Source organism: Nocardioides segetis (assembly GCF_051390595.1).
Lineage (GTDB): Bacteria > Actinomycetota > Actinomycetes > Propionibacteriales > Nocardioidaceae > Nocardioides.
On sequence record NZ_JBNINR010000014.1, the window covers coordinates 53,746 to 109,594 of the forward strand.

Sequence of the window (55,849 nt, forward strand, 5' to 3'; positions counted from 1 at the left end):
CGGTTGGCACCCCGCGGCCTTCGCCGCCGCCGTCGCCGGCATCCTCGCCCTGGCGGGCCTGCTCGGTGTGGTGGCCGTGGCCTGGCACCTGGCGGGAGAGCCCGCGACCGCGACCGACGACGTCAGCGGCCCGGCCGCTCCCTGAGGGCCACCGGCGGGCCGGCGTACCGGGTCAGGGCCGCGCGCACCGCCTCGGAGATGGGCCAGGCCGCGCCGGCGGCGGTGTCCCAGAACACGGCCGAGGTCTCCGCGACCACCGCCGGTGGGTGGTCGGGCGCGACGCGGAGCTCGAGCGAGACGGCGAACGACGACCGTCCGACATGGCTGACCCAGATCCGCACCAGGAAGGGCTGGAAGGCGGCGAAGCGCATCTCGGCGTGGTAGTCGACGCGCTGGGAGCCGACCAGCTCGGCGACCCCTGGTGGGAGATCGCGCAGCAGGCCGGCCCCCTGGCCCGCCTCGCCGTCGAGCGAGAGGCGGGCATGCCGGAAGAACCGCAGCCGCGCCTCGTCGAGCACCCGGAGTGCCTCCACGTTGTCGACGTGACCGCCGAGGTTGATGTCGCGCATCCGCGCCTGGATCTCGCAGTCGAAGACGTCACCCACGGGGCGCATCCTCTCAGCCGCCCGCCGACGGCTGTAACTACCTGTTCGTGTCACCACCGCACCCGTAGACCGGTGCGGTGGTGACATGAACAGGTAGTTACAGCTGACGACCGCGGGATCGGCAAATGCGCGTCAAGCCGCGTCAAGATCGCGTCAACACCGCGGATCCCCACCGTGCGCGGCACTTTGCTGGAGTCATGAGCATCGAAGCCGGCCTCCTGATCGCAGGGGTGATCGCCGTCGCGGTCTACCTGCTCGTGGCCCTGATCCTGCCGGAGCGTTTCTAGTGTCCGACACCGCTGGCGGTCTGTTGTCGATCGCCGTCCTCATCGCGTTGCTCGCGATCGTGTACGTGCCCCTGGGCGACTACATGGCGCGGGTGTTCACCGGTGGGCGGCACCTGCGCGTCGAGCGCGGGATCTACCGCCTCACGGGAGTCAGCCCCGACGCCGAGCAGAGCCCCAAGGCCTACGCGCTGAGCGTCGTGGGGTTCTCCCTCGCCAGCATCGTGCTGCTGATGGGCATCCTGCTGGCCCAGGCCCACCTCCCGATGAGCCGTGAGCTCGAGGGCATGCCGTTCTGGATGTCCTTCAACACCGCGATCTCGTTCGTCGCCAACACCAACTGGCAGTCCTACGCCGGCGAGTCGACCCTCGGGTTCACGGCACAGATGGCCGGCCTGGCGGTGCAGAACTTCCTGTCCGCGGCGGTCGGCATCGCCGTCGCGGTCGCGCTGATCCGCGGGTTCGTGCGGGTGAGCAGCGGGTCGCTCGGCAACTTCTGGGTCGACCTGACCCGCGGCACCCTGCGGATCCTGCTGCCGATCGCGTTCGTGGGCGCCGTCCTCCTGCTCCTCGGGGGCGTCGTGCAGAACTTCCACGACAGCACGATGACGACGCTGTCGGGCCAGAGCCAGGTGCTGCCCGGCGGACCGGTCGCCAGCCAGGAGGTGATCAAGAACCTCGGCAACAACGGGGGAGGCTTCTTCAACGCGAACGCGGCGCACCCCTTCGAGAACCCGAACGCGTTCACGAACCTCTTCCAGATCTTCCTGATCCTGGTGCTGCCGATCTCGTTGACCCGCACCCTGGGCACGATGCTCGGCAACCACCGGCAGGGGCTCGCGGTCCTCGGCGCGATGGGCGTGCTCATGATCGCCGCCCTCGTGCTGACGACCTGGGCGGAGGTCAGCGCGCAGTCGCCGACGGCGCAGGTGGCCGGCGCCGCCATGGAGGGCAAGGAGACCCGGTTCGGCGAGTGGGGCTCGGCTCTGTTCGCGGTGGCCACGACCGGCACCTCGACCGGTGCCGTCAACTCCGCGCACGACTCGATGACCCCGGTCGGCGGCGGGACGGTGCTGCTGAACATGATGCTCGGGGAGATCGCGCCCGGCGGTGTCGGTGCGGGCATCTACGGCATCTTGATCATGGCGATCCTCGCCGTGTTCGTCTGCGGCCTCATGGTCGGGCGGACCCCCGAGCTGCTGGGCAAGAAGATCAGCGCCCGGCAGATGACCTACGTCGCGCTCTACACACTCACGACCCCGGCGCTGGTGCTCGTCGGCACCGGCGTGGCCATCTCCCGCGACTCCACCGCCGACGCCATGGGCAACGCGGGTGGCCACGGCTTCAGCGAGGTGCTCTACGCCTACACCTCGGCCGCCAACAACAACGGCAGCGCGTTCGGCGGCATCACCGTCACCTCGGACTTCTTCCAGATCACGCTCGGCCTGGCGATGCTGCTCGGCCGGCTGATCCCGATCGTGCTGGTCCTGCTGCTGGCCGGCTCGCTCGCCCAGCAGGGCAAGGTCCCGGTCACCGCCGGGACCCTTCCCACCCACCAGCCGCTCTTCGTCGGGATGCTGGTCGGCGTCATCGTGATCATGACCGGCCTCACCTACTTCCCGGCGCTCGCCCTCGGACCGATCGCGGAGGCCCTCGCATGACCACCTCACGACCCTCGTCGACCCCCTCCGTCCGTCCCGGCGCGGACCGACCCGGCGCGGACCGATCCGCCGCGGACCGGACCGGCGGGGGCGCCGACCCGGCGTACCGGACCGCCGCCGGCATGACCCTGCGGGTCCTGCTCGCGCAGGGCGCCGCGCAGTTCCCCGAGGCGCTGCGCAAGCTCGATCCCCGCCACCTGTGGCGGGCGCCCGTCATGTTCCTCGTGTGGCTCGGCTCGGTCGGCACCACCGTCGCCGCGATCGCGGACCCGGGCGCGTTCACCGTCTCCCTCGCCGCCTGGCTGTGGCTGACCGTGATCTTCGGCAATCTCGCCGAGGCGGTGGCGGAGGGGCGCGGCCGGGCCCAGGCCGCGTCGCTGCGGGCGACGCGCTCCGACACCGTCGCGCGGCTGCTCGACGCCTCGGGTGTCCAGACCCGGGTGCCCGGCACCCGGCTCACGGTGGGCGATCGCGTCGCGGTGGAGGCGGGCGAGGTGATCCCGGGCGACGGCGACATCGTGGAGGGGATCGCCTCGGTCGACGAGTCCGCGATCACGGGCGAGTCCGCGCCGGTCATCCGCGAGGCGGGCGGTGACCGCAGCGCCGTCACCGGTGGCACCCGCGTCCTGTCCGACCGGATCGTCGTCGAGATCACCGCGGCCGCGGGCGAGACCTTCCTGGACAAGATGATCGCCCTGGTCGAGGGCACGTCGCGGCGCAAGACGCCGAACGAGATCGCGCTGTCGATCCTGCTGACGAGCCTGACCCTCGTCTTCCTCGCCGCGGTCGCCACATTGGCCCCGATGGCCGAGTACGCCGGGGCCCCGCAGGACGTCGTTGTCCTCATCGCCCTGCTCGTCTGCCTGATCCCGACCACCATCGGCGCCCTCCTCTCGGCGATCGGCATCGCCGGGATGGACCGCCTGGTCCGGGTCAACGTCCTGGCGATGTCCGGTCGCGCGGTGGAGGCCGCCGGTGACGTCAGCACGCTGCTGCTCGACAAGACCGGAACCATCACCTACGGCAACCGGCAGGCCGCCCGCTTCGTCGCCGCCCCGGGCGTGAGCGAGGAGCGGCTGCGGGACGCGGCCCGGGTCTCGAGCCTGGCCGACCAGACCCCGGAGGGCAGGTCGATCGTCGAGCTCGCGCTGCGGCTGGGGGCCGACGACCGCGACCTTCCCGCCGGCGCCGAGTTCGTCGCGTTCACCGCCCAGACCCGCATGTCCGGCGTCGATCTCGCCGACGGCACGCAGATCCGCAAGGGTGCCGGCTCGGCGGTCGCAGGCTGGCTGGGGGCCGAACCCGTCCCGGCGGTGGTCGAGGCCGTCGACGCGATCGCGAGGGACGGCGGCACTCCGCTCGTAATCGCCGAGCGGAGCTCGAGCGGCCGGGCCGACGTCCTCGGCGTCGTGCACCTCAAGGACGTGGTGAAGGACGGGATGGCCGAGCGCTTCGCGCAGCTGCGGGCGATGGGCATCCGGACCGTGATGGTCACCGGCGACAACGCACTCACCGCTCGCGCGATCGCGGACGAGGCGGGGGTCGATGACTTCCTCGCCGAGGCCACCCCCGAGGACAAGCTGGCCTACATCCGCCAGGAGCAGGCGGGCGGCCGGCTGGTCGCGATGACGGGCGACGGCACGAACGACGCTCCGGCACTGGCGGCCGCCGACGTCGGGGTCGCGATGAACAGCGGCACGGCCGCCGCGAAGGAGGCCGGCAACATGGTCGACCTCGACTCGGACCCCACGAAGCTCATCGACATCGTCGAGATCGGCAAGCAGCTGCTCATCACCCGTGGCGCCCTGACGACCTTCTCGATCGCGAACGACGTGGCGAAGTACTTCGCGATCATCCCCGCCATGTTCGTCGCGGCCTACCCGTCCCTCGACCGCCTCAACGTCATGGGCCTGGCGTCGCCGCAGTCGGCGATCCTCTCCGCGGTGATCTTCAACGCGCTCGTGATCGTCGCGCTGATCCCGCTCGCGCTGCGCGGCGTCCGGTTCCGCGCGGCATCCGCGACGTCGATCCTGCGCCGCAACATCCTCGTCTTCGGTCTCGGGGGGCTCCTCGTGCCGTTCGCCGGGATCAAGCTCATCGACCTGCTCGTCTCCACTGTCCCCGGCCTGGGCTCCTAGAAGGGTCCGATCACCATGGTTGCCTCGACATTCGCCGACCTCGCCCGCCAGTCCCTGGCCGCCCTCCGGCTCCTCGTCGTGTTCACCGTCGTCCTCGGGATCGGCTATCCCGTGGCCGTGTGGGCGGTCGGCCGCACGCTCGGGGACCGAGCCGACGGCCAGCCGGTCCGCGTCGACGGACAGGTCGTGGGATCCGCCCTCCTGGGACAGAGCTTCGAGGGCGCGCAGTGGTTCCACCCGCGGCCCTCGGCCAACGACTACGACCCGCTGGCGTCGGCGCCCAGCAACCTGGGACCGCTGAGCCCCGACCTCGCCGCCGCGATCGCGGAGCGTCGTACGGCGGTCGCCGCGTCCGAGGGCGTGGCCGAGTCCGCCGTCCCCGCCGATGCGCTCACCGCGTCGGGCTCGGGACTCGACCCGCACATCTCGCCCGCCTACGCCGATCTCCAGGCGGCCCGGGTGGCCGCCGCGAACGGGTTGAGCCTGGCCACCGTGCGCCGCCTGATCGAGGAGCACACCCAGGGCCGGTTCCTCGGCTTCGCGGGCGAGCCGGGCGTCAACGTGGTGACCCTCAACGTCGCGATCCTCCGGGCGAAGGCATGAGGTCGCGCACGCAACCGCGGGGCGACGGGTAGAGACTGGGGTCATGGAGACGGCCGACGCCCGCGGACGGCTGCGCGTCTACCTCGGTGCCGCCCCCGGCGTCGGGAAGACCTACGCGATGCTCGACGAGGGACACCGGCGGCGGGGACGCGGCACCGACGTCGTCGTCGGGTACGTCGAGACGCACGGGCGCTCGAAGACGATCGGTGCGCTCGGCGACCTGGAGGTGGTGCCGCGCAGACGGGTCGCCTATCGCGGCACGGTCCAGGAGGAGATGGACCTCGACGCCGTCCTGGCGCGCCGGCCGAGCGTCGTACTCGTCGACGAGCTGGCCCACACCAACGTCCCGGGCGGGCGGCACGAGAAGCGCTGGCAGGACGTCGAGGCGCTGCGGGACGCCGGGATCGAGGTGATCACCACCGTCAACATCCAGCACCTGGAGTCGCTCAACGACGTGACCGAGTCGATCACCGGCGTACGTCAGCGGGAGACGGTCCCCGACGCCGTGGTCCGGTCCGCCGACCAGATCGAGCTCGTCGACATGAGTCCGCAGTCGCTGCGCCGGCGGATGGCCCACGGGAACATCTACGCGCCCGAGCGGGTGGACGCCGCCCTCGCGAACTACTTCCGCGAGGGCAACCTCACGGCGCTGCGTGAGCTGGCGCTGCTCTGGCTGGCCGACCGGGTCGACGAGGGTCTCGAGCGCTACCGCGACCAGCACGACATCAAGGGCACCTGGGCGACCCGCGAGCGGATCGTCGCCGCGGTGACCGGTGGTCCCGAGTCCGCGACCCTGATGCGCCGGGCGGCCCGGATCGCGTCCCGGCGCGCCGGCGGTGAGTGGCAGGCCCTCTACGTCACCCGGCACGACGGCCTCAGCGGCGTCGCGCCCGACCGGCTCGCCGCGCTGCGGGCCAAGGCCGAGGACCTGGGCGGCACCCTCCACACCACCGTCGGCGACGACGCCGCCGAGGCGATCCTCGAGTTCGCGCGGGCCGAGAACGCCAACCAGGTCATCATCGGCGCCAGCCGCCGCGGCCGGCTCTCGGCGCTCGCGCGGCCCGGGATCGGCGAACGGGTCATCGCCGCCTCGGGCGACATCGACGTCCACATCGTCACCCACGACTACGTACGGCGGCGGGTCGGCCCGCCCCCGCGCGAGAGCCTGCTGGGGGTGCGGCGCCGGGTCAGCGGCTACCTGTTCGCCCTGATCGCCCCGCTCGCCGTCAGCGGCCTGCTCAAGCTGACCGACCGCTTCCACGGACTGCCCTCCGAGGCGATGATGCTGATGGCGGTCGTGGTGGCCACGGCCCTCATCGGCGGGCTGGTGCCGGCCGTCATCGCGGCCCTGAGCAGCGGCCTGCTCCTCAACCTGCTCTTCACGCCGCCGCTCTACGAGCTGACGATCGCCGAGCCGGGCAACGCGCTGGCGATCGTCCTCTTCGTCGTCGTCGGCATCGCCGTGGCCACCGTCGTCGATCACGCGGCCCGCCGCTCCGCGGAAGCGCGGAAGGCGCGTGCCGAGGCCGACGCGCTGACCGTCCTCGCCCACAGCCTGCTGAGCTCCAGCGACGACCTCGCGGGTCTGCTCCGCTCGGCGTGCGAGGTGTTCAACGCGACCGGAGGCGCGATCCTGCGGCGCGACGCGCGCGGTGCCCTCGACGCCGTGGCGTCGGTGGCGTCGGTGGGTGAGGCACCCACCTGCGTCGAGGCGACGGACATCTCGACCGCGATCGACGACGACACGGTCCTGGTCCTGCGCGGCGGCAACCACAGCGCCTCGGAACGCGCGCTGCTCAACGCGTACGCCGCGTACGCGAAGGTGATGGCCGAGCGGCAGAGCGCCGGACGCGCGGAGGTCGAGCGACTCCGCCTGGCGGAGGCCGACCGGACCCGCACCGCGCTGCTGGCAGCGGTGTCGCACGACCTGCGCTCGCCCCTGGCGGCGGTCAAGGCGTCGGTGTCCAGCCTGCGCAGCGAGGTCGTCACGTTCTCGGAGGAGGATCAGGCCGAGCTCCTGGAGACGATCGAGGACGCGGCGGACCGGCTCACCGCGCTGGTGACCAACCTGCTCGACATGAGCCGGATCCACACCGGCGCCGTCGACGCCCGGCTCGCCGAGGTCAGCCTCGGGCGGGCCGTGACCCACGCCCTCGCGCCCCTCGTCGGCAACGAGCGGATCACGGTCGACGTCCCACGGGACCTCACGGTCCTCGCCGACGCGGGACTGCTCGACCGGGTCGTGGCCAATATCGCCGAGAACGCCCTGAAGTACACCCCGCTCGGCGCGGACATCCGCATCGACGGCACCGCGATCGACGACAGCAGCGCCGGCCCGCGGGCGATCCTGCGCATCAGCGACAACGGCCCGGGCGTGCCCGACCACCACCAGGACCAGCTCTTCGCGCCCTTCCAGCGCCTCGGCGACGTACCGCACAAGGACGGCGTCGGTCTGGGCCTGGCGGTCGCCCGTGGTCTCACCGAGGCGATGGGTGGCACGATCGCGACCGAGGACACCCCGGCCGGCGGGCTGACCTTCGTGCTGGAGTTCCCCCGGCCGCCCGCGGCCGCCGCATCCGTCGCATCCGTGCCCGGAGAGGGGAGCCGATGACCTTCGTGCTGGCCGTCGACGACGATCCGGCGATCCTGCGCACGCTCTCCATCAACCTGCGTGCGCGCGACTACGACGTCGGGACCGCCGCCGACGGACGCTCGGCGCTGCAGATCGTCGACGAGCGGATGCCCGACGTCATCCTGCTGGACCTGGGTCTGCCCGACATCGACGGGATCAGCGTGCTGACCCGGCTGCGCACCTTCACCCAGGTTCCCGTCATCGTGGTGTCGGCGCGCAGCGAGCCGGACGACAAGGTCGAGGCGCTCGACCTCGGAGCCGACGACTTCATCACCAAGCCGTTCTCGATCGAGGAGCTGCTGGCCCGCATCCGCGTGACGACCCGCCGGTCGAGCGTGGCCGAGCCGGCCCTGGTCGTCACCGTCGACGACCTCCGGCTCGACGTCACCGAGTCCCGCGCGGTCCGGTCCGGCGACGAGATCCACCTGACGCCGATCGAGTGGCGGATCGTCGAGACCCTCGCCCGGCGCCGGGGACGTCTGGTCCGGCAGTCCGAGCTGCTGCACGCGGTCTGGGGCCCCGGCTACGAGCGCCAGACCAACTATCTGCGCGTCCACCTCGCCAGCATCCGGCGCAAGCTCGAGCACAACCCGTCCGCGCCGCGGATCTTCGTCACCGAGCCCGGCATCGGCTACCGCCTGCTCCCCGAGGGCGGCTGACGGTCCCGCACGACAGGCCGGTGCGCACGGCGTACGGTCGGAGTCATGGCACGCAGCTATGAGCAGATCAGTGCGGAGCAGTTCGCGGCGGCCGAGGAGGTCGGCGACTGGCGGGTGCTGGGCTGGCACGCCTTCGCCGTCTTCCGCACCGGCACCTTCGCCACCGGGCTCGCCCTGGTCAACGCGATCGGCGAGCTCGCCGAGGCCGCCGACCACCACCCCGACCTGAAGCTCGGCTATCCCACGCTCGCCGTCCGGCTGGCGACCCACGACACCGAGTCCCTCACCACCGCCGACCTCGACCTCGCCCAGCGGATCTCGGCTGCCGCGCGCAACCTCGGCGTCGCCGCCGACCCGGAGGCTGTCGTCGCCTGGGAGTGACCTGTTCGTCGCGTGGCGTCGCCCGTGAGTTGGGTGTTGGCGCACCTTCATGCCCCTTGCGGCGCAGAAGGTCAGAGCACGCGTCAGGTGATCCTCTTCCACGCCGAGTAGTTGCCGGCAAGGTCGACGACCCTGACGAAGCGCGGCGTCTTCTTGAGGACGAAGGCCTTGCGGTCGAACTTCCTGAGGCCACGCGGATGAGCCTTCTTCGTCGCGAACTGCACCTGCGCGACACCCGACACCTTGTCGGTCGCGCGGACTCTGACCCTGTATCTGCGGGCGGCCAGCCGCTGTGTCACCGAGCTCCTGCTGCTCGTGGAGGTCGCCGCCTTGACCACCGGCGAGGTCAGGTCCAGCACGATGTCATCGGTGAACGTCTGCTCGCTGTAGGTACTCCCCGAGAAGTTGGGGTCGACGCGAACGAACCGGACGTACACCGTCTTCGGTAGCTTCTCATCACCGGAGCCGACGAGAGTCCACGGGACCGAGGCAGCGAGCTCAGGCGACTGGAAGTTCGCGAACCCGCCGTCATTGTCGATGATCATCCCGTCGCGGTAGTACGCCGGCCAGACCACCTTCAGCGTCACGTGGCGCGAGTTCGTGTACTGCGCGCCGGCATTGATGGAGATGCCGGGCGGTCCGGGCGGTGGAAGCACCAGCGTGAAGCTCTGCGTCGGGCTCGACATCCCGGCGCTCCCGTCGGACTCGATGTTGGCGATCCGGATCGTGTGCGGGCCCGAGCCCGGCACGTTGACCGGCGCACCCGACACACTCACGTCGAAGGTTCTGGCCGCGCTCGTTCCCTCGTCGATGAAGATGCGCACGGAGCTGACTCCGTCTGACCTCGCGAACTGGACGTTGAACGACTGGTCACGGATGACCTGTCCGGGCGTCGGGCTGATGATGGTCGGCGCCGAGGCGACGGGATCGGCCGAGGCGGACGGGAGGACGCCCGCCGAGAAGCCGAGCAGTAGGGCGACGAGAGCGAGACTGACGCGGAGCCGAACGGCGTACTTCACCGGTGAAGAGTAGGCCTGGCGGCGCCGACTATGCAGCCGGATCACGGTGATCGGTCCCGCGCGGCTTTGCCGGAGGGACTCAGGGCTCCTTGAAGACGCCGTGGTCCCCGACTCGTCGCCACCTGCATCTCAGCTCGTCATCGACGGTGACGAGCTCGAAGGTCGCCCGGCCGTCAGGGCTGGCGAACGACCAGGTCATCTCGAGCACGCCGTCGGCACCGCGAACCGACTTCACCCGCAGCGACCCCGGCCACGGGGTCGTCGGGTCGGCCGCATAGGCATCGCAGGCCGGCGCGAACCTCTCGCGAACGACCTTCTTGAACTCCCGCAGCCACTCGCGCTTGAGCCGACGCACGTCGCTGTCGAACGCCGGCGTGGTCTCGAACTTCACTCGTCGCCGGATCCCTCGGCGCCAGAGATGTCGTCGACGTGGATCAGGAAGTCGTCCACGTCCTCGTGGACGGTGACCTGGCCGGCCGCGACGAGGTCGTCGACCTCGCGCTCGCGTTCCTGCCAGCGCTGAGTCCAGAACCACGCCTGGTCAGCCGGCACGGGAAGGGCCGCGCGCAGCTCCAGGACGCCGTCCTCGCGCTCGGTGACCTCCAGCTGTGCCCCTGGCTCGTCGAGGTGCAGGCGCTGACGTACGTCGGCCGGGAGCGCGACGAGGCCCCGGCGCTGCAGGCTGACGTAGCCGTGGAAGCGGGGTGCGGTGTCCATGCACCGATGGTCCCACATGACCGATACACGGCCAAGCCGCAATGCTGCATTACAGCAGCGGAGTTCGCTGTGTCCGGCCAACCGGGCGCGGCGAGGTCGGGCAGGAGCCGTTGCCGGCCAGGAACGGCTCCGCTACGACGAGCATGGCCCGCGGACTCAGCCCCCGACGTAGTCCGCCAGGTGCTCACCCGTCAGCGTCGAGCGCTTGGCGACCAGGTCGGCGGGGGTGCCCTCGAAGACGACCGTGCCCCCGTCGTGGCCGGCGCCGGGGCCGAGGTCGATGATCCAGTCGGCGTGGGCCATCACGGCCTGGTGGTGCTCGATCACGATGACCGACTTGCCCCCGTCGACCAGCCGGTCCAGCAGGCCGAGCAGGTTGGCGACGTCGGCGAGGTGGAGGCCGGTGGTCGGCTCGTCGAGGACGTAGACGCCGCCCTTCTCGCCCATCCGCATGGCGAGCTTGAGTCGCTGGCGCTCGCCGCCGGAGAGGGTGTTGAGGGGCTGACCGAGCTTGAGATAGCCGAGCCCGACGTCCTCCATGCGCTGCAGGATCGCCGCGGCGGCGGGCGTCTTGGCGTCGCCCTCGGCGAAGAACGCGTGCGCCTGCGCGACCGGCAGGTCGAGCACCTCGGCGATGTTGAACTCGCCGAGCCGCAGCTCCAGCACCGACGCCTGGAACCGCTTGCCGCCGCACTCGTCGCAGACGGTGGCGACGGTGTCCATGAACCCGAGCTCGGTGTAGATCATCCCGTTGCCGTTGCAGCTCTCGCAGGCGCCCTCGGAGTTGGCGCTGAACAGCGCCGGCTTCACGCCGTTGGCCTTGGCGAAGGCCTTGCGGATCGGCTCGAGCAGACCGGTGTACGTCGCCGGGTTGCTGCGGCGCGATCCCTTGATGGCGCCCTGGTCGATGACCACCACCTCGTCGCGGCCGGCGATCGAGCCGTGGATGAGCGAGCTCTTGCCGGAGCCGGCGACGCCGGTGACCACGCAGAGCACGCCGAGCGGCACGTCGACGTCGACGCCGCGCAGGTTGTGGGTCGAGGCGCCGCGGACCTCGATCGCCCCGGTGCGCTCGCGCACCGTCTCCTTCAGCTCCGCGCGGTAGGCGAGGTGGCGGCCGGTGAGGGTGTCGGAGGATCGCAGGCCCTCGACGTCGCCTTCGAAGCAGATCGTGCCGCCACCGGTGCCGGCGCCCGGCCCGAGGTCGACGACGTGGTCCGCGATCGCGATCGTCTCCGGCTTGTGCTCGACGACGAGGACGGTGTTGCCCTTGTCGCGCAGCTCGAGCAGCAGTTTGTTCATCCGCTGGATGTCGTGGGGGTGCAGCCCGATGGTGGGCTCGTCGAAGACGTAGGTGACGTCGGTCAGCGCGGAGCCGAGGTGGCGGATCATCTTGGTGCGCTGGGCCTCGCCGCCCGACAAGGTGCCGGCGGGGCGGTCGAGCGAGAGGTAGCCGAGGCCGATCTCCACGAAGGAGTCGAACAGGTGGAGCAGGTTGGCCAGCAGCGGCGCGACGCCCGGGTCGTCGATGCCGCGCACCCAGTCGGCGGCGTCGGTGATCTGCATGGCGCACACGTCGGCGATGGACCTGCCGTTGATCTTCGAGCCGCGGGCGGCCTCGTTGAGCCGGGTGCCGTCGCAGGCCGGGCACGGCGCGAACACCGCCGCCCGCTCGACGAACGCACGGATGTGCGGCTGGAGGGAGTCGACGTCCTTGCTGAACATCGACTTGCGGATCTTGGGGATCAGGCCCTCGTAGGTGATGTTGATCTTGTCGACCTTCACCTTGCGCGGCTCGGCGTACAGCAGGTCCTCGCGCTCGGCCTTGGTGTACTTCGCGATCGGCTTCTCCGGCGGGAGCACCTCCTTGTACGGCGCCACCATCCAGCCGTCGGCGGTGTAGCCCGGGACCAGGATCGCGCCCTCGACGAGGGACTTGCTCTCGTCGACGATCGCGCTCAGGTCGAGGTCGGACACGGTGCCGCGACCCTCGCACTCGGCGCACATGCCGCCGAGGTAGACCGCGTTCTTGACGACCTTCTTCTCGACCTTGCCGCCGGCCTTCTCGGTCTGCATCACCCCGCCCGCCTTGCGGGTCGGGACGTTGAAGGCGAAGGCGGTCGGCGGGCCGACGTACGGGTCGCCGATCCGGCTGAACAGCACCCGCAGCATCGCGTTGGCGTCGGTCGCCGTGCCGACCGTCGAGCGGACGTTGGCGCCCATCCGCTCCTGGTCGACGAGGATCGCGGTGGTGATGCCCTCCAGTTGGTCGACCTCCGGCCGGGCCAGGGACGGCATGAAGCCCTGCACGAAGGTGCTGTAGGTCTCGTTGATCATCCGCTGCGACTCGGCGGCGATGGTGCCGAAGACGAGGGAGCTCTTGCCGGACCCGGACACGCCGGTGAAGACGCTCAGACGGCGCTTGGGCAGGTCGACGTCGACGCCCCGGAGGTTGTTGACGTGGGCGCCCTGCACCCGGATCATGTCGTGGCTGTCGGCGGGGTGGCTGTCGCTGGTGCGGGGGGCGGCAGGCTTCGGCATGCGCCCCATCATGGCGGATCGGACCGACAGCCCGCTCGGTCAGTGGCGCGCCGGGTGCTCCAGCTGAGGAGCGGTCTCCCGCAGTTGGCCGCGCCCCCACAGGTGGTGGATGACCAGCGCGGCGACGACCGAGCCGAGCACCCCGAGGCCGAGGTCCCCGAGGGTGTCCTCGTAGGCGAAGGCGCGCTCCGAGTGCCCGTTGATGAAGGCGACGTACTCGGCGAGCTCCCAGGCGATGGCGGCGGTCGCGCCGACCGCGAGCGCCCGCTCGACCACCCGGATCCGGCCGGCGCTGTGATGGAGGGTCAGCAGGATGACCGCCCCGGCGATCAGCCCGGTGTTGGCGAAGTGCATCAGGTCGTCGAACCAGGCGATCGTGTCGTAGAGATCCATCCGGTTGCCGAGGATGTCGGTGAAGCAGGTCAGCGTGACCATCAGGTCGGGCAGCCACGGGAAGGACGCGCGCTCCTTCCACGCCAGCAGCCACACGACCGGGACCGCGAACGACGCCAGCGGGTAGCCGATGGCACGGGCCTCGGCCGCCTTGTCCCGCAGGTTGCCGCTGTCGGGGTCGATCACCGCCAGCAGGAGGAGCAGCACCAGCAGGCCCTTGGCGCAGATGTCGGCCGATCGCACGACGATCGGGGTCGGGTAGCGGACCACCACGGCCGCATCGGTCATCCGGGCTCCTTCGTCAGCGAGCCGCGATTCTCGCATGACCTCGCCGGTTCGCCCGCGTCGATGGGGTGCCCGCCGTCGTAAGCCGCCGGGTGATGCGCGAGAATCGGCAGTCCTGGAGGGGGATCCGGGACATTCATGGGGGGTGCTGTGGCCGAGGCGACGCCGACGACGTACGAGGAGTTCGGGGTCAGCTGGATCCATCGGGTGCTCCACAAGGAGCGGATCCTGCGCACGGTCGACGAGGTGCTCGGCGACCAGATCGCGCTGGGGCCGATCGGCGCGGGGCCCGGCCGGGCGTTCGCGAGCGTGAGCTTCGTCGGGACCTACCGGCCCACGACGGGCGAGCTGGTGCCCGGCGAGCTGCTGACCTACGCGATCGACCTGCCGATCAGTGTCGTGTTCGACCTCGACCTCCCGCTCGACAGGCTGACGTTCAACGCGGAGGTCGTCGTACCGCTGGTGCTGGTCGTCCACACCGAGGCGCCGCTGCGGCTGCGGCTGGAGCTGCAGACCCCGGACGCGGACCAGATCGGCCTCGAGCTCACGACCGACACCCGGCGTGGCGCGATGCTGCGGAAGGTCGCCGGGCTGGACGCCGAGCTGCGACGGTTCCTGCTCAAGGTGCTGGACACCGAGTTGACCAAGGCCTATGTCCGCAAGGCCACCCATCTCGACATGGAGGAGCTGATCGACGAGGCCTGGCCGGCCTTCACCGCGCAGTTCCTGCCGCGGGGGCCCGAGGATCGACGGGGCTGACGCCGCTCGGCGCGCCGTCGGCGTCCGCTCGTGGGCGGCGACAGAGTCGCCGCCCGGATTCGTGCCCGCGCGCCAGGTGCGTCTCCTCAGCGTGGTGCCGCGAAGGAGGTCAGCTGCGGCTTCTCGTATCGCGCGCGCAGCCGCTCGTAGCGGAAGCGGTTGCGGGCCAGCGGGTCCAGCAGGAGCCAGCGGGGCAGCCAGCGCCGCGCGGTGCGGACGAGGAGGAGGTAGAGCTCGAGCTCGCGTTGTCGCCGCCGGGTCCAGCGCACGCCGAGCAGCTCGCGCATGCGGGGATGGGCCGCGCCCTCCGCGCACACCTTCGCGGGCCGCCCGAGCACCGGCGTGAGGACGCGCCACGCCGGGGCGACCGCCCGCTGGAGCCAGCGGGGACCGACCAGGGTCGGCACGGGGAGCCGGTCGAACGTCGCGTGGGCCCACTGGAGGAACTCGTTGTCGGCGAGCACGGTGGCCGCCACCTCGTCGTAGTACGCCGCCGCCTCGGCCGCGGTCGCGGGGATCCGGGCCTGTTCGCTGGGGAGCTCGAGATCGGTGACGTGCAGGATCGTGCGGTAGGCCACCTCGACCTGGTCCGGTGTGAGCTGTCGGCGGTACGTCGTGACGTAGCCGGTGTGGAACACGAGCAGGCTCGTCGTGCCCACCCACTTCCACAGCGCGGGGTTCATCGCGCTGTAGCGCTCGCCCGCGAAGTGACCCTTGCCCCGGCCTCGGACCTGGCCGTGCAGGTCCTTGAGCCGTTGTGCCGTCGCGCGCCGGTCGGCGTCGTCGCCGAACAGCAGCAGCGGTCCCCACAGGCCGCTGCGGATCCCGCGGTCGGTGAAGTTCTGCGCGAACCGGCCGGTGGCGTCGACGGCCGTCGCGACCTCGCGATAGGCGACCTGGTCGAGGGCGAGGCGCCCGAACAGGGCGAAGGCGGCCGGCGTGCCGAGCCAGGCGCGGACGTCCGCGGCCACCTCGTGGTGCGGCTGCGAGGGGTGCCACGGGGGCACGGCCAGGGGAGCGGCCAGGGGAGCGGCCGGGGGATCGGACATGGGGGAGCTCCTCGTCGCGAACTGTCAACACCGGTTGACAGATCCATTCACCCATCGGTCAACACCCGTGTCAAGATGTCCGCGTGACGGATGGGGTGGCGGGCGCGCGACGGTACGCCGGACGTGCGGCCGAGGAGCGGGTCGCCGAGCGCCGCGGCCGGCTGCTCGCCGCCGGCCTGGAGCTGATGGGCACCCGAGGCGTCGCCGGCGTCACGGTCCGCGGCGTGGCGGAGGCGTCCGGACTGGCCGCCCGCTACTTCTACGAGAGCTTCGCCGGCATCGAGGAGCTCCAGCTCGCCGTGTTCGAGGGCATCGCCGGCGAGGCGGCGGCGCGATCGGTCGCGGCACTGGCGGCGGCGCCCGACGATCCGCGCGAGCGGACCAGAGCGGTGCTGGCGGAGATGGTCGACCTCTTCCTGGAGGATCCCCGCAAGGGGCGGATCGCGCTCCTCGAGTCGATCACCTCACCCGTCCTCGGGCCGCGGGTGCTGGAGGAGTCGCGGCGCTTCGCGGGGATGCTCGCGGCCACCGCGTCGTCGGGTGACCCCGCCGGTCCGGCCGAGGGCCTGCCGGTCGAGCTGCGGCTGACCGCGCAGTTCCTCATCGGTGGGGTCGCGCACGCGCTGGGCGCGGTCCTGCAGGGCGACATCGGTGTCGAGCGCGACCGGCTCGTCGACGTGCTGGTGGAGCTGTTCGCCACGGTGAACGGCTCGGTCGTCAGGCCCTGACCGGCTCGGCGGCGAGCAGCTCGCGCACCCGCGGGGCGACCCGGGTGCCGTACAGCTCGATGCTGCGCAGCAGCTGCTCGTGCGGCATCGTGCCGTTGCTGTACTTCAGGTCGAAGCGCTGGATGCCGAGCGCTCGGACGGCGGCGGCGATCTTGCGCGCGACCGTCTCCGGCGACCCGACGAACAGCGCGCCGTGGTCGACCTCGGCGTCGTACTGCTCGCGCGTGGCGGGAGCCCAGCCGCGCTCGGCGCCGATCCGGTCCCGGTTGGCCTTGAAGTGCGGGAACAGCAGCTCGCGCGCCTCGTCGTCGGAGTCGGCCACGAAGCCGGGGGAGTGCACGCCGATCGGCAGCGCCGGGCGCTCGAACTCGTCGAGGGCGCGGCGGTAGAGGTCGGTGAACGGCGCGAACCGCGCGGGCTCGCCGCCGATGATCGCCAGCATGAGCGGGAAGCCGTAGCGGGCGGCGCGGACGACGGACTCGGGCGAGCCGCCGACGCCGATCCAGGTCGGGATCGAGCCGCGCTCGGTCGTCGGGAAGACGCGGACGTCGCGCAGCGGGGCACGCAGCTCGCCGCGCTCCCAGGTCACCGTCCCCTCGCCCTGGAGCGCGGCCCACAGGTCGAGCTTCTCGGCGAACAGCCGCTCGTAGTCGGCCAGGTCGTACCCGAAGAGCGGGAAGGACTCGGTGAAGGAGCCGCGGCCCAGGGTGATCTCCGCGCGCCCGTTCGACAGCGCGTCGAGGGTCGCGAACCGCTCGTAGACGCGGACCGGGTCGTCGGAGCTGAGCACCGTGACCGCCGTACCGAGGCCGATCCGCTCGGTGCGGGCGTCGATCGCGGCCAGCACCAGGTCGGGCGCGGAGACGGCGAAGTCGTCGCGGTGGTGCTCGCCGACGTTGAAGACGTCGAGGCCCACCTGCTCGGCGAGCACGCCCTGCTCGACGATGGTCCGGATGACGGCCGGGTGGCCGAGTCGTTCGCCGGTCGCCGGGTCGATGGTGACGTCGCCGAACGTGTCGAGGCCGAACTGCAGGTCCTGCGGCCCGGGAAGGGGCTCACGCACCGCCGGCGGCCTTCGCGGCGTCCACGTCGAAGTCACGGACCGCGGCGATGACCTGGGCCAGCGCGGGCGCCGGCAGGGCACCGGCCTGGGAGAACACCAGCGCCCCCTTCTTGAAGGCCATCAGGGTCGGGATCGAGGTGACCCGCGCGGCGGAGGCGAGCTGCTGCTCCTCCTCGGTGTTGACCGAGCCGAACACCAGGTCGCCGTGCTCCTGCGCGGCGGCCTCGTAGATCGGGGCGAAGTTGCGGCACGGGCCGCACCACGACGCCCAGAAGTCGACGAACACGATCTCGTTGTCGAGGACCGTCTGCTCGAAGTTGCCGGCGGTCAGGTCGATGGTGGACATGTCTTCTCAACGCTTAGGTCGTGACTCCCATTCCCTGGCGGCGCCCGGCCCGCCCAGCACGCACGCTGGCGGCGTTGCCGACGCTCGACGTGCGCCCAGCATGCCTTCGCGCCGGCGTCTTGCCATCGCACGCACTGGACGACCCGGGCATCCACCGAGGAATGGGAGTCACGACCTACCGAGCGGGATTGTTCCCCGGTTGCGGTCGACGCCGCCGGCGACGCCCGGGACCGACCCGCGGTCGTCGTACTGCCACACGGCCCAGTCGCGGCCCGGCGGGCGATCGCCGAGGCGGCGTACCCACTGCGGGTGGTCGGCGAGGTCGTCGGCGAACCCGAAGCGCTGCTCGAACTCGGGGTAGAGGTAGACCAGCGAGGTCGTGCCCAGCCGTTCGTCGACCGCGGCGAGGAACTCCCGGATCTCCGCGAGCAGCTCCGTCGCCGGCGGCGGGGTGGCGCAGCTGCCCGCGAGCTCGAGGTCCACGGCGGGCGGGAGGTCGGGGTCCTGTCGGGCCCCGAGGACGGACAGGAAGTGCTCGGCCTGGGCGGCACCGTCGCTGCAGAGCTGGAAGTAGTGGTAGCCGGCGACCGCCACGCCGGCGCGTTCGGCGGCGGTCCGGTGCGCCGCGAAGCGCGGGTCCGTGAACCCGGTGCCCTCGGTCGCCTTGAGATAGGCGAACCGGATCCCGGCGCCCGCCACCCGTGGCCAGTCGATCGGGCCCTGGTGGTGGGAGGCGTCGATGCCCTCGACGAGCGTGGGCTCGGGCGAGGGAGCGGGTGGTGTGGATGCGGGCGGCGTGGATGCCGGCGGCGTGGATGCGGGCGGTGCGGGGGCGGGGGCCGGCGTGGGCGACGCGGTGGGTGTCTTCGTGGACGACGAGGGCGGGGCCGGCGTACCGCCGCCGCAGCCGGCCAGCGACAGCAGCGCCACCGCGGCGGCGGCCAGCGCGGCGGGGCTCCTCATGCGGTCCAGCCAACCATCTCCCCCGGAGAGCCGCTCATCGACCGGGATCCGATCAGCAGGACTCATCGGATCCCGGTCGATGAGTCTCGCCGGGCAGCGGCGGATAGCCTCCTGCCATGGAGACCGCGCGGACCACCCACGTCCTGGTGGACGGGGAGAACATCGACGCGACGCTCGGTACGTCGATCCTCGGCCGGCGGCCCCGACCCGAGGAGCGTCCGCGGTGGGAGCGGCTGCTGCAGTTCGTCGAGCGACAGTGGGGGCAGCCGACCAACGGGCTGTTCTTCCTCGCGGCCAACAGCGAGCTGCCGATGTCGTTCGTGCAGGCGCTGCTGGCGATCGGCTACCGGCCGATCCCGCTGTCCGGCGGCGCGAACCAGAAGGTCGTCGACATCGCCATCCAGCGCACGCTGGAGGAGCTGCGCAGCCGTGAGGCCGATGTCGTCCTGGTCAGCAACGACGGCGACTTCGTCGAGCAGGTCGAGAACGTCCTCGACGGCCGCCGCGTCGGCCTGGTCGGGTTCACCGAGTTCCGCAACAGCGCCTTCGCGCCCCTGACCACCCGCGGCCTGGAGTTCTTCGACCTGGAGTACGACGTCAACGCGTTCAACGAGCGCCTGCCGCGGGTCCGGATCATCCCCATCGACGAGTTCGACCCCACGCTGTTCCTCTGAGCCGAGCGTGTCGGAGATCGAGCTCGCCGCCCGGTCCTCGCTGCGCTCGGACCGCGGGCGTCGCTCGATGCGCTGCGCGTCCGCCACGCTGCCGGCTACGCGGTCGGGTCCGGTGGCACCACCGCCGACCTGGCGGCAACACCGAGTCGTTGGTGCCGGCTGCGCTGCGGTCCTTCCCGGGTCGGGCATAGTGGCCGGATGAGGCTCCTGGTGCTCGGCGGTACCCAGTTCCTGTCCCGTGCGGTCGCGGCCGAGGCGGCCGGTCGCGGCCACGAGGTCGTGTGCGCCAACCGGGGGCGATCGGGCACCGTGCCGCCGGGAGCGACGACGGTGCGCTGGGACCGGTCCGAGGATGCGCCGGCGGCGCTGACCGACGGGGCGCCGTACGACGCCGTGGTCGACGTGGCACGGCTGCCGTCGCACGTGCGTCGCGCCCTCACGACCCTCGGCGAGCGCAGCCCCGACGCACACTGGGTGTTCGTCTCGACCATCTCGGTCTACGCCGACGACGCCGACCCGGCCGGGCCCGGGACGGGCCGGCTCAAGCCGGCGATCACGGACGACCGGGACCCGGCGGCCGACGTCGAGAGCTACGGCGGGATGAAGGTCGCGTGCGAACAGCTCGTGCTCGACGCCGTCCCGGGCGCCGCGGTGGTGCGCCCCGGTCTCATCGTCGGGCCCGGCGACCCGAGCGGCCGGTTCGCCTACTGGGCCCGGCGCTCGACGGCGACCGGCGAGGTCCTCGCGCCCGGCGACCCCGCGGACCTCGTGCAGGTGATCGACGTCCGCGACCTCGCGGCCTGGATCGTGACCCTCGCCGAGGAGCGCACCGGCGGGACGTACGACGCCGTCGGACCCGCGGTCCCGATCGGGGAGCTCCTCGCCGCCTGCCTGCCGGACGCCCGGCTCGTGTGGGTCGACCAGGGGTTCCTCACCGCCGAGGGCGTCGAGCCGTGGTCGGGACCGGACAGCATCCCGGTCTGGCTGCCTCGCCCCGCCTACGACGGGATGCTGGCCCACGACGCGGGACCGGCGCTGGCCGCGGGTCTCGAGTCGCGCCCGGTCGACGCGACCACCCGCGACACCCGCGCGTGGCTCGACGCGGACCCGGCGGCACGGATCACCGGCATCACCATCGAGCGGGAGGCGGACCTGCTGGCGCGCTGGCGGGCGCGCTGACGTCCCGCTGCGGTTCAACGACCGAATCTGTCGTGACCAGACGCGATCGGCGACGAATTCGGTCGGTGAACCGTGCCCACTACAGTCCCGCGGGTGTCCCGCCCGTTCCGCATCGCGACCGCCAACATCAACGGCATCCGTGCCGCCCACCGCCGCGGCTTCGGCGACTGGCTGGCGACCCGTGGCTGCGACGTCGTGACCCTGCAGGAGGTCCGCTGCCCGGTGGACGCACTGCCGGAGGGCGCGTTCGGCGACTACGCCGTGGCGTACGACGCCGGCGAGATCGCCGGCCGCAACGGCGTCGCCGTGCTCACCCGGGAGCCGCCGGCGGCGGTGCGCACGTGGGCGGCCCCCGGGCTCGCCCGACCGCTGCAGCGCGAGCTGCGCCGCCACGCGACGGAGGGGCGCTACGTCGAGGTGGACCTGGCCGACGTACCGCTGACCGTGGCGAGCCTCTACCTCCCCAAGGGCGGCCTGCCGGCCCACCTGCAGGACCCGCGGCGGATGCGCGAGGCGCCCGACGGCGGGGCGAAGTACGACCGGAAGATGGCGTTCATGGCCGGGTTCGCCCGGCACCTGGCGGCTGCCCGCAAGGCGGCGGCCGCGGCGGGGCGGGAGTTCCTGCTGACCGGCGACCTCAACATCGCGCACAGCCGGGCCGATGTCGCGAACTGGCGGCGCAGCAACCGGGTCGAGGGCTTCCTTCCCGAGGAGCGGGCCTGGCTCGACGCCCAGCTCACGCCGCGCACACTGGTCGACGTGGTCCGGCGGCTGCACCCCGACGTCGAGGGGCCGTACTCCTGGTGGAGCTGGCTGGGCCAGGCCTACGCCAAGGACACCGGGTGGCGCATCGACTACCACCTGGCGACGCCCGGGCTGGCGCGGGCGGCGCTGGCGGCGGTCGTCGACCGCGAGCACGCCGGCGTGCGGCTGAGCGACCACGCGCCGGTCGTGGTCGACTACCTGCTCGACGGCCTCAGCTGACCTGCTGCTCGCCGGCGACGGGGACCACGGCCACGGCGGCCAGCGGTAGGGCGGCGGCGAGGGCGTACGTCGCGCCGTACCCCCACGCGGTGATGGTCAGCCCGGCCACCGGTGGGACGGCGACCGCCACGACGTGCTGCGCGGTGTTCTGCACGCCGAGGGCACGTCCGGACCAGAAGGGCCCCGCCCGCTCGGCGACCGCCGTGTAGGCGAGGCCGTTGTCGGCGACGGTGACCGCCGAGGCGGCCACGAGCAGGACGACCGCGGCGACCGTCACCGCGGTGGTGTGGCCGGCGCCGGTCGCGGTCAGGCCGAGCAGCGCCATCGTCGCCGCCGCGAGGAGGGCCACGGCGCGCATCGGTCGCATCCGGCTGCCGACCAGGTCCGAGACCCAGCCGACGCCGATGCGTGCGGCGGCGCCGGCCACCTGGGTGCTCGCGACGACGAGGCCCGCGACGCCGGCCGACCACCCGAGGTCGTCGATCAGCCAGGTCAGGCCGAACGTCCACACGAGGAACTGGGGGACGACCAGGAAGACCGAGGCCGCGTGGATGCGGGTCAGGTAGCTGTCGGCGCGGTACGGGTTGGTGACGACGCGCGCCGCGGACGCGGGCGGCCGGGGCGGGTCGAGCACGACCACGGCGACCGCGGCGGCGACGACGAGGGATGCCGCGGTCGGCACCCACAGCGCCGGGCCGATGCCGTGGCGGTGGGCGATGACCGCGACCGTGGCCGCGGCGATGCCGACCCCCAGCGGCTGACCGGTCTGCCGGATCCCCATCGCGACGCCGCGTCGCTCCGGCGGGAACCAGCCCACGACCACCCGCCCCGACGCGGAGTTCGTGGCGGCGGCGCCGATCCCGGCGAGGGCCAGGGCCGCCGTCATCGGCCACGGCTGGGCGAGCACGGCGGCCGCCGCGCCGCCCGTCGCCGTCACGAGCAGCCCCCCGAGCAGCGCGAACCGCTCGCCGCGCCGGTCCACCACCAGCCCCCACAGCACGAGCGTGCACATCATCCCGGCCATCGCCGCCGCAGCGACGAGTCCGGCCTGGGCCAGGCTCATGCCGTAGCCGCCCTCGGCGACAGGACGGTGCAGCTCCGGGATCAGGAAGCCGGGTGCCGTCACCATCGCCGACGTCGCGGCCTGGGCACCGGTGCCGGCGGCCAGCATCGCCCAGCGGCGCGTGGCCGAGATCGTCCGCTCGGCCGGCGACGTGGTCGGTACGGCGGTCGGGTGCACCGTCCCAGTCAACCAGGCGTGTCCGATGGGTGAGATCCAGGTCTCGATATTCGAGACCTGGGCCGGGCGGCTCGCGCCGCGGGGCGGCCTCGGCGACGTGACACCGTCGGGCGACCCGGGCAGGTCACGTCGGCGGGCCCCCCTCCCGCTGGCCTGTGCCTGCGGGATGTCACGTCGGCCGAGGCCGCGACCAGCCTAGGCAGGACGGCGCCGACCGAGGTAGACGAACGCCGGCAATACCCCATATGGGGGAGACGCGCGGCCCGCGGCCGCCGTCGCGGCGCTCCGAGCGGGCCGCCGGCGTCCCGAATTCTGGGGAGAACGGCGCATCGGTCACCCGCGCGAGGCCCGGATCGAGGACGCTGGCGGAGCCGGTCCAGCCCGCGCCGGCAGCGCTCAGGAAGGCCACGCCGATGACAGCATGCAGCGCAGCGGACGATGCCGCCGACCCCCTGCACGGGGCTCGGACCGCTCCCGTGCCCGACACCGAGGATGCCCGGGTCGTCGCCGGCGAGCTGGCGGAACTGGTCGCCGACGCGCTCGGTCGACCGGTGCGGATCTCCGGGCCCACGCCGTCCTCGGCGGGCGGCGCGGTCTTCCGTGCGTACGACGGCAGCGGGGCGCCGGTCGCGATCGCGAGGTGGGCCGCGGACCCGGTGGCCGGGCGGGCGCTCCTCGACGAGGCGGCGGTCCTCGCCGCGGTGGCCGAGGCCGCGGACGAGGGTGCGCCGCTGGTCGCTCCCCGGGTGATCGCGCTGACCACCCGCCGGGGATGGCCGCTGCTCGTCCAGGAGGCGGGCATGCCGGCGTACCGCACCCGGCCGCCGGGCCGGGAGGCGCTGCTCGCCGCGGAGCGCGCGGTGGCCCGGATGGTGACGCCGGCCGACCTCGACCGCTCCTACGCTGCCCAACTGCGCGCCGTCCTCGGCGGACTGCCGCCGTCGTCGCTGACCGAGCGCCTGATCGCGACGCTCGGGCTGCTCGCCGAGCGCCACGACCTCGACGGGCTGCCGCGCGGCGCCTGGCACGGCAACTGGTCGCCCACCACGACCGCCTCCAGTGCGGTCGGCGGCGGGCGGGTGCTCGCCTGGGGTTGGGAGCGGTTCGCGGTCAACCGGCCCCTCGGGTTCGACACGCTCCACTTCCGGCTCGTCGAGCTGCGCCGTGGCGTCCGGTCGAGCGGCGCCGGCGCCGAGCTGGTCCGGGAGGCGCCGCGCCTGCTGGCGCACTGGCCCGTCCCGGCCGCGGACCGCGACTGCGTGGCCCGGCTGCTCCTCCTGGAGCTCGCGGCCCGTGAGATCGCGGAGGTGGGCGCCCGGCATGCGCCGGTGTCGTGGGCGGCCGACTGGCTGGCGCCCACGCTCTCCAGCGCCTGAGCGGCGCGCGCCTGCGCCCGATTCGGCTTCTCGGGCGGCGTCGCGCTGTCACGATGGTTGCGGCCGTCGGGACGGGGGTACGCCAGGGACGTGGACACCGCCCTGTCGCGCACGCTCGAGCTGATCGCCGAGGGGGTGCGCGAGTTCGCCGGCTTCGACCTCGCCGCGGTGAGCCTGGTCGCCGACGGCGTGCTCCACACCGTCGCGGTCGTGGGCGACGACGAGGCGATCGCGCATCTGGTCGACCTCCGGGCGCCCGTGGAGCTGGTCGAGCGGGAGCTGGAGCCGGCCGAGGTCTGGGGTGACCTGCGGTTCCTGCCGGCCGAGCGATCCGGTGGTCACCTCGAGGGGCACGACTGGGTGCCCGACCTGGTCGCGCTCGACGTCCCCGACGCGTGGCACCCCGACGACCTGCTCTGCGGACTGCTGTGCGACGACGAAGGGCGCCTGCGGGGCCTGCTGTCAGTCGACCTGCCCCGCAGCGGCCGCCGGCCCGACGCCGCGCAGCGCGAGACGCTGCAGATGTACGTCCGGCTCGCGGAGCGGGCCCTGGTGACCGCCCTGGAGCGCGGCGACCTGGAGGTCCGGGTCGAGCGCGAGCACGCAATCGCGGAGTACCGCCGCTCGATCATCGACGTTCTCTCCCACGAGCTGCGCGGCACCGCCGCGGCGATCGGCAACACCGTCGAGGTGCTGCGCCGGCGTACCGGTCTCGACCCCGCGACCCGGTCCGCGCTCGATGCCGTCGACGGTGGGGCGAGCCGGATCACCTCGGTCGTGGAGGACATGGCCGCCCTCGCCAAGTTGGGACGTCCGGGGGTCGCGCTGCGGACCGCGCCGACCGACCTGGGTGCGCTCGTCCGCGACGTGATCGCCTTCCACGACGGCGCCGCGCGCCTGCGGGAGGTGACCGTGTCGCTGGCGGTGACCGGCTCGCCCGTCGTCTCGGGAGACCCGGAGGACCTCGACCGGATGGTGGCCAACCTGCTGTCCAACGCGGTCAAGTACACCGACCCCGGCGGCGAGGTCCGCCTGCGCGTCGCCGGCCCGGCCGCCGGATGGGATTCCGGGCGGGATACCGGGCGGGAGGGCCGGCCGGTCGTGGTCCTCGAAGTGGCCGACACGGGGATCGGCATCGCCGTGGCCGATCGCGAGCACGTGTTCGAGGAGTTCTTCCGCTCCCAGGACGGAGCGGTACGCCGCCGGCCCGGCGTCGGGCTGGGGCTGGCCATCGTCGATCGGATCGTCGCCCTGCACGGTGGCTCCATCCGCGTCGACTCCACGCTCGGTGCGGGCGCCACCTTCACCGTCGAGCTGCCCGCGGGCGACGTACTGCCGGATTCCGCGGGTGGGGGCGCGGAGTCCGGTCGATAATCGGGGGCGTGGGCACCTGCTCCGTCCCTTCCGGAGGCCGTCGATGACCCGGCCGGCGCGTGGCACGCGCGTCGTGCTGGTGGAGGACCACGTCCTCTTCTCCGAGTCCCTCGAACTCGCCCTCGACCTCGAGGGCCACGACGCGTCGAGCGTCTCCCCGACCGCCTTCGCCTCCTCCCAGGCGCTGCTCAGCCGCGTGCTGCGCCTGCGGCCCCAGCTGGTGCTGCTCGACCTCGACCTCGGCGCGCTCGGCGACGGGCGCCTGCTCATCGCGCCTCTCGTCGAGGCCGGTGCCGAGGTCGTCGTGGTCACCGCGGCCACGGACCGGACCCGCTGGGGGGAGTGCCTCGCGCTGGGCGCTCGCCGGGTCCTGCCGAAGTCCGGCTCGCTCAACGAGATCCTCGCGACGATCCGCCGCATCGAGCGGGGACTCCCCGTCCTCGCGTCGGGCGAGCGGGACGCGCTGATCGCCCTGGCCCGGCAGCACAGCCGGGAGCGCGCCGATGCCCGCCAGCGGCTGGAGCGGCTCACCCCGCGCGAGGTCGAGGTGCTCGGCCGGCTGATGCTCGGCGAGACCGTCCGCGAGATCGCCGTCCACTTCGTGGTCTCCGAGGCCACCGTCCGGACCCAGGTGAAGTCCATCCTCGCCAAGCTCGCGGTGTCGTCGCAGATCGCGGCCGTGGGCCTGGCCAACCGTGCCGGGTGGCAGCCGCCGGGTGGCGCGGAGGGTGCATGAATCACCGGTCGACCGGCGATTCCTGCACTTGTCGGGCGTTGCAACGCCCGACAAGTGACAGTTTCGCCGGTCGACCGGCGATCCCGACCGCGCTCAGTACCCGCTGGGAACGATCGCCGAGATGACCGTGCCGTCGGCCCGCTGGATGCCGGCCGGGTACGGCGGCTCGCCGTCGAGGCGCGGCCCCTGGTGCTCCAGCGGCACGGTCACCGGCGCGCCCGGGCCGACCTTGACCGGCTCGCCGCGCACCGAGAACGTGACCGGTCCGGTGCCGTGCTCGACGTACAGCTCCAGCTCGGCGGGACGCACGGTGACCCGGACCCGGGTGCCGTGCAGGGTCACCCGGTAGACGAGCGACGTCCACTCGTCCGGCAGCCGCGGGTCGAGCTGCCACTGCTGGTCGCCGAGGCCGGAGCCGCGGTCACGGAACCCCCCGAACCCGCCGACCAGGGCGCTCCACACGCCTCCGGTGGAGGCGACGTGGACGCCGTCGGCGGTGTTGTTGTGCCGGTCGGCGAGGTCGACGAACAGCGCCGCGTGGAAGTACCGCAGGGCGAGCTCGTGGTAGCCGACCTCCGCCGCGACGATCGACTGCACGACGGCGGACAGGGTGGAGTCGCCGGTGGTGATCGGGTCGTAGTACTCGAAGTCCGCCTGCTTCTGCGCCGGCGTGAAGTCCTCGCCCTGGAGGTAGAGCGCGAGCACGACGTCGGCCTGCTTGAGCACCTGGAACCGGTAGATCACCAGGGGGTGGTAGTGCAGCAGCAGCGGCCGGTTGTCGAGCGGCGTGTTCTCCAGGTCCCACATCTCCCGCTCGAGGAAGTGCCGGTCCTGCGGGTGGATGCCGAGGAACGAGTCGAAGGGGACATACATGCCGTCGGCGCAGGCGGCCCACTCGTCGGGCTCGTCGGCGGACAGTCCAGTCCGGCGGACCAGCTCGGCGTAGGCGTCGGGGTCGTCGCGCTGCAGCTCCCACACGGCGCGCGCGGCGCGGCGCAGGTTGAAGCGCGCGAGCACGTTCGTGTACAGGTTGTCGTTGACGACCGTCGTGTACTCGTCCGGGCCGGTGACGCCGTGGATGTGGAAGGTGCGCCGGTTCTCGTCGCGCCAGAACCCCAGGTCGGCCCACATCCGCGCGGTCTCGACGAAGATGTCGACCGCCTCGCGGGCCAGGAACTCGTCGTCGCCGGTCGCGCCGACGTACTGGCTCAGGGCGTAGGCGATGTCCGCGTCGATGTGGTACTGCGCGGTGCCGGCCGCGTAGTACGCCGACGCCTCCTGCCCGCTGATCGTGCGCCAGGGGAAGAGCGCGCCCTTCTGGGAGAGCTCGCGGGCCCGCTCCCGGGCGCTGTCGAGCAGGTTGTAGCGGAACCGCAGGGCGTTGCGGGCCGCCCACGGCATCGTGTAGGTCAGGAACGGCATCACGTAGATCTCGGTGTCCCAGAAGTAGTGGCCGCCGTACCCCGAGCCGCTCACGCCCTTGGCCGCGATGCCCTGGCCCTCGGCCCGCGCCGAGGCCTGCAGCACCGAGAAGAGGTTCCACCGGATCGCCTGCTGCAGCGCGGGCTGGCCGGCCACCTCGACGTCCGCCCGGGCCCAGAAGGCGTCCAGCCAGGCCCGCTGCGCGGCGTACTGGTGCTCCACGCCCTCCTCGCGGGTGCGCGCGAGGGTCCGCTCGCAGCGGTCGATCAGCTCCCGGGGCGGCACCGAGACGGCGGTGTGGAAGGCGACCAGCTTGGTGAGCCGCACCGGGACGCCGGGCTCGGCGGCGATCCGGTAGATCGCCTTGGCGAGGTCCTCCTCGGCCTGCACGTCCATCGAGTACGGCGCGTCGGTCTCCAGCACGTGATCGGCGACCACGCCCAGCGTCATCCCGCTCTGCGCGGTGCGGTAGCCCAGCTTCAGGCGACCGGTCTCCGGGTCGGCCTCGTGGATCCGCGGCTCGAGCACCCGGCGGTCGAAGTCCTCGGCCCGGCGCGGATCGGCCGTGCTGCCGCCGCTCTGGTCCAGCGGGCTGGTCTCGCGCTGCTCGTCTTGCCGGTTGACCAGCTGGGAGGAGATCGCCAGCGAGGCGCGCTGGTCGAGCAGGGTGACCTCGAAGGTGAGGACGGCCAGGTGCCGCTGCTCCAGCGGGACCATCCGGGTGCTGCGGATCCGGACCCGCTTCCCCCCGGGCGTGCGCCACAGCAGGTCCCGGGTCAGCACGCCGGTGCGGAAGTCCAGGGCGCGCTCGTACTCCAGCAGGTCGGCGACCGACACCTGCAGCGGCTCGTCGTCGACGTAGAGCCGGATCACCTTCGGGTCCGGCACGTTGACGATCGTCTGCCCGATCCGCGCGAAGCCGTAGGCCTCCTCGGCGTGGGAGATCGGCCACGTCTCGTGGAAGCCGTTGATGAACGTGCCGTCGAGATGGGCGTCCCGGCTCTCCGAGTAGTTCCCGCGCAGGCCGAGGTAGCCGTTGCCGACGGTGAACAGCGACTCGGTCGTGCCGAGGTCGGAGGCGTCGAAGCGGGTCTCGACCAGTCGCCACTCGTCGACGGGGAAGCGGATCCGGTCCAGGGGGTCCGCGGCCGGCGGCGCCTTGTGGGACGGGCCCTCGGGTGCGTTCATCGGCTCTCCTTGTCTGGGCGGGTCAGGGCAGCAGGTCGGCGAGATCCGGTACGACGAGGTCCGCACCGGCGCCGGTCAGCGCGTCCGGTCCCGCGCCGCGGTCGACGCCGATGACCAGGCCGAAGTCGCCGGCCCGCCCCGCGGCGACACCGCTCACGGCGTCCTCCAGCACCACCGACTGCTCGTTGGTGGCGCCCAGCTGCTGGGCGGCGTACGCGAAGGTGTCCGGGGCGGGCTTGCCGGGCAGGCCGAGCTCCTCGGCGACCCCGCCGTGCACCACGAGGGAGAAGTACGCGCTCAGGTCCGCGGCCTCGAGCACCGCCGGCGCGTTGCGCGACGACGACACCACCGCCATCGGGATGCCGCGGCGGTGGAGCGTGAAGATCAGCTCGACCGAGCCGGCGTACGGCACGACCCCCTCGGTGCTGAGGATCTGCTCGAAGGCGTCGTTCTTGCTGTTGCCGAGCCCGCACACCGTCTGCGCCGTCGGCGGGTCGCTCGGGGAGCCCTCCGGCAGGGTGATCCCGCGCGCGGCCAGGAAGGAGCGGACACCGTCGTAGCGGGGCTTGCCGTCGACGTAGGCGAAGTAGTCCTGCTCGGTGTAGGGCGGATAGGCCGCGCCGTCCTCCGCCGACCTCCGGGTGAGGAAGGCGTTGAACATCGCGTCCCACGCGTGCATGTGCACGACGGCGGTCGGCGTCACCACTCCGTCGAGGTCGAAGAGCACGGCTTTCCAGGCATCCCAGTCGACTTGTGTCCGAGGCACCTGATCAGGCTAACCGGCCGTGCCCGTCGGTCCGGGCGACCTCAGGGGCGGGTCAGGGGCGCGATCCGGGTCACACCGGATTCACCAAGGCATCTCGTCTGGTGAAATACCCCTCATGCGCATCCCCCTCCTCGGCTCCGTGATCGCGCCCGTGCTCGACCCGGTCCTCGGCCCGGTGAAGCAGCGGGTCGGCGTCTGGCTGCTCAACCGGACCATGCGGGGCGGCATCGACCTGCGCAAGCTCCGCTTCCTGCCGGACTCCGTCACCCTCCCCCTCAAGCGCGACGGGCTCGACCCGCTGCCCGCGATGACGAAGGTCCAGGCCGAGCAGCCGGTGAAGAAGCTCGCCGACCTCTTCGGCAAGGGCGTCTGGCTGGTCAGCGGGTACGACGAGGCGCGCGACGTGCTCGCCGGCGGGGCCGACGTGTGGTCCAACGACCTCGGCCAGTTCGTGTCCCAGGAGGGACGCTCCGACGAGGAGCAGATCGGCGGCCTCGGCATGACCGACCCGCCGCTGCACACCGCGCTGCGCCGCTACCTGACCCCCGAGTTCACGATGCGCCGCCTCGCCCGGCTGCAGCCCGGCATCGAGGCCATCGTCAAGCAGCGACTGGACGCGATGGAGGAGGCCGGCCGCGGTGGGCGCCCGGTCGACATGGTGGAGGAGTTCGCGTTCGCCGTACCCTTCGACGTCATCTGCGACCTGCTCGGTCTCCCCGTCGACGACCGGGCGCGGTTCCTGGAGCTCGGCGTCGCGCGCTTCGACCTCACCGAGGGCGGTGCCGGTGCCTTCGGCGCCGCCGCCCACACCCGCGAGTTCCTCATCAACGCCGTGCGCGAACAGCGCGCCCACCCCGGCGACGGGCTGATCGGCGCGCTGCTGAAGGAGCACGGCGACGAGCTCGACGACGTGACGCTCGGCGGCATCGCCGACGGCGTCTTCCTCGGTGGCTACGAGACCTCCGCCAGCATGCTCGCGCTGGGCGCCTACCTGATCGCCACCACGCCCAAGGCCGGCGAGATGCTGCGCTCCGACGACGCCGAGCAGGTCAACCAGGTCGTCGAGGAGCTGCTGCGGCACCTGTGCGTGGTCCAGCTCGCGTTCCTGCGCTTCGCCAAGCAGGACGTCGAGATCGGAGGCGTCTCGATCAAAGAGGGCGACGCCGTCGGCGTCTCGCTCCTCGCCGCCAACCGCGACCCCCGCCTGGCGCCCGGCCTCGACACCTTCGACCCCACCCGCGAGCCCACCCGGCACCTCGCCTTCGGCTGGGGCATGCACCGCTGCGTCGGCGCCGAGCTCGCGCGGATGGAGCTGCGGACCGCCCTGCGGATGCTCGCCGAGCGCTTCCCGGACCTGACCATGGCCAGCGACATCTCCGAGCTGGAGTTCCGCAAGCTCTCGGCCGTGTACGGCGTCGAGGCCCTCCCCGTCCACATCGGCGCCGAGCCGGTCGCCGTGTGATCGACCCGTCGCATCTGAACCTCTGAGAGCCGCCGACCCGGCGCGTTTGAACGCGCCGGGTCGGCGCTTGTGGGGCGTTCAGATGCGCCGGGTCGGTGGGACGTAGGGTCGCGGGCGTGAGGATCGTGGTGGTGGGGGCGGACGCCGCCGGGATGAGCGCCGCCCACACGGCGCTGCGGGCGGCGGCGCGGGCCGGCCGGGAGGTCGGCATCACCGTCGTGGAGGCGACCGACCACACGTCGTACTCCGCCTGCGGCATCCCGTACTGGATCGCCGGCGACGTCGCGAGCGGCGAGGACCTGGTCGCCCGCTCCGCGCGCGAGCACCGGGCGGCGGGGATCGACCTGCGGCTCGGGACGCGGGCGGTGGCACTCGACCGCGGCCGGCGCCGGGTGCGGGTCGAGGGACCCGACGGCACCGACGAGCTCGCGTACGACGAGCTGGTGCTCGCCACGGGAGCCGCGCCGATCGTGCCGACCTGGGCCCGCGCGACGGACGGCGGGCTGGTCACGGGCGTGCACCCGGTCAAGAACCTCGACGACGGTGCCGTGTGGAACGACCTGCTGGCAGCTGCGGGCGGGACCGGCGGGACCGGCGGGCCGGGCGGCACCGCGGGGAGCGGCGGGCCGGCACGGGCCGTCGTGGTCGGGGGCGGCTACATCGGCCTGGAGATGGCCGAGGCCCTGATCCGGCGCGGGCTCACGACGACGCTCATCACCCGCAGCCGGGTGATGAGCAGCCTCGACGCCGACCTGGGCGCGGAGATCGAGGCCGCCCTGGTGGCCGGTGGCGTCGACCTGCGCACCGGGCGTGTCGTCGAGCGGCTGGAGACCACCGGCGGCCGGGTCAGCGGCGTCGTGACCGACACCGGTGAGTGCCTCACGACCGATGTCGTCGTCCTCGCGATCGGCGTCGAGCCCGCCACGTCGCTGGGCGCCGCGGCCGGCCTGCCGCTGGGCGCGGAGGGCGGCTATCTGCCCGACCCCGGCGGCCGCGTCGCGCCGGGCATCTGGGCCGCCGGCGACTGCTGCGAGGTGACGCACCGGCTCACCGGTCGCCCGATCCACCTGCCGCTGGGCACCCATGCCAACAAGCTCGGCCGGGTCGTCGGCGACAACCTGCTCGGGGGCGACCGGTGCTTCGGCGGCGCACTGGGGACGGCCATCACCCGCTTCGTCGGGGGCGGCGTGCACCTGGAGATCGCCCGCACCGGGCTCTCGAGCGCCGCGGCCGCCGATGCCGGGCACGATGTCGCCGCCCTCGTCACCAGCGGCACCACGGCCAGCGGCTACATGCCCGAGGCCGAGCCCATCCACACCAAGGTGATCGCCGACCGGTCGACGCGCCGGCTCCTCGGCGTGCAGATCGTCGGCGGGCCGGGCTCGGCGAAGCGGATCGACGCCGCGGCCGCCGCCCTGTGGGGCGACCTCGACGTCGACGACCTGGCCGGCATGGACCTGGCCTACGCCCCGCCGTTCGCGACGGTCTGGGACGCCCTGCAGATCGCCGCGCGGAGGCTGGCCGACCGGCTCTGACCCGATCTCGCAGTTAAGGCGGTGGGGAGGGCGAGTCGTTGAGGTTGATGCCGATGTCGACGGCCGGGGGCGGTGGTGCTGAGCCCGGCCGCAGCGTAGGTGCCTGTCGATCGCCACCTCGCACCGCGCGACCGGCGATCACCTCGAAGCGGCCGATGCGGTGCTCGTCCTCGTGGACGACGACCTGGGCGCGGCCGGGCCTCCAGTGCAGCCCTCAACCGCCAGCGGCGGCCTTGGTTTCCTGAACGAGTTGCTCGAAGGTGTAGCCCTTCCAGCCACTCACTAGCCCGCCCGGTTTGATCTCCAGAGCGAACGACTGGGGATGGCCACCTCGAACGAGGATCGCGTCAGCAGGTGTACTGGCTCCGGGCTTCACCTGCACGTTCGGGCCAGGCAGCGCGGTCCAACGTTCGCCCATGATCATGACTCGCGTCCCGACGGGCAGGGCTTTCGCGAAGGTATCGAGTTCGGTCACGGTCGAGTCCGCGCCGGCAGGCCGGACCGGCTGGCCGTTCTCATCGATGACCTCTACGCCGCGAGACAGCGCCACATAGACGTACCTTGCCTCGCCGCTGTCAGCGGGGAGGCGGTAGGTGGCGTCGACCTTCACCCGCACCAGCGCGAACGGTTCCCGGAGGTCCGGGTAGCTGAGGCCCGACTCGGACTCGAGCACCGTGGGGCCGTCTTCGAGTCCGTCGATCGTTCCTTGGACCGCGATCTCCACGCCGGGAGTCTTGAGAAGGGACTCTGGGGACGGAAAGACGGCTCCGTCAACGCTGCCACCGGCTTCCAGCACCGAAAGGTCGACGCGCGAGCCCGTCTCAGTGCTCCTTGAAGCCCCCGAGGGGTCATTGGCAGTGCCAGTTGAACATCCGGCCACAAGGGCGGCTGCCGTCAGCCACAGGACGAAAAGCGAGAACGAAGTCCGAGGCCGTGAGTTGGCCTTCGTGCGCTGGATAGTTGCTCTGATCATGACTGTCACCACCAGGCCTGCACGTGGGCGATGTGATGGTTGCCGTAGGTACGCGTCCACGCTTGGCCTCCGCCGTAGTAGCCCGACCTCAGACAGCTGTCGGTCGAGCCGTCGGGTGAGGTGAAGTAGGGGTCTCCGTTGCCGTAGTGAGCCATGCCGGCGGTGTGACCGATCTCGTGACATGTGGTTTTGCGAACCGCGTAATCCGTCACGCCGTCGTAGTTCCTCAACTCCGAGAAGTTGATCCGCACACGCCAGCGGTCACAGAAGTTGTTCGCGTTGAGCAGAGCACATTGCGCTTGGCCGAAGACGAGGAGTCCCAACCACTGTTCCCCGATACGGAGATCAGTCCCTGCATTGCAAGGGCCGTGGAACGCCACACCAACCCCAGTCTGCGCCTGGAAGTTGTACATAGAGCTCGTCGACTGGCCCTGGACCGTCGCGTTCGGTGGGTAATCCGGGGCCCAGCACCAAGTGTGAGTTCCCCTGTCGGGGGGAACTCCGGGATACGGCCAGGTATCCGCCTGAGCTGGCGTGGCGGTAAGCCACGTCGCGAGCCCAACTGGAAATAGCAACAGGAGAACAAGCTGCGCACGACGGCGAGCTGGTGAGCGGTTTATCGGCTGTTTCATCAGCGCCTCCAGAGAGACTTACCCCCAGGTGTGAGGTACGTTACTGCGACGACGGTGATCACGCATCGGTTCCACAGATCGCTGAGCGGGACGAAAGCCCGCTCAACGCGCGGGTCAGTTTCTGGGAAAAGGGCTCCCACCCGCCTGGAGATCACGCGACCGTGATTCAGCTGGATTGCCTGGTCGCCGGCATCGACCTTGAGCGGTGCAACGAACTCGGGGCCATCGTTTCGGACGTTGTCGACCGCGAGCGAGACAGGGCGGATCCCGAGTAGCGGGGGCTGGATGCCGGCGAGGACCTCGGCGATCGCGCCAGGGTCCTGCAGCGTGGGGTCGAGCCAGGCGTCGATCCGATCCTCCGGAAGGATGACTGGTGTCCGGTCGTGGATCTCGCCGGCGGGGCCGGTCGCGGCGCAGGTGATGATCGCTGCCGACCACAGCCACCGCTCGGGGACGTCCTTCTCCCTTTCGGGGTCGGGCCACCACTCGTAGAGGCCGGCGAAGCTCAGATCGGGCCATTCCTGACCGTCCCCCGGATCGGTCACGGGTCGTCAGATGGTTCCCGCGCCAGGCTGTCGGGGCGGGCGTCGATGAGGCGTAGTGGCAACGGCACGGCGCCGACGTGGGAGATCACGACCGGGAACACAGGGTCGACTGATGCCAGCACGACCCGCTGAGAGCGCTCGCAGCGCAGGAAGGCGCGTGACGTCGAGCGGTCGTGCACCTGAACCACCTCCCACGGACTGCTGAGGGCCACTCCCTTCGCGACCAGCCGGTCGATGTCGGGCACGTCGGCGCGAGCTAGTCCTAGACAGGCCCACCCAACAAGATGACGACGGGTGATCGGGCCGCTGTTGGTGATCTGGCGCGGATCCAGGAGGGTCGTCACCTGTGCGAACGGATCATCCCCATGCAGATTCCACGCTCCCATGGTGACGTAGCCGAGCGCGGACTCCTCGCCGACGCGATCCCAGACGACACAGTCGGTCAGCCACGGACCTTGGAGAGCGTAGTACGGACGCGATGCCTCGGGGACGGGTGATGGAAAGCGTGGCATGGTTCTTCCTCCAGAGCCACGCACCCGCAACGCGGTGTGCTCGGTCGTCGAGAACTCGCGGGGATCGATCGCGGTGCCGGTGCGCTCCTGGCCGGCGTGGCCTGCCTCGGACAGTTCGTGCGGGTGACCCTAACGCGCTGGCGTCGGCGGGACAGGATTCCGCCGTACGGCACTGAACATGGTGGCGGGTACAGCTCCCGCTGTCTCACTGCGACCGTCTGGCCGACCGGAGCGCATCTCGATCATCGATGCGCCCGGTCGGCCGGGGACTACTTGCTCGTGGTGAGCCGGTACTGCCGCACCGACAGCGGTGCGAACACCGCGATGATCAGCACCACCCAGATCAGCGTGTAGGCGACCGGGTTCTGCATCGACCAGGCGTCCGAGCCGGGCCCGACGCCGGTGTTGCCGAACAGGTCGCGGCTGGCCTGGGTGACCGCCGAGACGGGGTTCCACTCGACGAAGGGCTTGAGCACCTTGTTGAACGACTCGGTCGGCACGAAAGCGTTGGAGATGAAGGTCAGCGGCATGATCACGATGAACGAGGCGTTGTTGATCACCTCGACGCTGGGGACCATCAGGCCGACCCAGGCCATCACCCAGCTGATCGCGTAGCCGAACACGAGCAGCAGGGCGAAGCCGGCGAGCGCCTTGAGGGCGCCCTCGTTGATCCGCCAGCCGACGATCAGGCCGGTCAGCGCCATGATGATGAGCGACAGCACGTTGTAGACGACGTCGGAGGCGGTCCGGCCCACCAGCACCGCGGAGTTGGACATCGGCAGCGACCGGAACCGGTCGATGATGCCCTTCTGCATGTCCTCGGCGAGACCGGCGCCGGTGAAGGTGGCGCCGAAGACGATGGTCTGGCCGAAGATGCCGGCGATCAGCCACTCGCGGTAGTTGACGCCGGGCGTCTCGATCGCGCCGCCGAAGACGTAGGCGAACAGCAGCACGAACATGATCGGGCTGACCAGGACGAACACCAGGATCTCCGGCACCCGGACGATCTTGATCAGGTTGCGCTGGGCGACCACCCAGCCGTCGTTGAGGGCCTGGGCCATGGTGCTCACTGCTGCGCCTCCGCGCTCTCGTCGGTGCTCTCGTGTCCGGTCAGGGTGAGGAAGACGTCGTCGAGGGTCGGCCGGCGCAGGCCCACGTCGAGCACCTTCACGGCGTCGCGCTCGAAGCCCTGGAGCACGCGCAGCAGGTCGCCCGCCGCGTCCTCGCCGACCGCGGCCGCGAGCTCGCGCCCGCCGCCGTTGACCTTGACCTCGCCCACCGCGACCTCGTTGAGGATCCGCCCCGCCGCCTCGGCGTCGGCGGTGCTGGTGAGCACCACCTCGATCCGCTGGCCACCGGTCTGCGCCTTGAGCTCGTCGGCGGTGCCGTGGGCGATCTCGCGGCCGTGGTCGATGACCACGATGTCGTCGGCCAGGACGTCGGCCTCCTCGAGGTACTGCGTGGTCAGCAGCAGCGTCGCGCCCTCGCCCACGAGCTCGCGGATGACGTCCCACATCAGCTGGCGGCTGCGCGGGTCGAGCCCGGTGGTCGGCTCGTCGAGCACGATCACCGGCGGCGCGGCGACCAGCGCGCCGGCCAGGTCGAGGCGTCGGCGCTGGCCGCCGGAGTAGGTCTTGGTGGGCCGGCCGGCGAACTCGGTGAGGTCGAAGCGCTCGAGCAGCTCCTGCGCGCGGGCCCGTGCCCGGGTGCGACCGAGGTGGTAGAGCCGGCCGATCATGACGAGGTTCTCGTACGCCGTCAGGTGCTCGTCGACCGCGGCGTACTGCCCCGACAGGCCGATCTTCGCCTTGGCCGCCGCGGGGTCGGCCAGCACGTCGATGCCGGCGACCGTGGCCGTGCCGGCGTCGGGCTTGAGCAGCGTCGTCAGGCAGCGCACCGCCGTCGTCTTCCCGGCGCCGTTGGGGCCGAGCAGCGCCAGCACCTTGCCCTCGGGCACGGCCAGGTCGAGCCCGGCGAGGGCCTCGACGTCCTTGTAGCGCTTGACCAGTCCGGTCGCGCGGATCATGGGTTCGCTCATCGCAGCCCCTGGGTCTCCTCGTCTGGTTCGTCTCGATCGTCGTCCCCCGCTTCGCACACTAGGGACCGCCACCGACACCGGAACTCATCGCGCAAGGCCGAACTGAGGCAAGGCTCGCTTTCCTGGAATGGTTCAAGAAAAGGTGGCACAGTGGTGGACACCGCAAGAGAACGAACGAAAGGGAGCACTCTCCATGGCCGCCACCGCGACCCAGCACCGCACCCGCCAGCACGTCTCGCACCCCGCCTTCCGTGCCGACGCGACGTTCGCCAGCCACCTCCAGCAGGTCCTCGTCGACCTCAACGACCTGGCCCTGCAGGGCAAGCAGGCCCACTGGAACATCGTGGGGCCGAACTTCCGCGACCTCCACCTCCAGCTCGACGAGATCGTCGACGCCGCGCGCACCTTCACCGACGAGGTGGCCGAGCGGATGCGCGCCGTCTACGTCGTCCCCGACGGCACCTCCGCGCGGACCGCCGCCCAGTCCAGCCTCCCGGCCTTCCCGGGCGGCGAGGTCGAGACCGGCGCCGCCATCGACGCGATCGTCGCCTCGATCTACGCCGTCGTCGCCACCGCGCGCCGGGTCCACGACGACGTCGACGCCGCCGACCCCACCACCGCGGACCTGCTGCACACCATCATCGAGCGCCTCGAGCAGCTCGCGTGGCTCACCGACGCCGAGCGTCGTACGCCGGACGCCTCGGTGCCGGAGGCGATCCTCGCCTGAGGCGCGGTCCTGGTGCGCCGCGCAACTACCGAATTCGTCGCGATCATGGCTCGCGGACAGCAGATTCGGTAGTTGCGCCGTCATCGCACCGGCCCGGGCGCTAGACAGATCGAGAAATGTGTCTCATTCTTGGGACATGTCGACCAAACTGTCCCACGGCTACCGGCCCGGCGGCGGGACCGCCTGGCGCGACCCGTGGGCGTCGTACGCCTGGTTGCGCGACCACGACCCGGTCCACCACGTGGTGCCCGACGGGCACCCCGAGCGGGACCACTACGTGCTGTCCCGGCACGCCGACGTGATGGCGGCCGCGGTCGACGTGGCGACCTACTCGAGCGCGCACGGCCTCACGGTCGAGTACGACGAGCTCGAGCGGATCGGCCTCGTCGACAACCCGCCGTTCGTGATGACCGACCCGCCCGTCCACACCACCTTCCGCAAGCTGGTGGCTCGCGGGTTCACGCCCCGGCAGGTGCGCGAGCTCGAGCCGGTGGTGCGGGCGTTCGCGGCGGATCGGCTCGGCGCGCTCCGCGCGGCCGGCGGCGGCGACATCGTGGCCGAGCTGTTCAAGCCGCTGCCCAGCCTGGTGGTCGGCCACTACCTCGGCGTCCCGACCGCCGACCAGCCGCGCTTCGACGACTGGAGCGGCGCGATCGTCGCGGCCAACGTCGCCGGCGAGGGCGAGGCCGCGGCGGCCGGCGCGGCGGACGCGACGCTGGAGCTGATGGGCTACTTCACCGAGCTCGTCGAGCGCCGGCGCCACGAACCCGGTGAGGACACGGTCTCCCAGCTGGTCCGCGCGGACGTCGATCTGCTCGAGATCCTCGCGTTCGTGTTCACCATGGTGGCCGGGGGCAACGACACCTCGACCGGCGCGCTGGGCGGCGCGGTCCAGCTGCTCGCCGCCCGTCCCGACCAGCGCGCCCTGCTCGCCGGCGACCCCGGCCTGGTGCCCGATGCGGTCGAGGAGTTCCTCCGGCTCACCTCGCCGGTGCAGGGGCTCGCGCGGACGACGACCCGCGACGTCGAGCTGCACGGCACGACGATCCCGGAGGGTCGCAAGGTGCTGCTGCTGTACGGCGCGGGCAACCGCGACCCGAGGAAGTACGGCCCCGACGCCGACGCGCTCGACGTACGCCGGCGGCCGAGCCAGATCCTCAGCTTCAGCCAGGGCCACCACCACTGCCTGGGCGCGGCCGCCGCACGACTGCAGATCACCGTCGCGCTGGAGGAGCTGCTGGCGCGGATCCCCGACTTCACCGTCGAGGAGGACGCCGTCACCTGGGCGCCGGGCCCCTACGTCCGTCGTCCGCTCGCGGTCCCGCTGGTCGTGGCATGAGCACGCCCGGCACCACTGCCTGGGTCGACCGGCGGGCGCCCGCGGTCGAGCGGATCCTCGACGCGGCCGGCGCCCTGTTCGCGGAGCACGGGGTGGACGGGGTCGCGATGGGTGAGATCGCCGCGGCGGCGGGCTGTTCGCGGGCCACGCTCTACCGCTACTTCCCCGACCGCCCGGCGCTGCAGCTGGCCTTCGTCCAGCGGGAGGCGATCCGGGTCGGCGCGCTGGTGGTCGCCGACCTGAACGAGCTCGACGGCCCCGACGGCACCGACGGCCCCGGCGGCCGGGCCGGCCCCGACGGCCCCGACGGCCCCGGCCCGGCCGGGCGCCTCGTCACCGAGGCCGTGCTCTCCGCGCTGCGCCACGTGCGGCGCGCCCCGACGCTCGCCGCGTGGTTCCGGGAGACCGACGCCGGCCGCGCGGCCGACCTCGCCCATGGCTCCGAGGTGATCGAGGCCCTCGGACTCACCGTGACGTCCGACCCGGACGCCGCCCGCTGGCTGGTGCGTGTGATCGTCTCGCTGCTGACGGTCCCGGGGGGCGACGCGGCCGAGGAGCGGCGGCTGGTCGAGCGCTTCGTCGCCCCGGTGATCGCCCTGACCGCCCCCTGACGGTCCCCTGGCCGTCCCCTGAACGTCCCCCGACCGACCCGGGATCCGGTCCGTCGTCCCCTACCGTGGTGCCCGTGGGAGCGGTGGTCTGGGCCTATACGGTCATCACGAGCCTCGTCCTGGCCGCTGGCCTCGCCTCGGTGATCCGCCGCATCCTCGGCGCCCGGGTGGGCTGGCTGCGCACCCTCCTCGTCGGCTGGGCCGCGCTGCTGGTGGGCATCCCCGTGACGGGCAAGCTGGCGGTCGCCGCCGGTGTCGGCACCGAGAGCGGCGAGCTCACCACCTCCGAGGGCACGGCCGCCGCCTTCCTGCTCGTCAGCTGCCTGTGGGTCTTCGCGGCCGCGCTGGCCGTGGTCATGCTGCTGGAGGTGCTCGTCCCGTCGGGGACCGTCCCCGGGCCCCGCGAGGCCGCGGGCCGACTCCGGGCGTGGCTGCGCCGGACCCGGCGCTACCTCCAGATCGGCCGCGCCGCCACCGGCTCCGGTCTCGGCGCGGTGCTGCGCGGCGGCCCCGGCTCGGCCTCCTTCGGGCCGGCTCTCGCGTCGGTCTTCAACCGCTCCGGGGTCACCTTCGTCAAGCTGGGCCAGATCCTCGCCACCCGCGACGACCTGCTCCCCGCGGACACCACCCGGGCCCTGGCGACCCTGCAGTCCGACGCGGACCCGGAGCCGTACGACGCCGTGGCGGCCACGATCGAGGCGGACCTCGGGGGCCGGCCGGATGCCCTCTTCGCCACCTTCGCCACCACGCCGCTGGCCGCCGCCTCGGTCGCCCAGGTCCACACCGCGACCACCCACGACGGTCGCGAGGTCGTGGTGAAGGTGCAGCGCAGCAAGGCCCGCCGGCAGGTCGAGGTCGACACGGACATCCTGGTCCGGCTGGCCCGCACGGCCGAGCAGCGCTGGCCGTGGGCGCGCGACATGGGCGTGTCCCGGCTGGCGGCGGGCCTGGCCCAGTCGCTGCGCGAGGAGCTGGACTACCGGATCGAGGCCGGCAACACCGCCTCCGGCGCGGCCGCCCTGCGGGAGCGGACCGACATCGTCGTGCCGGCCGTGGACGCCGCGCTGAGCACGCGCCGGGTGCTCGTGATGGACCGGCTGCACGGCGTACCCCTGTCCGCGGGGGAGGACGCCGTCGCCCGGCTCGACCCGGCTCGGCGCGCCGAGCTCGCCGACCTGCTCATCGGCGCCCTGCTCGACACGGTCTTCGTGGCGGGCGTGTTCCACGCCGACCTGCACCCCGGCAACATCCTCGTGCTCGACGACGGCCGGATCGGACTGCTCGACTTCGGTGCCGTCGGGATCCTCGACAGCGAGACGCGGCAGCTGCTGGCGCTGCTGCTGTTCGCGATCCTCAGCGACGACGCGGTCTCCGCGGTCGACGCGCTGACCCTGGCGTTCGACGTGCCCGACGACCTCGACGTCCCGCTGCTGCGCCGTGAGCTGGGCCGCGAGATCGCGGCGCTGCAGCTGCAGTCGACCATCGGCGGGGACACCTTCACCCGGATCTTCGCTGTGCTCCGGCGCCACGGCATCGGGGTGCCCGGCGACGTCGCGGCGGCCTTCCGCACCCTGACCTCGGTCGAGGCCGCCGTCACCCTGCTCGATCCCGGCAGCAGCCTGCTCCGATCGGCCCGGGCCCAGCTGCCGACGCTGCTCAAGCGGCTCGCCGAGCCGAAGCGGGTCGCCGCCCAGGCGGTCAGCCAGGCCGGCGTCGTCGCCGCGATCGCCCGCCGCCTGCCGGAGCGGGTCGAGCATCTCACCAGCGCCCTCGGCGACGGCACGTTCACCGTCCGCACCCGGGCGTTCGGCGACGCCGAGGACCGCGCGTGGCTGCGCGACCAGGTCAACAACGGGCTGGCGGCGGCGTTCGGCATCACCGCCTGCATCCTGGCCGTCGTCCTCGGCGGGACCGACGGGGGCCCGCGGCTCACCGACGAGCTCACGCTCTTCGGCCTGCTGGGCCTGGCGCTCGGGTTCTGCGGCGTCACCTTGGCGCTGCGCGTCGTGGTGCGGCTGTTCCAGCGCCGCGAGTAGCCCGCAGTGGGGGCGTCAGGCCTTGCTCTCGGCCAGCAGCAGGGTGCCGCCCAGCCCGATCATCATCGTCCCGCCGGTCGCGCGGATCGCCGACAGGCGTCGCGGCGAGCGCGCGAACCAGGCGCGCGCCGACCCCGCGGCCACCGCCCACGCGCCGTCGCAGACGAACGCGATGACGGTGAACATCAGGCCGAGGACCATCATCTGCAGGGGCACGTGGCCGGCGCCGATGTCGACGAACTGCGGCAGTGCGGCCACGAAGAAGACGATCGTCTTGGGGTTCGTGGCGCCGACGATGAAGCCCTGCCGGAGCACGGTCCTCGACGACACCCGCCGGGGGTGGAGGTCGACGGGTCCGTCCAGTCCGCTGCGGCGGTGGCGGATCGCCTGGATCCCGAGATAGGCGAGATAGGCCGCACCGAGCAGCTTGATCACGGTGAACAGGGCGACCGACCGGGCCACGACGGAGCCGACGCCGAAGGCCACCGCGGCGATCGGCACCAGGGAGCCCAGCTCGTTGCCGAGCACGCTCCACAGCCCGCCGCGGCGACCGACGGCCAGCGACTGCCCGATCACGAAGAGCACGCTCGGGCCGGGGATCGCGATCAGGATCAGCGAGGTCAGCGCGAAGGCGAGGAGGACGTGCGGCTCGGGCATCTCGTGATCGTAGTCCCGGTCGGCCGCGGTGGCACCGGGGTTTCGCCGGGCCACCGATGCCGAGGAGTGGCTCGAACGGTGCCGACGAGGACGGGTCCGGGTCACGTCTCCCACGCTGCTCGAGACCGGGTTCTCGGCACGCACTGCCGAGGACTGGGAGACAGTGATCGGCCGGCCGCCCATCTCGTGGTTCCCGGTCGAGTACCTCACGCCGACGATGGAGCGACGAGCACTCGAGGTGCAGGGCATCCTGGCCACGCGCGGCCAGCACCGGGCGCCGTCGGTGCCCGACCTGCTGATCGCCGCGGCCGCCGAGATCTCGGGTCTCGTCGTCCTCCACGTCGACAAGGACTTCGAGCTGATCGTCGAGGTGACGGGTCAGCAGGTCGAGCGACTCGACGTCAGCGAGGTCACTGGCTGACCAGCGCCGCTTCCACCTGCTGCTCGATCGAGGGCGCCAGCGCGTCGTCGCCGGTGACGATCTCGACCCGCTCGATCCGGCCGGTGAAGCGGTAGCCGTCGCGGGTGCCGTAGTCGTCGGTGACGGGGGTCCCGCGGTCGATGCCGACGTCGAGGGTCTGGTCCATCGAGAACATGCCGGGCAGGGAGCGTTCCAGGCGACCGTGCCCGACCTCCTCGCCGTCGAGCACGAGCGTGACGTCGGCGCCCTTGCCGAGCCCGCCGCCGTCGTACCCGAACCGGAGCTCGGCCACGTGCTCCCCCTCGCCGAGGCGGACCGCGGAGCGCACGTGCGTCCAGTCGACCGCCGCGTAGCTGTAGGCCCAGGTGAGGACGCCGTCCTTGACGTAGAGCGACCAGCCGCCGAAGTAGCCGCCCTGGGCGACGAGCACGCCCTGCGTCGAGGGTCCGCCCGAGAAGACGGCGCGGACCAGGTGCGAGGCGTTGCGGACGATCGGGACGGCGTCGTCGCGCAGGCGTCCCGACGTCGGGCCGAGCACGATCGACGCCGGGGGTGCCGGCCGGGCGCCGGCGGACCGGGCGAACTGCAGCTTGTCGTCCATGGGCAGCACGTGGTTGCGCCGCGCCTCGGCCAGGAAGAGCTCCTGGAGGGCGGCCAACCGCTCCGGCTCGGCGGCGGCGAGGTCGCGGGCCTGCGTCCAGTCGGTCGTGGTGTCGTAGAGCTCCCAGCGGTCGTCCTCGAAGCGCGGCGTCTCCGCGAACCGCGGGTGCCACGGCGCCTTGTGGGCGGCGACGGCGGTCCAGCCCTCGTGGTAGATCCCGCGGTTGCCGAACATCTCGAAGTACTGCGTGAGGTGCCGCTCCGCCGCGTGCGGGGCGTCGAAGGAGTAGGCGAACGAGACGCCGTCGAGGGGGGCCTGCTCGACGCCGTCGATCGTCCGGGGCACGGGCACGCCGGCGACCTCGAGCAGCGTCGGCAGGACGTCGTTGACGTGGTGCCACTGGTGGCGCACCTCGCCGCGCGCCCGGATGCCCGCGGGCCAGTGCACGACCAGCCCGTTGCGTGTCCCGCCGTAGTGCGACGCGACCTGCTTGGTCCACTGGTACGGCGTGTCCATCGCGACCGCCCACCCCGCGGGGTAGTGCGCGTAGGTGTCCGGCCCGCCGAGCTCGCCCGGACGCTCCGCGATGAACCGCGCGATCCGCTCAGGGTCTTCGTCGATGCCGTTGAAGTGCAGGCCCTCGTTGAGGGTCCCGGCGTCGCCGCCCTCGGCGGAGGCGCCGTTGTCGCCGAGGATGTAGAGCACGATCGTGTTGTCGAGCTCCCCACGCTCGCGGAGCGCCTCGATCACCCGCCCCACCTGGGCGTCGGTGTGCTCCGCGAACGCGGCGTACAGCTCCATCAGGGCCTGTCCGGTCTCCCGCTCGAGGTCGGAGACCTCGTCCCAGTGCGGGACGCCGGGCGTCCAGGGAGCCAGCTCCGCGTCGGGAGGTACGACGCCGAGCCGCTTCTGCCGCTCCAGGGTGATCTCGCGCTGGCGGTCCCAGCCGTGCGCGAACTCCCCGCGGTACCGGTCGCGCCACGACTCCGGGACCTGGAAGGGCGCATGGGTCGCGCCGAAGGCCAGGTAGCAGAACCACGGCTTGTCCGGCGCGTGGCGGCGCACGTCGCCGGTCCAGGCGATCGCGCGGTCGGCCAGGTCCTCGGAGAGGTGGTAGCCCTCCGCGGCGGTGCGCGGGGGGTCGACGAAGGTGGTGCCGTCGACGAGGGTCGGCTCGAACTGGCTGGCCTCGCCGCCGAGGAAGCCGTAGAAGCTGTCGAAGCCCTCGCCGGTCGGCCAGCGGTCGAACGGACCGGCGGCGGTCTGCTCCCACGGCGGGGTCTGGTGCCACTTGCCGAAGGCGCCCGTGCTGTAGCCGTTGCCGCGCAGGATCTGCGCGAGGGTCCCGGCACTGCGCGGCCGCTGGCCGTCGTACCCGGGGGCGCCGGTGGAGATCTCCATGACGGTGCCGACGCCGACGGCGTGGTGGTTGCGGCCGGTCATCAGGGCCGCGCGGGTGGGGGAGCAGAGCGCGGTGGTGTGGAAGCGGGTGTAGCGCAGGCCGTCCTCGGCCAGCTCCTCCGCGACCGGTGTGCGGCACGGCCCGCCGAAGACCGAGGGCGCGCCGAAGCCCATGTCGTCGAGCAGGACGACGAGCACGTTCGGCGCGCCCTCGGGGGCCCGCAGCCGCTCACGCAGCGGCAGCGGCGCGACCTGGTCGCGGGCGTCCAGCTCGGCCTCGAAGGGCGCGCGGTCGCGGTGGAAGGGCAGGTGGGTGCGGTCGGTCATCGGTGATCCGTTCTGTCGGTGAGGTCGTCGACCTCCGGGGGGAGGGAGTTGCCGCACCGGAACCCGACGTTGGCGGACGCCGAGTCGGGGGTGTTGCCGCTGCGGGCGGCGACGCGGTAGCGGTTGCAGTAGGAGTCGTGGCACAGGTACGAGCCGCCGCGCATGACGCGGTGGGTGCCGTGGTCCGGGCCGCGGGGGTCGGTGGCCGGACGGTCGGCGGGGAAGGTCGCGTAGTACGTCGGGTCGAACCGGTCGGCGCACCACTCCCAGACGTTGCCGACGGTCTGGAACAGGCCGTACCCGTTGGGCCGGTAGGACTTCACGGGTGCCGTGGTGAGGTGGCCGTCGTCGAGCGTGTTGGTCACGGGGAAGTGCCCCTGCCACACGTTGAGCCGCCAGGCGCCGCCGTCGTGGAGCTCGTCGCCCCACGGGAAGCGGCGGCCGGCGAGTCCGCCGCGGGCGGCGTACTCCCACTCGGCCTCGGTCAGCAGCCGCTTGCCCGCCCACCGGCAGTAGGCCTGGGCGTCGTGCCAGGTCACGTGCACGACCGGGTGGTGCGGCCGGTCGCCGATCGAGGAGCGCGGGCCCGCCGGGTGCCGCCAGTCGGCACCCTTGACCGCGACCCACCAGGGGGTGGTGTCGAGGCGGTGCAGCACGTCGCCGCGGGCCGCCTCGACCGCGAGGTGGAAGACCGCGGAGACGCCGAGCCGCTCGGCCTCGGTGACGTAGCCGGAGGTCTTCACGAACCGCGCGAAGGCCGCGTTGGTCACCGCCGTCTCGTCGACGAGGTACGGCGCCAGGGTGACCTCGTGCACCGGACCCTCGCCGTCCGCCGGGTCGCCGTCGCCGAAGGGGTCGCCCATCGCGAAGGTGCCGCCGGGGACGCGACGCTGGCCGCGGGTGTCGATCCGCCCGGTCGGGGGGCGGTACGGCGCGACCGGGTCGATGGTCAGCAGGTCGCCCTGCGCGACCGAGCCCGCGCAGCAGGTCCCGCTCACGACGCCAGCTCGCGCACCCGGCGGCCGCGGCGCGCCGGATCGGGCACCGGCACGGCGTCGAGCAGACGCCGCGTGTAGTCGGCCGTGGGCCGGGCGAAGACGGCGCCGACCGGGCCCACCTCGACCAGCCGCCCGGCGCGCAGCACCGCCACGCGGTCGGCCACCTGGTGCACGACGGCGAGGTCGTGGCTGATGAACAGGCAGGCGAACCCGAGCCGCTCCTGCAGGTCGCGGAACAGCTCGAGCACCCGCGCCTGCACCGACACGTCGAGCGCGCTGGTGGGCTCGTCGGCCACCAGCAGCGCGGGCTCCAGCGCGAGGGCGCGGGCCAGCGCGATCCGCTGCCGCTGACCGCCGGAGAGCTCGCGCGGCCGCCGGGCGGCGTACGACGCCGGCAGCTGGACCGCCTCGAGCAGCTCGGCGACCCGGGCGTCCCGCTCGGCGGGCGTGCCGACCCGGTGGATGTCCAGCGGCTCGCGGATGCTCGCACCGACGGCGTAGCGCGGGTCGAGCGAGGCCTCGGGGTCCTGGTGCACGAACGCCAGGCCCCGGCGCAGGTGGCGCCGCTGCGCGCGGGGCGCCGCCAGCACGTCCTCCCCGCGCAGCAGCACCTGGCCGCCGGCGAGCGGCACCAGGCCCGCGGCCAGCCGGCCCAGGGTGGTCTTGCCCGAGCCGGACTCGCCGACCAGCCCGACCACCTCGCCGGGCGCCACCGCGAGGGAGACGTCCGCGATCGCGGGGAAGGCGCGGCCGCGGCGGCTGGACCCGTAGTGCACGTGGACACCGCGGAACTCCACGGCCGGCACGGCCGCCCCCGCCGCCCCCGCCGTCCCCGCCGGTGCCGGCACCGGCGCCGCGTCCTCGGCGACGGGCTCGATCCCGCCGTCGAGCTCGGGCAGCCGTAGCACGGAGGCCAGCAGCGTCCTCGTGTACGGCTCGCGTGGCTGAGCGAAGAGCGCGCGGGTCTCGCCCTCCTCGACCACGTTCCCCGCCTGCAGGACCACGACCCGGTCGGCGATCTCCGCGACGACACCCATGTTGTGGGTGATCAGCACGATCGCGGTCCCGGTGCGCTCGCGGATCCGGTCGAGCAGCCGCAGGATCTCGGCCTGGACCGTGACGTCGAGCGCCGTCGTCGGCTCGTCGGCGAGCAGCACGTCCGGCTCGTTGGCGAGGGCGAGCGCGAGGACCACCCGCTGCTTCTGACCTCCGGAGAGCTGGTGCGGGTACGAACCGAGGCGCCGCTCCGGCTCCGGGATCTCGACCGCGCGCAGCAGCTCGACCGCCCGCTCCGTCGCGGCCTTCCGCGAGACGCTGCCGTGGGCCCGCAGCGCCTCGCGCAGCTGCCAGCCGATGGTGCGGACCGGGTTGAGGGCGGTCTGCGGCTCCTGGAACACCATCGCGATGCGGGCCCCGCGGATCCGGTTGAGCTCGGCCTCGGGAAGGCCGAGGATCTCCTCGCCGTCGTACCGGATCGACCCGGTGGCCCGCGCGCCCGGTGGCAGCAGGCCGAGGACCGCGCGCGCGGTCATCGACTTGCCGGAGCCGGACTCGCCCACCAGGGCGAGGATCTCGCCCCGGCGCAGGGTCACTGACACGTCCTCGACGGCGGGGCGCGGCTGGGCGAAGGAGATGGCGAGGTGCTCGATCGCGAGCACGGCCTCGGTCGAGTGCAGGTCAAGCACGGCGGGCCTCCGAGAGCGACTGGGAGATGAGGAGGAGGCCGAGGACCAGCGCGACCACGACGGCCAGCGGTCCCACGGCGAAGAAGGGGGCGTCGTGCAGCAGCCGGACGCCGTCCTTGATGAGCGAGCCGAGCGACGGGTTCGGCGGGCGGACGCCGAGGCCGAGGAAGCTCATCGCGCCCTCGATGAACACCGCGACCGACATCGACACGGCGAGCTGGACGGTCAGCGGCTCCAGTGAGTTGGGCAGCACGTGCTTGCGCAGCACCCACAGCGGCCCGGCGCCGACGACCTGCGCGGCCTCGACGAACGGCATCTCGCGGACCGTGCGGACCGCGGTGCGCACCAGCCGCCCGAAGACGGGGATCTCCAGGGCCACGATGACGATCCCGACGGTGAGCAGGCCGGGGCCGAAGAAGGCCGTCAGCAGGATGCCGAGGATGAGGGCGGGGAAGGCGAGCAGCAGGTCGAAGGCCCGCTGGGCGATGACGTCGGTGACCGACCACCAGCTGGTGACCAGGCCGAGCAGCACGCCGAGCACGGCGCCGACCGGCACCGCCGCGAACACGACGACCAGGTCGGCCCGGATGCCGTAGAGGGTCCGGGAGAGGATGTCGCGGTTGAGCTCGTCGGTGCCGAGCCAGTGCCCGGCACTCGGGCCCAGCAGGTTGGCGCCCGGGACCTGCTCGGTCGGTCCGTACGGCGCCACCAGCGGCCCGAGCAGGCCCAGCAGCACCACGGCGCCGACCAGCACGAGCCCGGCCAGGCCGCGCCCGCGGACCAGGGCGGACAGCAGCCCGTGGCGCCGCGCGGGGGCGGGATCACCGGGGACCGGGCCGACCGGCACCGGGGAGAGCGGCTCCTCCAGGGAGACGTCGACGGATGCGGACATCACGAGGCTCCGTTCGTGCCGGCGGTCAGGCGCACGCGCGGGTCCAGCCACGCGTGGATCAGGTCGCTGGCGAGCTGGGTCAGCACGAACACCACGACCGAGAGCAGCAGCAGGACCTGCACGACGGGGTAGTCGCGCGACGAGATGCCCTGCTCGATGAGCCGGCCCAGGCCCGGCCAGGCGAACACCGCCTCGACCAGGATCGCGCCGCCGAGGAGGGTGCCGAACTGGATGCCCAGCACCGTGATCGACGACGGCAGCGCGTTGCGCAGCGCCTGGGTGAGCACGATCCGGCGCCGTGGGATGCCCAGCGCCCGCGCGGTGGTGACATAGGGCTGTCGCAGCTGGGTGCGCAGCGCCTCGGTGAGGAAGCGGGTCAGCGCCGCCCAGGCCGGGAGGGCGAGGGCCAGGCCCGGCAGCAGGAGGTACTGCAGGGCGATGTCGGGATGGGCGAAGAAGCCGCCCGGCGGCGTACCCCCGGCCGGCAGCACGGGGAAGCGCACCGCGAACACCAGCACCAGCACCAGCGCCGTCGCGAACGTCGGCACCGCCACCGCGGCCGTGTTGAGCGCGGACAGCAGCGAGTTCAGCCAGCGCCGGTCCCACACGACGGCGGCCGTGCTGGTCACGAGCGCGCCGACCGAGGCCAGCAGCAGCGCGAACAGGGTCAGCACCACGGTGTTGAGCGCGCCGTCGGCGATCAGGCTGCCCACGTCGCCCCCGAGCTTGTACGACGGCCCGAGGTCCAGCCGGGCGAGATCGCCGAGCCAGTGCAGGTACTGGCTCCAGAACGGCTGGTCCAGCCCGAGCTCCGCGCGGATGGCCGCGCGGGAGGCGGGCGTGGCGTCCGGCCCGGCGAGCACCGAGACCGGGTCGCCGGGCACCAGCCGGATCAGGGCGAAGATCCCGATCGACGCGAGCACCGTCACCAGCAGGGCCGAGCCCAGCCGGTGGAGGAGGTAGCGGATCATCGCCGGCTCACTTCGTCAGGTAGGTGTCGTAGAACAGCGGCTCGCCCCGCTTGGTCTGGCCGATGTCGTGGACCTGCGTGCTGCTCGCGTCCTGCGGCAGCGTGATCGCGATCTCCAGCAGGAACGAGCCCTTCAGCAGCGCCTCGTTGAGCGCGGCGTAGTCGGCCGGGGCGACGTCGCCCGGCTTCTGGTTCCACACCTTGTCGGCGATCGCCTTGTAGTCCGCGTCGACGTACAGCGAGGCGTTGTGGTCGGCGTTGAACGGGTACGCCGACACCGCGAGCGTCGACGGCGTGTAGTGCGCGTAGGCGTGGTTGAGGATCCACAGTCCCTCGAACTTCGCGCCGATCAGCTGCTGGATCACCTGCGCCTGCTCCTGCGGGTCCAGCTCCACCTCGATGCCGACCTTCGCCAGGTCAGCCTGGACGATCTGCGCGATGGCGCCGTAGGCCGGGTTCTCCGACGGATAGGTCAGCGGGAGCTTCGGGATCGTCACGCCGTCGGCCTTCGCCTCCTCGACCAGGGCCTTGGCCTGGTCGAGGTCGAAGTCGTAGGTCGCGTTCGCGTCCTCGTCGTAGGCCGGCGAGTAGTCCGGCCACGGCAGGCTGATCGGGATGGCGGCCCCGCGGTAGACCTCGTCGACCACGCGCTCGCGGTCCAGGGCGTGGGCGATCGCCTGGCGGACCCGCACGTCGGACAGCGCCGGGTTCGTCACGTTGGTGCCGACGTACACCTGGCCCTCGGAGCCGTTCCACTGGTTGACGCGGAACGCCCCGTCCTCGCCGAGGCTCTCGAAGTCGCGGTACGACGCGCCGAGGATGAGGTCGAGCTGGTGGGCGCGGAGCTGGGAGACCTGGGCCTGCGGGTCCGGGATGATGCTGACGTCGATGCCGTCGAGGGCGGGCCTGCCGCGCCAGTAGTCGTCGTTGCGGGTGAAGCTGATCTTCGCGCCCGGGCTCCAGCTCGCGAACTCGAACGGACCGGTCCCGACGAACGCCTTGCCCTCACGGAGCTGGTCGATCGACTCGGAGTCGATGATCGGCAGCATGTCGAGCAGGTCGAAGACGTTGCTCAGCGGGTGCGCGAAGGTCAGCGTGATCGCGTGCTCGTCGCTGGTGTCGAAGCCGGTGATCGCCGCCGCGGTGCGCTGGAGCTGCACCGTCCAGACCGGGTCCGCCCACGTCTTGATGCTGAACTCGACGTCCTTGCTGGTGAAGGGGCGGCCGGAGTGGAAGGTGACGTCGTCGCGCAGCTGCAGGGTCAGCCGGGTGCCGTCCGCCGACTGCTCCCACGACGTCGCCAGCGACGGCTGCGGCTCGAGCTCGTCGAGGGGGTAGTCGACGAGCGAGTCGTAGACGCTGCCGATGAGCAGGTTGATGGCGTCGCCGGAGTTGGTGAAGATCCGCGCCGGGATGATGTCGTTGAGGGCGCCGACGCGCAGCGTGCCGCCCTCCTGGCGCTCGCCGGAGCCGGCCTTCAGCTCGTCCACGGCCGAGGAGCACGCGGTCGCCGCCAGGAGCGTGGCGAGCGCGAGCACGGTCGTGAGCAGGCGGCGGGCACGGCGGCCGGGCCGTCGGCCGGCCCGTCGGCTGAGGAGCCGGTCGGGTCGTCGGCGCGGGTGCGCGGGGGCAGGAGTGGGCACGGGTGTTCCTTTCGCCGGGTGTGCGGGAGGTCCGAGAGGGTGGGGATCGTCAGGCGCCGAGCGGACGTCGACACGCGCCGTCCGCCTCGACGCACCCGAGGGGGTCGTCGAGGACGGGGCCGAGCGCGACGGTGCAGGCGCTGATCGCCTGGATGTCGCCGCCGAAGCGGGTGAACGAGACCGGCACCGGGTGATCCAGCGCCGTGTGGGCGTCGTAGGCGTCGACGACGACGTCGAGCAGCCGGGGATCGCCGGTGAAGGCCTGACCGACCAGCACGACCCGGTCGGGGGAGAGCATGTCGCGGACCGAGCCGGCCACCGCGCCGAGCAGGCGGGCCCGCTCGACGCCGGCCCGCGCGTCGGCGAGGGCGTCGGCGGTGACGGCGAGGCAGCCGGTGCGCCCGCAGGGGCACGGTACGTCGCCGCCGGTGGGGAAGTGCATGAGGCCGGCCGCCCGGGTGACGTCGGTCTGCACGCCGCGGTCGACCGCGACCGACCAGCCCATCGTGTCGCGGGCGTAGACGTAGAGCGTGAGGCCGCCGGTGCCGGTGCGGCCCTGCCGGCGGTGCAGGAACTCGGCGGCGGCGACCGCGGAGATGTGGTCGCCGGTGCGGACCGGGAGCCCGGTCAGCTCGTGCAGCTCCGCCTCGCGCTCGGTCGGGACCAGCCCGATCTCGCGCCACGGCGCCACCAGGCCGGCGGCGAGCGGGACCCGCCCCGGATGCGCACCGAGCAGGGTGGCGGCCTCCCGGCTGAGCTGCTCGAGGTCGGGCTCGGCGCCGAGCGGGCGGCGTACCGTCTGCGCGGCGAGGACCCGGCCGGTCAGGTCGCCGAGGGCGACCGTCGCGATGCGCCGGCCGATGTGGACGCCGATCGTGACGTAGCGGTCGGGGTCGATCTCGACCGGCACGCCCGGGCGGCCGGTGGCGCCGGGCCGGGCCCGGTCGGGACGCTCGCGCAGCAGGCCGCGCTCGACGAGCAGGGCGACGGTGCGGCCGACGGTGGCGATGCTCAGGCCGGTCGCGGCGGCGACCTCGTCACGGGAGGCCCGGCCCGCGGCCCGGACCTGCTCCAGCACCTGGGTCGCGGTCGGGCTGAACCGGCCCCGCGACACGGTGATGATCGGGGAGCGCGTCACGCCGTACCTCCTCGCCGGGTCTCTCGATCGAATGTCTATCAACCTACTCGACAAACTGTAGATCACTCCGGCCGCCGGTGCGCAAACCGGTCCCGCGATCCGGGCGGGTTCGGCTCACCGTGAGCGGAAGCCTTGTCCGGCGCGGGATTCCTCCCCACCGTTGGGCCTCGTCCGATTCCCCAGCGACCGAAGGATCCACCCATGACCATCAGCCTCGACCGCGAGACCACCGCTGCCCCCGGGGCGATCACCGTGACCAGGCTCGGCAGCCGGATCGGTGCCCGGATCGACGGCGTCCGCCTCGGTGGCGACCTCGCGCCGGCGACCGTGGCCGAGATCCGGGCGGCGCTCAACGAGCACAAGGTCGTCTTCTTCCGCGGCCAGGACCACCTCGACGACGACGCGCAGATCGCCTTCGGCGAGCTGCTCGGGCCGCTCACGACCGCCCACCCGACGGTGAACACGGGCAGCGCGCGCGTGCTCGCCCTCAAGGCCACCAAGGGCATGGCCGCCAACTCGTGGCACACCGACGTGACCTTCGTGGACCGCGTGCCCGCGTTCTCGATCCTGCGCGGCGTGACGATCCCCGCGTACGGCGGCAGCACGGTCTGGGCCAACACGGTCACGGCGTACGCGTCGCTCCCGCCGCAGCTCAAGGCCCTCGTCGACGACCTGTGGGCGGTGCACACCAACGACTACGACTACGCCAACCACTACACCGAGGAGGGCGAGGCCAACTCCCAGTTCAGCCGGGCCGAGTTCGCCTCGACCGTCTACCAGACCGAGCACCCCGTCGTCCGGGTCCACCCGGAGACCGGCGAGCGCGCGCTGCTCCTGGGGCACTTCGTGAAGAACTTCGTCGGCTTCAACTCCAAGGAGTCGGCGGCCCTGTTCAACCTGCTCCAGGACCGGGTCACCAAGCTCGAGAACACCGTGCGCTGGGCCTGGCGGGCCGGCGACGTCGCGATCTGGGACAACCGGGCCACCCAGCACTACGCGGTCGCCGATTTCGACACACAGCTGCGCGAGGTCCGCCGGATCACCGTGCAGGGGCCCGTCCCGGTGTCGATCGACGGCCGCGAGAGCCGGGTGCTCCGGGGCTCGGCCGACGTCTACAACCGGCTCGACGAGCTGATCAGCTGAGTGTGGATCCAGGCTGAGTCGTCCACCGGTTCCGGGCCGTCCCGGGTGGTCCGGGCCGGGGCGTAGCGTCGGTGGCATGACTCCTGCCGATCTGCTGACCGACGCCTTCTCCCGCGTCCTCGGCGTCGTTGAGTCGGTCCTCGACGGCGCCGACGACGCGCTCCTCCTCCAGCGCCCGGGCCCGGACGCCAACCCGATCGCCTGGCTGGTCTGGCACCTGACCCGGGTGCAGGACGACCATGTCGCCGACGTCGCCGGGACAGGCCAGATCTGGACCGACGAGGGGTACGCCGAGCGGTTCGCGCTCCCGCTCGACCCGGGCGACATCGGCTACGGCCACACGGCCGAGCAGGTCGGCCTCGTCCGCGCCCCCGCCGGCCTGCTGCTCGACTACTACCGCGCCACCCATGCCCGGACCCTGGCCTTCGTCGGCGCCGTGGACCCCGACGAGCTCGACCGGGTCGTTGACACGCGCTGGGACCCGCCCGTCACCCTCGGGGTCCGGCTGGTCAGCGTGGTCGACGACTGCGCCCAGCACGCCGGCCAGGCGGCCTACGTGCGGGGGCTGCTGACGTCCCGAAGGGGCCCGAGTCCGCTGCTGGCGTCGATCGACGAGCTCGAGTCGGGGCGCGGCGGCGAGCAGTAGCACGCCGTCCGCTCGACTGGCGGCCGGTTGTCAGCACGACCCGCCGAGACATCGATCCGCTGTTGCTGACAGACGCCGGGTGGTCGGGTGGACGGCGTGTTGCTGCGCCCTCCGGATCGCCGCGCATCACACCGCGGCCACCAGCTCCCGCACGATCTCGCCCGCCGGCCGCGCCTGCGCGCCGCGCCAGCCCGTGCCGGCCCACAGGTGCAGCCGGTGCGGGTCGCCCGTGCGGGCGGCGGTGCGGCGCAGGTCGCGGGTCAGGTGGTGCAGCTCCGGATAGCCGTACGGCGCCGCGGCGTGGTGTCGCTCGACGAACCCGTTGCGCAGCGCCCGGGCGGGCCGTCCGGTGAAGCAGTGGGTGACCACGGTCGTGGTGAACGCGGGGTCCGCCAGCGCGCCGCGGTGGGTGGCGCTGGTGCCCGCCTCGGTGGCGCGGAGCAGGAGGGTGCCGACCGCGACGGCCTCGGCGCCCGCCGCCAGCAGCACGGGTACGGCGCCGGGCCCGTCGACGCCGCCGGCCGCGACGAGCGGCAGCCGCGTCACCGCGGCCACGGCACGCACGACGTCCGCGGTGTCGTCGGCGGTCGCGACCTCGGGGACCGGGCGACGGGGGTCGAAGGTGCCGCTGTGCCCGCCCGCCGCCGGCCCCTGGACGACCAGTCCGTCCACCCCTGCCTCCTCGGCGGCGCGCGCCTCGTCGGGCGTCGTGACGGTCGCCAGCACGCGTGAGCCCGCCGCCCGGAGGGCGGCGATGTCGGTCCGGTCGGGCAGGCCGAAGGTGAGGGACACGACCGGCGCCGGATGGGCGAGGAGCAGGTCCACCTTGGCGCGCCAGGCGTCGTCGTCATGGCGGGGGTCGGCCGGCAGCTCGACGCCCAGGGCCTCGGCCTCGGGGCGGACCGCCGCCGCGTAGGCGGCGTACGCATCGGGGTCGAGGGCGCCGGGCTGCGGCACGAACAGGTTGACGCCGAACGCGCGCCCGCCGGCGTGTGCGGCCGCGAGGTCGTCGGCGAACACCTCCGCCGAGAGGTAGCCGGCGGGCAGGAAGGCGAACCCGCCCGCCTCGCTCACCGCCGTGGCGAGGGCGGGGGTGGACGGGCCGCCGGCCATGGGGGCCGCGGCGAGGGGGAGTGCGGAGTCGAGGAGAGG

General features: G+C 72.6%; 53 protein-coding genes (2 of these 53 running past the window's edge). 25 read left to right on the plus strand and 28 right to left on the minus strand.

All coding sequences use genetic code 11. The features are described from left to right. Nucleotides 1–145, plus strand: partial view of a DUF4184 family protein gene (locus tag ACPZVR_RS20055; protein ID WP_436701447.1) — the 3' end only. Its footprint begins 611 nt before the window's first position; only the last 145 of its 756 coding nucleotides appear in the window; its start codon lies off the left edge, out of view; the stop codon is at nt 143–145. Here the strand turns inward: ACPZVR_RS20055 and ACPZVR_RS20060 are convergent. Then, nucleotides 123–605, minus strand: a complete 483-nt coding sequence (locus tag ACPZVR_RS20060; RefSeq protein WP_436701448.1) for an acyl-CoA thioesterase — start codon at nt 603–605, stop codon at nt 123–125. The genes ACPZVR_RS20055 and ACPZVR_RS20060 overlap by 23 nt on opposite strands. A gap of 197 nt (nt 606–802) precedes the next feature. Here ACPZVR_RS20060 and ACPZVR_RS20065 point away from each other — a divergent pair, with 197 nt between their 5' ends. The 7 genes from ACPZVR_RS20065 to ACPZVR_RS20095 all read left to right on the plus strand — a co-directional run bounded on the left by ACPZVR_RS20065 (nt 803) and on the right by ACPZVR_RS20095 (nt 8,963). After that, a complete protein-coding gene (locus ACPZVR_RS20065; RefSeq protein ID WP_436701449.1) occupies nt 803–892 on the plus strand; it encodes a potassium-transporting ATPase subunit F in 90 nt (29 codons plus the stop codon). Further along, a complete protein-coding gene (gene kdpA, locus ACPZVR_RS20070) occupies nt 892–2,550 on the plus strand; it encodes a potassium-transporting ATPase subunit KdpA (RefSeq protein ID WP_436701450.1) in 1,659 nt (552 codons plus the stop codon). Before ACPZVR_RS20065 ends, kdpA begins: the two co-directional genes overlap by 1 nt. 122 nt (nt 2,551–2,672) lie before the next feature. Next, nucleotides 2,673–4,688 (plus strand): potassium-transporting ATPase subunit KdpB, encoded by a 2,016-nt coding sequence (kdpB, locus tag ACPZVR_RS20075; RefSeq protein WP_436701514.1) that lies wholly within the window; start codon nt 2,673–2,675, stop codon nt 4,686–4,688. A gap of 15 nt (nt 4,689–4,703) precedes the next feature. Further along, a complete protein-coding gene (gene kdpC, locus ACPZVR_RS20080) occupies nt 4,704–5,291 on the plus strand; it encodes a potassium-transporting ATPase subunit KdpC (protein ID WP_436701451.1) in 588 nt (195 codons plus the stop codon). A 43-nt stretch (nt 5,292–5,334) separates the two neighbouring features. Then, on the plus strand, nt 5,335–7,902 hold the full coding sequence (locus ACPZVR_RS20085) for a DUF4118 domain-containing protein (RefSeq protein ID WP_436701452.1): 2,568 nt from the start codon (nt 5,335–5,337) through the stop codon (nt 7,900–7,902). Then, nucleotides 7,899–8,582 carry a response regulator gene (locus tag ACPZVR_RS20090; protein WP_436701453.1) on the plus strand — a complete coding sequence of 228 codons (684 nt, stop codon included), beginning with the start codon at nt 7,899–7,901 and terminating at the stop codon, nt 8,580–8,582. The genes ACPZVR_RS20085 and ACPZVR_RS20090 overlap by 4 nt, the downstream gene beginning before the upstream one ends. A 45-nt stretch (nt 8,583–8,627) precedes the next feature. After that, the gene (locus ACPZVR_RS20095; RefSeq protein ID WP_436701454.1) at nt 8,628–8,963 is read left to right on the plus strand and encodes a 4a-hydroxytetrahydrobiopterin dehydratase; all 336 of its coding nucleotides are present in this window, start codon (nt 8,628–8,630) and stop codon (nt 8,961–8,963) included. Nucleotides 8,964–9,046: 83 nt separating this feature from the next. On the opposite strand, the gene ACPZVR_RS20100 is transcribed toward ACPZVR_RS20095, so the two are convergent. From ACPZVR_RS20100 to ACPZVR_RS20120, 5 genes are all read right to left on the minus strand, one after another. After that, nucleotides 9,047–9,787: a hypothetical protein gene (locus tag ACPZVR_RS20100; protein ID WP_436701455.1), complete on the minus strand. Its 741-nt coding sequence runs from the start codon at nt 9,785–9,787 to the stop codon at nt 9,047–9,049. 274 nt (nt 9,788–10,061) lie between these two features. Then, on the minus strand, nt 10,062–10,373 hold the full coding sequence (locus ACPZVR_RS20105) for a hypothetical protein (protein ID WP_436701456.1): 312 nt from the start codon (nt 10,371–10,373) through the stop codon (nt 10,062–10,064). Continuing rightward, nucleotides 10,370–10,699 (minus strand): AbrB/MazE/SpoVT family DNA-binding domain-containing protein, encoded by a 330-nt coding sequence (locus ACPZVR_RS20110; RefSeq protein WP_436701457.1) that lies wholly within the window; start codon nt 10,697–10,699, stop codon nt 10,370–10,372. The genes ACPZVR_RS20105 and ACPZVR_RS20110 overlap by 4 nt, the downstream gene beginning before the upstream one ends. Before the next feature lie 156 nt (nt 10,700–10,855). Continuing rightward, entirely contained in the window at nt 10,856–13,240 is a 2,385-nt protein-coding gene (locus ACPZVR_RS20115; protein WP_436701458.1) for an ATP-binding cassette domain-containing protein, read from the minus strand. A gap of 39 nt (nt 13,241–13,279) precedes the next feature. Beyond that, nucleotides 13,280–13,921 (minus strand): DUF2238 domain-containing protein, encoded by a 642-nt coding sequence (locus ACPZVR_RS20120; RefSeq protein WP_436701459.1) that lies wholly within the window; start codon nt 13,919–13,921, stop codon nt 13,280–13,282. A gap of 135 nt (nt 13,922–14,056) precedes the next feature. Here ACPZVR_RS20120 and ACPZVR_RS20125 point away from each other — a divergent pair, with 135 nt between their 5' ends. After that, nucleotides 14,057–14,677, plus strand: a complete 621-nt coding sequence (locus tag ACPZVR_RS20125) for a hypothetical protein (protein ID WP_436701460.1) — start codon at nt 14,057–14,059, stop codon at nt 14,675–14,677. 86 nt (nt 14,678–14,763) lie between these two features. On the opposite strand, the gene ACPZVR_RS20130 is transcribed toward ACPZVR_RS20125, so the two are convergent. Then, a complete protein-coding gene (locus ACPZVR_RS20130; protein ID WP_436701461.1) occupies nt 14,764–15,726 on the minus strand; it encodes an oxygenase MpaB family protein in 963 nt (320 codons plus the stop codon). 83 nt (nt 15,727–15,809) lie between these two features. On the opposite strand from ACPZVR_RS20130, the gene ACPZVR_RS20135 reads away from it, so the two are divergent. Continuing rightward, nucleotides 15,810–16,454, plus strand: a complete 645-nt coding sequence (locus tag ACPZVR_RS20135; RefSeq protein ID WP_436701462.1) for a TetR/AcrR family transcriptional regulator — start codon at nt 15,810–15,812, stop codon at nt 16,452–16,454. Here the strand turns inward: ACPZVR_RS20135 and ACPZVR_RS20140 are convergent. From ACPZVR_RS20140 to ACPZVR_RS20150, 3 genes are all read right to left on the minus strand, one after another. Next, nucleotides 16,444–17,517: an LLM class flavin-dependent oxidoreductase gene (locus ACPZVR_RS20140; protein WP_436701463.1), complete on the minus strand. Its 1,074-nt coding sequence runs from the start codon at nt 17,515–17,517 to the stop codon at nt 16,444–16,446. The two genes, ACPZVR_RS20135 and ACPZVR_RS20140, sit on opposite strands and share 11 nt — an antisense overlap. Next, nucleotides 17,510–17,863, minus strand: a complete 354-nt coding sequence (gene trxA, locus ACPZVR_RS20145; RefSeq protein ID WP_436701464.1) for a thioredoxin — start codon at nt 17,861–17,863, stop codon at nt 17,510–17,512. Before trxA ends, ACPZVR_RS20140 begins: the two co-directional genes overlap by 8 nt. A gap of 168 nt (nt 17,864–18,031) precedes the next feature. After that, a complete protein-coding gene (locus tag ACPZVR_RS20150) occupies nt 18,032–18,826 on the minus strand; it encodes a glycoside hydrolase family 25 protein (RefSeq protein WP_436701465.1) in 795 nt (264 codons plus the stop codon). Between the two features lie 116 nt (nt 18,827–18,942). Here ACPZVR_RS20150 and ACPZVR_RS20155 point away from each other — a divergent pair, with 116 nt between their 5' ends. The 3 genes from ACPZVR_RS20155 to ACPZVR_RS20165 all read left to right on the plus strand — a co-directional run bounded on the left by ACPZVR_RS20155 (nt 18,943) and on the right by ACPZVR_RS20165 (nt 21,663). Next, on the plus strand, nt 18,943–19,500 hold the full coding sequence (locus ACPZVR_RS20155) for an NYN domain-containing protein (RefSeq protein WP_436701466.1): 558 nt from the start codon (nt 18,943–18,945) through the stop codon (nt 19,498–19,500). Nucleotides 19,501–19,698: 198 nt separating this feature from the next. Next, nucleotides 19,699–20,679 (plus strand): NAD-dependent epimerase/dehydratase family protein, encoded by a 981-nt coding sequence (locus tag ACPZVR_RS20160; RefSeq protein WP_436701467.1) that lies wholly within the window; start codon nt 19,699–19,701, stop codon nt 20,677–20,679. A 93-nt stretch (nt 20,680–20,772) separates the two neighbouring features. Continuing rightward, nucleotides 20,773–21,663 carry an exodeoxyribonuclease III gene (locus tag ACPZVR_RS20165; RefSeq protein WP_436701468.1) on the plus strand — a complete coding sequence of 297 codons (891 nt, stop codon included), beginning with the start codon at nt 20,773–20,775 and terminating at the stop codon, nt 21,661–21,663. Here the strand turns inward: ACPZVR_RS20165 and ACPZVR_RS20170 are convergent. Beyond that, entirely contained in the window at nt 21,656–22,903 is a 1,248-nt protein-coding gene (locus ACPZVR_RS20170) for an MFS transporter (RefSeq protein ID WP_436701469.1), read from the minus strand. The genes ACPZVR_RS20165 and ACPZVR_RS20170 overlap by 8 nt on opposite strands. A gap of 476 nt (nt 22,904–23,379) precedes the next feature. On the opposite strand from ACPZVR_RS20170, the gene ACPZVR_RS20175 reads away from it, so the two are divergent. The 3 genes from ACPZVR_RS20175 (at nt 23,380) to ACPZVR_RS20185 (ending at nt 26,389) form a co-directional block, all read left to right on the plus strand. Next, the gene (locus tag ACPZVR_RS20175; protein WP_436701470.1) at nt 23,380–24,279 is read left to right on the plus strand and encodes a hypothetical protein; all 900 of its coding nucleotides are present in this window, start codon (nt 23,380–23,382) and stop codon (nt 24,277–24,279) included. Nucleotides 24,280–24,369: 90 nt separating this feature from the next. Next, complete coding sequence (locus ACPZVR_RS20180; protein WP_436701471.1) at nt 24,370–25,653, plus strand: sensor histidine kinase; 1,284 nt, start codon at nt 24,370–24,372, stop codon at nt 25,651–25,653. A 43-nt stretch (nt 25,654–25,696) separates the two neighbouring features. Next, complete coding sequence (locus ACPZVR_RS20185) at nt 25,697–26,389, plus strand: helix-turn-helix transcriptional regulator (protein ID WP_436701472.1); 693 nt, start codon at nt 25,697–25,699, stop codon at nt 26,387–26,389. 93 nt (nt 26,390–26,482) lie between these two features. Here the strand turns inward: ACPZVR_RS20185 and ACPZVR_RS20190 are convergent, their stop codons facing one another. Both ACPZVR_RS20190 and ACPZVR_RS20195 read right to left on the minus strand, forming a co-directional pair. After that, nucleotides 26,483–28,999: a glycoside hydrolase family 65 protein gene (locus ACPZVR_RS20190; protein ID WP_436701473.1), complete on the minus strand. Its 2,517-nt coding sequence runs from the start codon at nt 28,997–28,999 to the stop codon at nt 26,483–26,485. Between the two features lie 22 nt (nt 29,000–29,021). Next, nucleotides 29,022–29,765 carry an HAD family hydrolase gene (locus ACPZVR_RS20195; protein WP_436701474.1) on the minus strand — a complete coding sequence of 248 codons (744 nt, stop codon included), beginning with the start codon at nt 29,763–29,765 and terminating at the stop codon, nt 29,022–29,024. 115 nt (nt 29,766–29,880) lie between these two features. Between ACPZVR_RS20195 and ACPZVR_RS20200 the strand changes: the two genes are divergently transcribed. Beyond that, complete coding sequence (locus ACPZVR_RS20200; protein WP_436701475.1) at nt 29,881–31,227, plus strand: cytochrome P450; 1,347 nt, start codon at nt 29,881–29,883, stop codon at nt 31,225–31,227. A 116-nt stretch (nt 31,228–31,343) separates the two neighbouring features. Continuing rightward, the gene (locus ACPZVR_RS20205; protein WP_436701476.1) at nt 31,344–32,762 is read left to right on the plus strand and encodes an FAD-dependent oxidoreductase; all 1,419 of its coding nucleotides are present in this window, start codon (nt 31,344–31,346) and stop codon (nt 32,760–32,762) included. Nucleotides 32,763–32,976: 214 nt separating this feature from the next. Here ACPZVR_RS20205 and ACPZVR_RS20210 read toward each other — a convergent pair whose 3' ends face one another. The 6 genes from ACPZVR_RS20210 to ACPZVR_RS20235 form a co-directional block, all read right to left on the minus strand. Next, nucleotides 32,977–33,486 carry a hypothetical protein gene (locus tag ACPZVR_RS20210; protein WP_436701477.1) on the minus strand — a complete coding sequence of 170 codons (510 nt, stop codon included), beginning with the start codon at nt 33,484–33,486 and terminating at the stop codon, nt 32,977–32,979. 254 nt (nt 33,487–33,740) lie between these two features. After that, complete coding sequence (locus ACPZVR_RS20215; RefSeq protein WP_436701478.1) at nt 33,741–34,148, minus strand: hypothetical protein; 408 nt, start codon at nt 34,146–34,148, stop codon at nt 33,741–33,743. Nucleotides 34,149–34,366: 218 nt separating this feature from the next. After that, entirely contained in the window at nt 34,367–34,912 is a 546-nt protein-coding gene (locus ACPZVR_RS20220; RefSeq protein ID WP_436701479.1) for an SOS response-associated peptidase family protein, read from the minus strand. Beyond that, nucleotides 34,909–35,256, minus strand: a complete 348-nt coding sequence (locus tag ACPZVR_RS20225) for a hypothetical protein (protein ID WP_436701480.1) — start codon at nt 35,254–35,256, stop codon at nt 34,909–34,911. Before ACPZVR_RS20225 ends, ACPZVR_RS20220 begins: the two co-directional genes overlap by 4 nt. A 437-nt stretch (nt 35,257–35,693) precedes the next feature. After that, nucleotides 35,694–36,485 carry an ABC transporter permease gene (locus ACPZVR_RS20230; protein ID WP_282404702.1) on the minus strand — a complete coding sequence of 264 codons (792 nt, stop codon included), beginning with the start codon at nt 36,483–36,485 and terminating at the stop codon, nt 35,694–35,696. Between the two features lie 5 nt (nt 36,486–36,490). Beyond that, nucleotides 36,491–37,462: an ATP-binding cassette domain-containing protein gene (locus ACPZVR_RS20235; protein ID WP_436701481.1), complete on the minus strand. Its 972-nt coding sequence runs from the start codon at nt 37,460–37,462 to the stop codon at nt 36,491–36,493. Nucleotides 37,463–37,655: 193 nt separating this feature from the next. On the opposite strand from ACPZVR_RS20235, the gene ACPZVR_RS20240 reads away from it, so the two are divergent. The 4 genes from ACPZVR_RS20240 to ACPZVR_RS20255 all read left to right on the plus strand — a co-directional run bounded on the left by ACPZVR_RS20240 (nt 37,656) and on the right by ACPZVR_RS20255 (nt 42,175). Beyond that, the gene (locus ACPZVR_RS20240; RefSeq protein ID WP_436701482.1) at nt 37,656–38,189 is read left to right on the plus strand and encodes a Dps family protein; all 534 of its coding nucleotides are present in this window, start codon (nt 37,656–37,658) and stop codon (nt 38,187–38,189) included. A 136-nt stretch (nt 38,190–38,325) separates the two neighbouring features. Continuing rightward, nucleotides 38,326–39,528 carry a cytochrome P450 gene (locus ACPZVR_RS20245; RefSeq protein WP_436701483.1) on the plus strand — a complete coding sequence of 401 codons (1,203 nt, stop codon included), beginning with the start codon at nt 38,326–38,328 and terminating at the stop codon, nt 39,526–39,528. Beyond that, nucleotides 39,525–40,139, plus strand: a complete 615-nt coding sequence (locus ACPZVR_RS20250) for a TetR/AcrR family transcriptional regulator (RefSeq protein ID WP_436701484.1) — start codon at nt 39,525–39,527, stop codon at nt 40,137–40,139. The genes ACPZVR_RS20245 and ACPZVR_RS20250 overlap by 4 nt, the downstream gene beginning before the upstream one ends. A gap of 74 nt (nt 40,140–40,213) precedes the next feature. Then, nucleotides 40,214–42,175 carry an ABC1 kinase family protein gene (locus ACPZVR_RS20255; RefSeq protein WP_436701485.1) on the plus strand — a complete coding sequence of 654 codons (1,962 nt, stop codon included), beginning with the start codon at nt 40,214–40,216 and terminating at the stop codon, nt 42,173–42,175. Nucleotides 42,176–42,190: 15 nt separating this feature from the next. Here ACPZVR_RS20255 and ACPZVR_RS20260 read toward each other — a convergent pair whose 3' ends face one another. Then, nucleotides 42,191–42,832: a LysE family translocator gene (locus tag ACPZVR_RS20260; protein WP_436701486.1), complete on the minus strand. Its 642-nt coding sequence runs from the start codon at nt 42,830–42,832 to the stop codon at nt 42,191–42,193. A gap of 28 nt (nt 42,833–42,860) precedes the next feature. Here ACPZVR_RS20260 and ACPZVR_RS20265 point away from each other — a divergent pair, with 28 nt between their 5' ends. Continuing rightward, a complete protein-coding gene (locus ACPZVR_RS20265; protein ID WP_436701487.1) occupies nt 42,861–43,253 on the plus strand; it encodes a PIN domain nuclease in 393 nt (130 codons plus the stop codon). On the opposite strand, the gene ACPZVR_RS20270 is transcribed toward ACPZVR_RS20265, so the two are convergent. The 7 genes from ACPZVR_RS20270 to ACPZVR_RS20300 are packed head-to-tail and all read right to left on the minus strand — an operon-like array spanning nt 43,243 to nt 52,908. Further along, nucleotides 43,243–45,582, minus strand: a complete 2,340-nt coding sequence (locus ACPZVR_RS20270) for an arylsulfatase (protein WP_436701488.1) — start codon at nt 45,580–45,582, stop codon at nt 43,243–43,245. The two genes, ACPZVR_RS20265 and ACPZVR_RS20270, sit on opposite strands and share 11 nt — an antisense overlap. Further along, nucleotides 45,579–46,580 carry a formylglycine-generating enzyme family protein gene (locus ACPZVR_RS20275; protein ID WP_436701489.1) on the minus strand — a complete coding sequence of 334 codons (1,002 nt, stop codon included), beginning with the start codon at nt 46,578–46,580 and terminating at the stop codon, nt 45,579–45,581. The genes ACPZVR_RS20270 and ACPZVR_RS20275 overlap by 4 nt, the downstream gene beginning before the upstream one ends. Then, nucleotides 46,577–48,265, minus strand: coding sequence for a dipeptide ABC transporter ATP-binding protein (locus tag ACPZVR_RS20280; RefSeq protein WP_436701490.1), 1,689 nt, complete (start codon nt 48,263–48,265; stop codon nt 46,577–46,579). The genes ACPZVR_RS20275 and ACPZVR_RS20280 overlap by 4 nt, the downstream gene beginning before the upstream one ends. Beyond that, nucleotides 48,258–49,157: an ABC transporter permease gene (locus ACPZVR_RS20285; RefSeq protein ID WP_436701491.1), complete on the minus strand. Its 900-nt coding sequence runs from the start codon at nt 49,155–49,157 to the stop codon at nt 48,258–48,260. The genes ACPZVR_RS20280 and ACPZVR_RS20285 overlap by 8 nt, the downstream gene beginning before the upstream one ends. Further along, a complete protein-coding gene (locus ACPZVR_RS20290) occupies nt 49,157–50,128 on the minus strand; it encodes an ABC transporter permease (protein ID WP_436701492.1) in 972 nt (323 codons plus the stop codon). Before ACPZVR_RS20290 ends, ACPZVR_RS20285 begins: the two co-directional genes overlap by 1 nt. Before the next feature lie 7 nt (nt 50,129–50,135). After that, nucleotides 50,136–51,770 (minus strand): ABC transporter substrate-binding protein, encoded by a 1,635-nt coding sequence (locus ACPZVR_RS20295; protein WP_436701493.1) that lies wholly within the window; start codon nt 51,768–51,770, stop codon nt 50,136–50,138. 49 nt (nt 51,771–51,819) lie between these two features. Beyond that, entirely contained in the window at nt 51,820–52,908 is a 1,089-nt protein-coding gene (locus ACPZVR_RS20300; protein WP_436701494.1) for an ROK family transcriptional regulator, read from the minus strand. A 201-nt stretch (nt 52,909–53,109) separates the two neighbouring features. Between ACPZVR_RS20300 and ACPZVR_RS20305 the strand changes: the two genes are divergently transcribed. Both ACPZVR_RS20305 and ACPZVR_RS20310 read left to right on the plus strand, forming a co-directional pair. Next, the gene (locus tag ACPZVR_RS20305) at nt 53,110–54,051 is read left to right on the plus strand and encodes a TauD/TfdA dioxygenase family protein (protein WP_436701495.1); all 942 of its coding nucleotides are present in this window, start codon (nt 53,110–53,112) and stop codon (nt 54,049–54,051) included. A 76-nt stretch (nt 54,052–54,127) separates the two neighbouring features. Next, a complete protein-coding gene (locus ACPZVR_RS20310) occupies nt 54,128–54,697 on the plus strand; it encodes a mycothiol transferase (protein ID WP_436701496.1) in 570 nt (189 codons plus the stop codon). Between the two features lie 126 nt (nt 54,698–54,823). Here ACPZVR_RS20310 and ACPZVR_RS20315 read toward each other — a convergent pair whose 3' ends face one another. After that, nucleotides 54,824–55,849, minus strand: the 3' portion of a protein-coding gene (locus tag ACPZVR_RS20315; protein WP_436701497.1) for an NAD(P)H-dependent flavin oxidoreductase. Its footprint extends 3 nt past the window's final position; the window shows 1,026 of its 1,029 coding nt (coding positions 4–1,029); the start codon falls outside the window, past its right edge — the gene reads right to left on this strand; the stop codon is at nt 54,824–54,826.

Bases quoted from the DNA above. Each gene is read 5' to 3' on its own strand.
- ACPZVR_RS20065 (WP_436701449.1), top strand. From the start codon at position 803: ATGAGCATCGAAGCCGGCCTCCTGATCGCAGGGGTGATCGCCGTCGCG.
- kdpB (WP_436701514.1), top strand. From the start codon at position 2,673: ATGACCCTGCGGGTCCTGCTCGCGCAGGGCGCCGCGCAGTTCCCCGAG.
- kdpC (WP_436701451.1), top strand. From the start codon at position 4,704: ATGGTTGCCTCGACATTCGCCGACCTCGCCCGCCAGTCCCTGGCCGCC.
- ACPZVR_RS20085 (WP_436701452.1), top strand. From the start codon at position 5,335: ATGGAGACGGCCGACGCCCGCGGACGGCTGCGCGTCTACCTCGGTGCC.
- ACPZVR_RS20090 (WP_436701453.1), top strand. From the start codon at position 7,899: ATGACCTTCGTGCTGGCCGTCGACGACGATCCGGCGATCCTGCGCACG.
- ACPZVR_RS20095 (WP_436701454.1), top strand. From the start codon at position 8,628: ATGGCACGCAGCTATGAGCAGATCAGTGCGGAGCAGTTCGCGGCGGCC.
- ACPZVR_RS20110 (WP_436701457.1), bottom strand. From the start codon at position 10,699: ATGGACACCGCACCCCGCTTCCACGGCTACGTCAGCCTGCAGCGCCGG.
- ACPZVR_RS20115 (WP_436701458.1), bottom strand. From the start codon at position 13,240: ATGCCGAAGCCTGCCGCCCCCCGCACCAGCGACAGCCACCCCGCCGAC.
- ACPZVR_RS20120 (WP_436701459.1), bottom strand. From the start codon at position 13,921: ATGACCGATGCGGCCGTGGTGGTCCGCTACCCGACCCCGATCGTCGTG.
- ACPZVR_RS20125 (WP_436701460.1), top strand. From the start codon at position 14,057: ATGGGGGGTGCTGTGGCCGAGGCGACGCCGACGACGTACGAGGAGTTC.
- ACPZVR_RS20130 (WP_436701461.1), bottom strand. From the start codon at position 15,726: ATGTCCGATCCCCCGGCCGCTCCCCTGGCCGCTCCCCTGGCCGTGCCC.
- trxA (WP_436701464.1), bottom strand. From the start codon at position 17,863: ATGTCCACCATCGACCTGACCGCCGGCAACTTCGAGCAGACGGTCCTC.
- ACPZVR_RS20150 (WP_436701465.1), bottom strand. From the start codon at position 18,826: ATGAGGAGCCCCGCCGCGCTGGCCGCCGCCGCGGTGGCGCTGCTGTCG.
- ACPZVR_RS20155 (WP_436701466.1), top strand. From the start codon at position 18,943: ATGGAGACCGCGCGGACCACCCACGTCCTGGTGGACGGGGAGAACATC.
- ACPZVR_RS20160 (WP_436701467.1), top strand. From the start codon at position 19,699: ATGAGGCTCCTGGTGCTCGGCGGTACCCAGTTCCTGTCCCGTGCGGTC.
- ACPZVR_RS20185 (WP_436701472.1), top strand. From the start codon at position 25,697: ATGACCCGGCCGGCGCGTGGCACGCGCGTCGTGCTGGTGGAGGACCAC.
- ACPZVR_RS20190 (WP_436701473.1), bottom strand. From the start codon at position 28,999: ATGAACGCACCCGAGGGCCCGTCCCACAAGGCGCCGCCGGCCGCGGAC.
- ACPZVR_RS20200 (WP_436701475.1), top strand. From the start codon at position 29,881: ATGCGCATCCCCCTCCTCGGCTCCGTGATCGCGCCCGTGCTCGACCCG.
- ACPZVR_RS20215 (WP_436701478.1), bottom strand. From the start codon at position 34,148: ATGTACAACTTCCAGGCGCAGACTGGGGTTGGTGTGGCGTTCCACGGC.
- ACPZVR_RS20230 (WP_282404702.1), bottom strand. From the start codon at position 36,485: ATGGCCCAGGCCCTCAACGACGGCTGGGTGGTCGCCCAGCGCAACCTG.
- ACPZVR_RS20235 (WP_436701481.1), bottom strand. From the start codon at position 37,462: ATGAGCGAACCCATGATCCGCGCGACCGGACTGGTCAAGCGCTACAAG.
- ACPZVR_RS20240 (WP_436701482.1), top strand. From the start codon at position 37,656: ATGGCCGCCACCGCGACCCAGCACCGCACCCGCCAGCACGTCTCGCAC.
- ACPZVR_RS20245 (WP_436701483.1), top strand. From the start codon at position 38,326: ATGTCGACCAAACTGTCCCACGGCTACCGGCCCGGCGGCGGGACCGCC.
- ACPZVR_RS20250 (WP_436701484.1), top strand. From the start codon at position 39,525: ATGAGCACGCCCGGCACCACTGCCTGGGTCGACCGGCGGGCGCCCGCG.
- ACPZVR_RS20260 (WP_436701486.1), bottom strand. From the start codon at position 42,832: ATGCCCGAGCCGCACGTCCTCCTCGCCTTCGCGCTGACCTCGCTGATC.
- ACPZVR_RS20270 (WP_436701488.1), bottom strand. From the start codon at position 45,582: ATGACCGACCGCACCCACCTGCCCTTCCACCGCGACCGCGCGCCCTTC.
- ACPZVR_RS20285 (WP_436701491.1), bottom strand. From the start codon at position 49,157: ATGTCCGCATCCGTCGACGTCTCCCTGGAGGAGCCGCTCTCCCCGGTG.
- ACPZVR_RS20290 (WP_436701492.1), bottom strand. From the start codon at position 50,128: ATGATCCGCTACCTCCTCCACCGGCTGGGCTCGGCCCTGCTGGTGACG.
- ACPZVR_RS20305 (WP_436701495.1), top strand. From the start codon at position 53,110: ATGACCATCAGCCTCGACCGCGAGACCACCGCTGCCCCCGGGGCGATC.
- ACPZVR_RS20310 (WP_436701496.1), top strand. From the start codon at position 54,128: ATGACTCCTGCCGATCTGCTGACCGACGCCTTCTCCCGCGTCCTCGGC.